Source organism: Olsenella sp. An293, from assembly GCF_002159495.1.
In the GTDB taxonomy this organism is placed as follows: Bacteria; Actinomycetota; Coriobacteriia; order Coriobacteriales; family Atopobiaceae; genus Thermophilibacter.
The window spans coordinates 171406-229076 of record NZ_NFIT01000001.1 but is presented as its reverse complement, the minus strand read 5'-3'; the positions used below and the strand labels follow the sequence as shown (position 1 = coordinate 229076).

General features: G+C 67.5%; 45 protein-coding genes (1 of these 45 running past the window's edge). 23 read left to right on the top strand and 22 right to left on the bottom strand.

Translation table 11 applies throughout. The features are described from left to right. Window positions 1–91: 91 nt before the first annotated feature. Window positions 92–862 (bottom strand): GntR family transcriptional regulator, encoded by a 771-nt coding sequence (locus B5F85_RS00985; RefSeq protein ID WP_087313516.1) that lies wholly within the window; start codon window positions 860–862, stop codon window positions 92–94. Between the two features lie 318 nt (window positions 863–1180). On the opposite strand from B5F85_RS00985, the gene B5F85_RS00980 reads away from it, so the two are divergent. The 5 genes from B5F85_RS00980 to B5F85_RS00960 all read left to right on the top strand — a co-directional run bounded on the left by B5F85_RS00980 (window position 1181) and on the right by B5F85_RS00960 (window position 6441). After that, window positions 1181–2587: a glycoside hydrolase family 1 protein gene (locus B5F85_RS00980; RefSeq protein ID WP_087313514.1), complete on the top strand. Its 1407-nt coding sequence runs from the start codon at window positions 1181–1183 to the stop codon at window positions 2585–2587. Between the two features lie 166 nt (window positions 2588–2753). Beyond that, the gene (locus tag B5F85_RS00975) at window positions 2754–4133 is read left to right on the top strand and encodes a PTS transporter subunit EIIC (RefSeq protein ID WP_087313512.1); all 1380 of its coding nucleotides are present in this window, start codon (window positions 2754–2756) and stop codon (window positions 4131–4133) included. A 158-nt stretch (window positions 4134–4291) separates the two neighbouring features. After that, window positions 4292–4591: a PTS sugar transporter subunit IIB gene (locus tag B5F85_RS00970; RefSeq protein ID WP_087313511.1), complete on the top strand. Its 300-nt coding sequence runs from the start codon at window positions 4292–4294 to the stop codon at window positions 4589–4591. A gap of 39 nt (window positions 4592–4630) precedes the next feature. Beyond that, entirely contained in the window at window positions 4631–4966 is a 336-nt protein-coding gene (locus B5F85_RS00965) for a PTS lactose/cellobiose transporter subunit IIA (protein ID WP_087313509.1), read from the top strand. A 128-nt stretch (window positions 4967–5094) separates the two neighbouring features. Then, entirely contained in the window at window positions 5095–6441 is a 1347-nt protein-coding gene (locus B5F85_RS00960) for a 6-phospho-beta-glucosidase (RefSeq protein ID WP_087313507.1), read from the top strand. A 71-nt stretch (window positions 6442–6512) separates the two neighbouring features. Here the strand turns inward: B5F85_RS00960 and B5F85_RS00955 are convergent, their stop codons facing one another. The 4 genes from B5F85_RS00955 to B5F85_RS00940 form a co-directional block, all read right to left on the bottom strand. Then, window positions 6513–6965, bottom strand: a complete 453-nt coding sequence (locus tag B5F85_RS00955) for a helix-turn-helix domain-containing protein (RefSeq protein ID WP_087313505.1) — start codon at window positions 6963–6965, stop codon at window positions 6513–6515. After that, on the bottom strand, window positions 6949–7158 hold the full coding sequence (locus B5F85_RS00950) for a hypothetical protein (RefSeq protein ID WP_087313503.1): 210 nt from the start codon (window positions 7156–7158) through the stop codon (window positions 6949–6951). The genes B5F85_RS00955 and B5F85_RS00950 overlap by 17 nt, the downstream gene beginning before the upstream one ends. A 70-nt stretch (window positions 7159–7228) precedes the next feature. Further along, window positions 7229–7975, bottom strand: coding sequence for a class B sortase (locus tag B5F85_RS00945; RefSeq protein WP_087313501.1), 747 nt, complete (start codon window positions 7973–7975; stop codon window positions 7229–7231). Between the two features lie 90 nt (window positions 7976–8065). Beyond that, a complete protein-coding gene (locus B5F85_RS00940) occupies window positions 8066–13420 on the bottom strand; it encodes an isopeptide-forming domain-containing fimbrial protein (RefSeq protein ID WP_087313499.1) in 5355 nt (1784 codons plus the stop codon). Window positions 13421–13807: 387 nt separating this feature from the next. Between B5F85_RS00940 and B5F85_RS00935 the strand changes: the two genes are divergently transcribed. Next, on the top strand, window positions 13808–14830 hold the full coding sequence (locus tag B5F85_RS00935; protein WP_087313497.1) for a macro domain-containing protein: 1023 nt from the start codon (window positions 13808–13810) through the stop codon (window positions 14828–14830). Window positions 14831–14976: 146 nt separating this feature from the next. Beyond that, window positions 14977–15636 carry a vWA domain-containing protein gene (locus B5F85_RS00930; RefSeq protein WP_087313495.1) on the top strand — a complete coding sequence of 220 codons (660 nt, stop codon included), beginning with the start codon at window positions 14977–14979 and terminating at the stop codon, window positions 15634–15636. A gap of 63 nt (window positions 15637–15699) precedes the next feature. On the opposite strand, the gene B5F85_RS00925 is transcribed toward B5F85_RS00930, so the two are convergent. Continuing rightward, window positions 15700–15969, bottom strand: a complete 270-nt coding sequence (locus tag B5F85_RS00925) for a hypothetical protein (protein ID WP_087313493.1) — start codon at window positions 15967–15969, stop codon at window positions 15700–15702. Between the two features lie 658 nt (window positions 15970–16627). Between B5F85_RS00925 and B5F85_RS00915 the strand changes: the two genes are divergently transcribed. Continuing rightward, entirely contained in the window at window positions 16628–17224 is a 597-nt protein-coding gene (locus B5F85_RS00915; protein WP_087313489.1) for a sugar O-acetyltransferase, read from the top strand. On the opposite strand, the gene B5F85_RS00910 is transcribed toward B5F85_RS00915, so the two are convergent. Continuing rightward, entirely contained in the window at window positions 17221–18678 is a 1458-nt protein-coding gene (locus B5F85_RS00910) for a C69 family dipeptidase (protein ID WP_087313487.1), read from the bottom strand. The two genes, B5F85_RS00915 and B5F85_RS00910, sit on opposite strands and share 4 nt — an antisense overlap. Before the next feature lie 125 nt (window positions 18679–18803). Between B5F85_RS00910 and B5F85_RS00905 the strand changes: the two genes are divergently transcribed. Together B5F85_RS00905 and B5F85_RS00900 are read left to right on the top strand one after the other, a co-directional pair. Beyond that, window positions 18804–19127: a DUF6054 family protein gene (locus B5F85_RS00905; protein ID WP_239386561.1), complete on the top strand. Its 324-nt coding sequence runs from the start codon at window positions 18804–18806 to the stop codon at window positions 19125–19127. A 391-nt stretch (window positions 19128–19518) separates the two neighbouring features. Then, entirely contained in the window at window positions 19519–20547 is a 1029-nt protein-coding gene (locus tag B5F85_RS00900; RefSeq protein ID WP_087313483.1) for a 3-deoxy-7-phosphoheptulonate synthase, read from the top strand. Between the two features lie 19 nt (window positions 20548–20566). On the opposite strand, the gene pflA is transcribed toward B5F85_RS00900, so the two are convergent. The 8 genes from pflA to B5F85_RS00860 all read right to left on the bottom strand — a co-directional run bounded on the left by pflA (window position 20567) and on the right by B5F85_RS00860 (window position 30789). Further along, on the bottom strand, window positions 20567–21379 hold the full coding sequence (pflA, locus tag B5F85_RS00895) for a pyruvate formate-lyase-activating protein (RefSeq protein WP_204204588.1): 813 nt from the start codon (window positions 21377–21379) through the stop codon (window positions 20567–20569). 148 nt (window positions 21380–21527) lie between these two features. Then, window positions 21528–21824 (bottom strand): autonomous glycyl radical cofactor GrcA3, encoded by a 297-nt coding sequence (gene grcA3, locus B5F85_RS00890; RefSeq protein WP_255373635.1) that lies wholly within the window; start codon window positions 21822–21824, stop codon window positions 21528–21530. A gap of 77 nt (window positions 21825–21901) precedes the next feature. Further along, the gene (pflB, locus tag B5F85_RS00885) at window positions 21902–23989 is read right to left on the bottom strand and encodes a formate C-acetyltransferase (protein WP_087313479.1); all 2088 of its coding nucleotides are present in this window, start codon (window positions 23987–23989) and stop codon (window positions 21902–21904) included. A gap of 234 nt (window positions 23990–24223) precedes the next feature. Beyond that, the gene (locus tag B5F85_RS00880) at window positions 24224–24715 is read right to left on the bottom strand and encodes a GtrA family protein (protein ID WP_087313477.1); all 492 of its coding nucleotides are present in this window, start codon (window positions 24713–24715) and stop codon (window positions 24224–24226) included. Window positions 24716–24766: 51 nt separating this feature from the next. Beyond that, window positions 24767–27253: a glycoside hydrolase family 3 C-terminal domain-containing protein gene (locus B5F85_RS00875; protein WP_087313474.1), complete on the bottom strand. Its 2487-nt coding sequence runs from the start codon at window positions 27251–27253 to the stop codon at window positions 24767–24769. 194 nt (window positions 27254–27447) lie between these two features. Beyond that, the gene (locus tag B5F85_RS00870; RefSeq protein WP_087313472.1) at window positions 27448–28092 is read right to left on the bottom strand and encodes a DedA family protein; all 645 of its coding nucleotides are present in this window, start codon (window positions 28090–28092) and stop codon (window positions 27448–27450) included. A 160-nt stretch (window positions 28093–28252) separates the two neighbouring features. Continuing rightward, window positions 28253–29488, bottom strand: coding sequence for an iron-containing alcohol dehydrogenase (locus B5F85_RS00865; RefSeq protein ID WP_087313470.1), 1236 nt, complete (start codon window positions 29486–29488; stop codon window positions 28253–28255). 47 nt (window positions 29489–29535) lie between these two features. Further along, window positions 29536–30789, bottom strand: coding sequence for a hypothetical protein (locus B5F85_RS00860; RefSeq protein ID WP_087313468.1), 1254 nt, complete (start codon window positions 30787–30789; stop codon window positions 29536–29538). 401 nt (window positions 30790–31190) lie between these two features. Between B5F85_RS00860 and B5F85_RS00855 the strand changes: the two genes are divergently transcribed. Continuing rightward, complete coding sequence (locus tag B5F85_RS00855; RefSeq protein WP_087313466.1) at window positions 31191–31385, top strand: hypothetical protein; 195 nt, start codon at window positions 31191–31193, stop codon at window positions 31383–31385. Between the two features lie 39 nt (window positions 31386–31424). On the opposite strand, the gene B5F85_RS00850 is transcribed toward B5F85_RS00855, so the two are convergent. Continuing rightward, the gene (locus B5F85_RS00850; protein WP_087313464.1) at window positions 31425–31976 is read right to left on the bottom strand and encodes a GNAT family N-acetyltransferase; all 552 of its coding nucleotides are present in this window, start codon (window positions 31974–31976) and stop codon (window positions 31425–31427) included. 279 nt (window positions 31977–32255) lie between these two features. Here B5F85_RS00850 and B5F85_RS00845 point away from each other — a divergent pair, with 279 nt between their 5' ends. The 7 genes from B5F85_RS00845 to B5F85_RS00815 all read left to right on the top strand — a co-directional run bounded on the left by B5F85_RS00845 (window position 32256) and on the right by B5F85_RS00815 (window position 42341). Further along, window positions 32256–32567, top strand: a complete 312-nt coding sequence (locus B5F85_RS00845; protein ID WP_087313462.1) for a metal-sensing transcriptional repressor — start codon at window positions 32256–32258, stop codon at window positions 32565–32567. 84 nt (window positions 32568–32651) lie between these two features. After that, a complete protein-coding gene (locus tag B5F85_RS00840; RefSeq protein WP_087313460.1) occupies window positions 32652–35228 on the top strand; it encodes a heavy metal translocating P-type ATPase in 2577 nt (858 codons plus the stop codon). Window positions 35229–35571: 343 nt separating this feature from the next. Next, complete coding sequence (locus B5F85_RS00835; protein ID WP_158094535.1) at window positions 35572–36795, top strand: MFS transporter; 1224 nt, start codon at window positions 35572–35574, stop codon at window positions 36793–36795. Between the two features lie 91 nt (window positions 36796–36886). Further along, window positions 36887–38308 (top strand): 6-phospho-beta-glucosidase, encoded by a 1422-nt coding sequence (locus B5F85_RS00830; protein ID WP_087313456.1) that lies wholly within the window; start codon window positions 36887–36889, stop codon window positions 38306–38308. A gap of 143 nt (window positions 38309–38451) precedes the next feature. Further along, window positions 38452–40617, top strand: a complete 2166-nt coding sequence (ligA, locus tag B5F85_RS00825; protein ID WP_087313454.1) for an NAD-dependent DNA ligase LigA — start codon at window positions 38452–38454, stop codon at window positions 40615–40617. An 81-nt stretch (window positions 40618–40698) separates the two neighbouring features. Continuing rightward, the gene (locus tag B5F85_RS00820) at window positions 40699–41469 is read left to right on the top strand and encodes a tyrosine-protein phosphatase (RefSeq protein ID WP_087313453.1); all 771 of its coding nucleotides are present in this window, start codon (window positions 40699–40701) and stop codon (window positions 41467–41469) included. After that, window positions 41466–42341 carry a MurR/RpiR family transcriptional regulator gene (locus B5F85_RS00815; protein WP_087313451.1) on the top strand — a complete coding sequence of 292 codons (876 nt, stop codon included), beginning with the start codon at window positions 41466–41468 and terminating at the stop codon, window positions 42339–42341. Before B5F85_RS00820 ends, B5F85_RS00815 begins: the two co-directional genes overlap by 4 nt. 23 nt (window positions 42342–42364) lie before the next feature. Here B5F85_RS00815 and B5F85_RS00810 read toward each other — a convergent pair whose 3' ends face one another. Together B5F85_RS00810 and B5F85_RS00805 are read right to left on the bottom strand one after the other, a co-directional pair. Beyond that, window positions 42365–43201, bottom strand: a complete 837-nt coding sequence (locus B5F85_RS00810) for a histidinol-phosphatase HisJ family protein (RefSeq protein WP_087313449.1) — start codon at window positions 43199–43201, stop codon at window positions 42365–42367. 185 nt (window positions 43202–43386) lie between these two features. Further along, window positions 43387–44244 (bottom strand): AraC family transcriptional regulator, encoded by an 858-nt coding sequence (locus B5F85_RS00805; RefSeq protein ID WP_087313447.1) that lies wholly within the window; start codon window positions 44242–44244, stop codon window positions 43387–43389. 425 nt (window positions 44245–44669) lie between these two features. Here B5F85_RS00805 and ugpC point away from each other — a divergent pair, with 425 nt between their 5' ends. The 5 genes from ugpC to B5F85_RS00780 all read left to right on the top strand — a co-directional run bounded on the left by ugpC (window position 44670) and on the right by B5F85_RS00780 (window position 51168). Then, entirely contained in the window at window positions 44670–45785 is a 1116-nt protein-coding gene (gene ugpC, locus B5F85_RS00800; RefSeq protein ID WP_087313445.1) for a sn-glycerol-3-phosphate ABC transporter ATP-binding protein UgpC, read from the top strand. A gap of 19 nt (window positions 45786–45804) precedes the next feature. Beyond that, window positions 45805–47091, top strand: coding sequence for an extracellular solute-binding protein (locus B5F85_RS00795; protein ID WP_087313443.1), 1287 nt, complete (start codon window positions 45805–45807; stop codon window positions 47089–47091). A 12-nt stretch (window positions 47092–47103) separates the two neighbouring features. Then, window positions 47104–47973 carry a sugar ABC transporter permease gene (locus B5F85_RS00790; RefSeq protein WP_087313441.1) on the top strand — a complete coding sequence of 290 codons (870 nt, stop codon included), beginning with the start codon at window positions 47104–47106 and terminating at the stop codon, window positions 47971–47973. After that, window positions 47973–48830: a carbohydrate ABC transporter permease gene (locus B5F85_RS00785; protein WP_087313439.1), complete on the top strand. Its 858-nt coding sequence runs from the start codon at window positions 47973–47975 to the stop codon at window positions 48828–48830. The genes B5F85_RS00790 and B5F85_RS00785 overlap by 1 nt, the downstream gene beginning before the upstream one ends. 145 nt (window positions 48831–48975) lie before the next feature. After that, the gene (locus B5F85_RS00780; protein WP_087313437.1) at window positions 48976–51168 is read left to right on the top strand and encodes an alpha-galactosidase; all 2193 of its coding nucleotides are present in this window, start codon (window positions 48976–48978) and stop codon (window positions 51166–51168) included. A gap of 128 nt (window positions 51169–51296) precedes the next feature. Here the strand turns inward: B5F85_RS00780 and B5F85_RS00775 are convergent, their stop codons facing one another. The 4 genes in view from B5F85_RS00775 to B5F85_RS00760 are tightly spaced (at most 60 nt apart) and all read right to left on the bottom strand, a layout consistent with a single transcriptional unit that may run on beyond the window. Beyond that, window positions 51297–52988, bottom strand: a complete 1692-nt coding sequence (locus B5F85_RS00775) for a glycoside hydrolase family 13 protein (protein ID WP_087313435.1) — start codon at window positions 52986–52988, stop codon at window positions 51297–51299. A 60-nt stretch (window positions 52989–53048) separates the two neighbouring features. Continuing rightward, window positions 53049–55313: a glycogen/starch/alpha-glucan phosphorylase gene (locus B5F85_RS00770; RefSeq protein ID WP_087313433.1), complete on the bottom strand. Its 2265-nt coding sequence runs from the start codon at window positions 55311–55313 to the stop codon at window positions 53049–53051. Between the two features lie 31 nt (window positions 55314–55344). Continuing rightward, window positions 55345–56925, bottom strand: a complete 1581-nt coding sequence (gene malQ, locus B5F85_RS00765; protein ID WP_087313431.1) for a 4-alpha-glucanotransferase — start codon at window positions 56923–56925, stop codon at window positions 55345–55347. A 42-nt stretch (window positions 56926–56967) separates the two neighbouring features. Further along, a protein-coding gene (locus B5F85_RS00760; RefSeq protein ID WP_087313430.1) for a LacI family DNA-binding transcriptional regulator crosses the window boundary here: on the bottom strand, window positions 56968–57671 show its 3' portion. Its footprint extends 301 nt past the window's final position; only the last 704 of its 1005 coding nucleotides appear in the window; its start codon lies off the right edge, out of view; its stop codon occupies window positions 56968–56970.

Sequence of the window (57671 nt, the reverse complement as noted above, 5' to 3'; positions counted from 1 at the left end):
CTCACAAAACCCCGCCCATCCCACGGCGCCGGACGGCGTCGCCTCGGATGGGCGGGGTTTCTCAAACTCGGGGCGTTCTTCTCGCCAGACGCTACACGACGTTGACCTCGCGGATCTCGCCGCGGGTGCCCTCGTAGCGCGAGATGGAGTACTCGAACGGCGTGCCGTCGTCGAGAAAGCCCACCTGCGCGATCTCGAGCATGGGGACGCCGGGCTTGGTGTCCAGCCGCTCGGCCTCCTCCTCGGTCGCGGGCACGGCGCGCAGGATGCGGTGGAAGCTCGAGATCTTGAGCCCCAGGGTGTTCTGGATGTAGTCGTAGACCGAGAGGTAGAGCTGCGAGCGCTTGAGGCCCGGGATGAGGTCGAGCGGCATGTAGGTGTACTCGATGACCATGGGCTTGCCGTCGAGGCAGCGCGCGCGGCAATGGTAGTAGGCGAAGTCGTCCGGCTGGATGTTGAGGTGGCGCGCGATGTTGGCCGGCGGGTTCACGATCGAGAAGTCGTAGACCACCGAGCTCACCTTCTTGCCCTCGCCCTCGTGCTCCTTGGTGAAGCCCGCGGCGCGGTCGGAGTGCGAGAACGCGAAGGAGTCGTCGTCGAAGTCCGCCGCGGTGCCGTCGATGCGCTCGATGCCGGTCTGCTCGAAGAGCTCGGTGGTGTTCTTGACGTAGGTGCCCGAGCCGCGCCTGCTGGAGATGAGGCCCTTGTCGGTGAGAAGGTCGATGGCGCGCTTGATGGTGATCTTGCTCACGCCGTAGGCCTCGCAGAGCTCCACCACGGTGGGGAGCTTCGAGTTTGGCCGCAGGGCGCCCGCCTCGATGCTGCGCTGGATGTCCGCTGCGATGGCCTGGTACTTCAGCATGGCGACCTCCCTCGGTGCTCGGGACGCCACTCCTGCCGCCCGCGAACGGTAGATAATGAGCCGTCAACGGTTCTTCTCGCCAAATCATCGAAAAAAACTGTCGAACGTTCACCGCAGTGCGCTCACGAAATAGCCAATAAACCGCTGGTAGAAACGATTTGCTAGCGCTGTTGTACCTATTATGGCCCAAGCATCGCGCTTCTATACCTAGAAAATCCCCCTCCTTAGAAATAATTAGAGCGCTATAATCATGCTAACGAAGCGTGATAGCCGAACAGGCATCACGCGCGACTGGAAGACCGATTGAATGGAGGGCGTATGTCAGAGCTTACCCTGCCCAAGGGCTTCTTCTTCGGTGCGGCCATGTCCGGTCCGCAGACGGAGGGCGGATGGAACGTGGGCGGCAAGCTGGAGAACCTCTGGGACACCTGGTCCATGGAGGACATCAGCTCGTTCTACAACCAGGTGGGTTCCTACGTGGGCAACGACTTCATGCACCACTACAAGGAGGACCTCGAGATCCTCAAAGGCCTGGGCATGAACAACTACCGCACCTCGATCCAGTGGAGCCGCCTGCTCGACCAGGACGGCAACATCAACCCCGAGGGCGCGGCGTGGTACCACGAGCTGTTCGCCGCCTCCAAGGAGGCCGGGCTCGAGGTCTTTGTGAACCTCTACCACTTTGACCTCCCCACCTACCTCTTCCGCCGCGGCGGCTGGCTCAACCGCGAGGTCTGCGAGGCCTACGCCAACTACGCCTACAAGGCGTTCTGCGAGTTTGGCAAGGAGGTCCGCTGCTGGTTCACGTTCAACGAGCCGATTGTCGAGCCCGAGAACCGCTACTGGCACCCCGTGTGGTACCCGCAGCACCACAGCTTCCAGGAGGCCTGCACCGCCCAGTACAACATCTCGATCGCGCACGCGCTGGCCGTGTCCCGCTACCACCAGGCCGTGGCCGAGGGCCGCATGCTCCCGGACGCGCGCATCGGCATGATCTGCAACTTCAGCCCCTCCTACACCAAGGACGACCCCACGCCGGCCGACCTCGAGGCCCTGCGGATGAACGACGGCCTCACCAACCGCTGGTGGCTCGACCTCGTGACCAAGGGGGCGCTGCCCGAGGACGTCATCGAGACCCTGACCGGCGACCTCGGCATCGTCCTGCCCATCCGCCCCTATGACGACCAGGTCCTCGCCGACGGCGTCGTGGACTGGATCGGCTGCAACTACTACCAGCCGAGCCGCGTCCAGGCTCCCTCCAAGAGCCACGACGAGTGGGGCAACCCGCTCTTCGCCGAGCCCTACATCTGGCCCGAGCGCGTGATGAACGAGTCCCGCGGCTGGGAGATCTACCCCAAGGGCATCTATGACTTCGGCATGAAGTGCAAGAACGAGTACCCCGAGCTCGAGTGGTACGTCTCCGAGAACGGCATCGGCATCGAGCGCGAGTACCTCAACAAGGACCCGAAGACCCAGCAGGTCATCGACGACTACCGCGTGGACTTCGTCCGCCAGCACCTCGAGTGGATCGCCCGTGCGATCAACGACGGTGCCAAGTGCGTGGGCTACCACTACTGGGGCATGATCGACAACTGGTCCTGGGCCAACGCCTACAAGAACCGCTACGGCTTCGTCGAGGTCGACCTCATGGAGAACTACGAGCGCAGGCCCAAGAAGTCGGCCGCCTGGCTCACCGAGGTCGCGACGTCGCACGTCGTCAAGTAAGTCCTCCTTCTTGCGCGGGCGAGAAGGACGGTGAAGCCAGCCTCCGTCCTTCTCGCCGGCGTATCCCCGCCGGTACTGCCGGCATCCATCTCGTTGCAAGGGACGCGTTCTTCAGGGAGAGGGCACGTCTGAAGTAGGCACTATCCAAATGTAAGGAGTGAAAACAATGGCCAACGGTCAGAGCTTCCTTGACAAGTTCTCGGAGGTTTCCGCAAGGATCGGCAACCAGGTGCACCTCCGCTCGCTGCGCGACGGCTTTGCCACCATCATGCCGGTCTTCATCCTCGCCGGTCTTGCGGCACTGTTCAATAACGTCCTCTTCACGTTCCTGTGGAGCGTCAACCCCGCGAGCCCGGGCATCTTCCCCAACGCCGACATCCTGGCGACCGCCCAGTACTGGGGCGCCGCGCTCTCCCAGGGCGCGCTCTCGATCTCCGCAATCCTGCTCTGCGGCATGGTCGGCTACAGCCTGGCCACCAACAAGCGCTTTGACAACCCGATCTCCTGCGTTGTCGTCTCGCTCGCCGTGTTCTTCATCATGATGCCGCAGACCGTGACGGCCAACCTCGCCGCCACCTCTCCGCTCGTCACCGATGAGGTCACCTCCGCTGCGGTCACCGGTGCCTTCATCACCAACTACACCGGCACCAACGGCATGTTCACGGCCATCATCATCGGCCTGGTCGCGCCCACGCTCTTCATCAAGGTGTCCGGCGTCGACAAGCTGCGCATCAAGATGCCCGAGGGCGTGCCCCCCGCGGTCGAGAAGTCCTTCAACGTCCTGATCCCGATGCTGCTCACCCTGGGCGCCTTCGGCCTGCTCGCGATGATTCTCTTCGCCGGCTTCCAGACCGACATCACCGCCCTCGTCAACACCTGGATCCAGACCCCGCTGCGCGCTCTCACCACCAACCCGATCGGCCTCGTCGTGATCTACTCGCTCGGCGTCTTCCTGTTCACCCTCGGCATCCACCAGTCCACGATCAACGGCGTGCTCGTCGAGCCCGTCCTCACGATCGTCCTCACCGAGGCCATGGAGCTCTACTCCACCGGCGGCATGGACGCCGTCCTCGCTCGCCCGGACGTGTGGCTGAACATGAACGTCATCAACGTCTACGCCCTCATGGGTGGCTCCGGCTGCACGCTGGCCCTGCTGATCGCCACCTTCATCTGGGGCAAGTGGAAGCCCTCCAGGGAGATCGCCAAGCTCGGCATCCTGCCCGCGATCTTCAACATCAACGAGCCGGTCATCTACGGCTACCCGATCGTCTTCAACATCCCGCTGATGGTGCCGTTCGTCCTCAACACCATCCTCGGCATCCTGCTGTCCTACGGTGCCACCGTCATGGGCCTCGTGAACCCCACCTGCATCCAGGTGCCGTGGACCACGCCCATCATCGCCTCGGGCCTGCTCTCCACCGGCATGGACTGGCGCGCCGCCGTCCTGCAGGTCATCCTGCTCGCCATCTTCGTGGTCGTCTACCTGCCCTTCATGAAGGCCTCCGAGGCCGCGCAGCGCAAGCAGTTCGAGATGGCCTCCGAGTAGCCGGGACCGTTCGCGCACTCCCCGGGGCCGCAGGCGAACTCACATCTCCCTGCGCCTGCGGCCCAATCGAGGCTTGAACTAGACTGTTCGTTGGTAACTGCACGTCACGCCCGAAAGGGCCAGATGGGGCGAGAGCCCCGCATGGAAAGGAGCGTCCCATGAAGATCATGCTCTGCTGCAACGCCGGTATGTCGACGAGCCTGCTCGTGCAGAAGATGCAGAAGGAGGCGGCGTCGCGCGGTCAGGACGTGACCATCGAGGCCCGTCCCATGAACGAGGCCATGGATCACCTCAACGAGGCTGACATCCTCCTGCTCGGCCCCCAGATCGGCTACGCCAAGGGCGACTTCGAGAAGGCCGTCGATGGCCGCATTCCCGTCGCCGTCATCCCGATGGTCGACTACGGCCGCATGAACGCCGCCAAGATCCTTGACGACGTCGCCGCGCTTCTCGGCTAGTTCCTGACCACGATCGCGACCAAGACCAAGGGAGGGAACATGGACGAAGAGATGGAGATGATCTGCTTCCAGATCATCAGCTGCGTGGGCACCGCCAAGTCCTGCTACATCAACTCGATCGCCAAGGCCCAGGAGGGCGACTTCGAGGCGGCGGCCGAGCTCGTCAAGCAGGGCGACGAGGCCTACGCCGGCGGACACGACGTTCACATGCAGCTGCTCACGGCCGAGGCCAACGGCGAGCGCAAGAGCACCCCGCTTCTGCTCCTGCACGCCGAGGACCAGATGGCCGGCGCCGAGACCTGCAAGCTCATGGCGCAGAACTTCGCCAACGTCTACCGCGAGCTTCTCGACCTCCGCGCCAAGGTGGCCGAGTAGGGACTGCCTGCCGGCGCTTGAGCGCCGCCGCACAACCGCATGCACATCGTACTTTGAAGGGCGCTGCCGGAGACGGTAGCGCCCTTTTGAGAACTCAACGAGGTTTTCCGACAGAAGGGAGCCAGGACATGGCCGAGAAGAACGCGGGCGCCGTCGAGCGCCGTCCCATCAAGATCGCCACCATCGGCGGTGGCTCGAGCTACACCCCGGAGCTCGTGGAGGGCTTCATCAAGCGCTACGACTCCTGCCCGGTGCGCGAGCTCTGGCTCGTTGACGTCCCCGAGGGCGAGGAGAAGCTCAAGATTGTGGGCGGCCTCGCGCAGCGCATGGTCAAGGCCGCTGGCCTGCCGATGGAGGTGCACCTCACGCTCGACCGCCGCGAGGCGCTCGCCGGCGCGGACTTCGTGACCACGCAGTTTCGCGTGGGGCAGCTCGACGCCCGCATCAAGGACGAGCGCATCGCCCTCAAGCATGGCCTCATCGGCCAGGAGACCAACGGCGCGGCCGGCATGTTCAAGGCCCTGCGCACCATCCCGGTGATCTTTGACATCATCCGCGACATGGAGGAGCTCTGCCCGGACGCCTGGCTCGTCAACTTCACCAACCCGGTGGGCATCGTGACCGAGGCCGTGCTGCGCTACACCAGCTGGAAGAAGATCATCGGCCTCTGCAACTGCCCGATCTCGATGCGATTTGGCATCGCAAAGTGGATGGACGTGGACCCCGACCGGGTGCGCATGGAGCTCTCCGGCCTCAACCACCACTTCTTCGTGACCGACGTCTTCATCGACGGCAAGAGCCGCTTCGACGAGGTGCTCGAGCGTTACTGCACGCTGCCCGTCGACGAGCTGGGCACCATGAAGAACATCATGGCGATCCCCTGGTCCAACCGCCTCGTGCGCGGCCTGCACGCCATCCCGGTGTCCTACCTCAACTACTACTTCTCCACGCGCGAGGAGCTCGAGCAGCTCGAGCGCGACTACGAGGCGCACGGCGTGCGCGCCGAGGTGGTCAAGCAGGTGGAGGCCGAGCTCTTCGAGCTCTATAAGGACGCCGAGCTGCACGTCAAGCCCAAGCAGCTCGAGGAGCGCGGCGGTGCCCACTACTCCGACGCGGCCTGCTCCGTGATCGACTCCATCGTGAACGACCGCGGAGACGTCCAGTACGTGGACGTGCAGAACCGCGGCACCGTCACGAGCCTGCCCTACGAGAGCGCCGTGGAGTGCGCCTGCGTGATCACCGGCGACGGCCCCAAGCCCATCGTGGTGGGGGAGCTCTCGCCCGCGATCAACGGCACCATCCAGATGATCAAGAGCTTTGAGCGCATGGTGGCCGAGGCCGCCGTGACCGGCAACAAGGACGTGGCCGTGGCGGCGCTGGTGGCCAACAAGCTCTGCGACTCTGACGCCGTGGCCAACGCGGTCTTCGACGAGCTCTGCGAGGCCCACAAGGACTACCTCCCCGAGTTCGCGTAGGCACGACGCCCGGAGGCCGCCAGGTCCCTGCTCTGCCTGCGCCCCGCGCGACAAGGCCGCGCGGGGCGCCGCTATGCGCGAAGGGGCTCGGGCTGGCGGCGTGGGCGCCCTGCGCGGGGATGTGCGGCGAGACGCGCGCGGACGCTCGCCACGGTGACGAAGGTTGCGTGCCCCTTCGTGAAGCCCTCGAGTCTGCCCGACTTGATCATCTGCGAAATGCGCGGTCGCGAGACCCCGAGCGCCTGTGCCGCCTCGCTTGCCGTCATCGTGTCAATGGCCTCAAGCGAGGAGCTCACGCCGATGAGACAGACGCTCCCGCCGCGGAGGGGCTCGTTTCCCAGTGTGGGAGAGGGGGGGCACGCGCCCGCCATGAGCCAGTGCTCCACCTCCCCCCTCAGCCAATCGGCTGCCATGGCAGCGGCTTCTTCGAAGGTGGGCGCCTCGGTCCCGCCCTCAAGGCCAAAGGGAAGGGCGAGGATCGTCCCCTCGCTCTCAAAGAGCTCGAACTCAGCCATGAAGAACATGCTCGTCATCCCTCGTCTCGTCGGTGATGCCCGCCTGCCGCTTGATTCTCGCGAAGAGCTGGTTGCTGATCTCGCGGTGCCGGGGAACCTGCGTGAAGTGGGTTCCGTCGGTCCAGTGCTCATGATTGGTGCCGCCCGTGGGGTGAAGGCCCGCCCTCCTGAGACAGTCAATGACCTCGCGCCTCTTGACCACGTCTTCCATCCTAACAGATAAATATTAAGTTAGATAAGAGTTATCGGGTTGCGAAGAGAGCGCTGCGGCATCACGCCACAAAGACGGCGACGGTGCGGGTCTGCGGATAGAAGGCGCGGCCGTTGCAGGTCACGAGGACGAGGGCGCGCTCGGCCGCGGCGACGAGCTCGTCCGCGCCCGTGCGCGCGGCGCTCGCCTCGCCGCAGGCCCAGGCGAGCCACGAGCGAAGCTCCTCGGCATCAGGGAACGAGAAGCGCTGCCAGCGTGCGTCCGCCATGTCGACGCTCGCGGCGCAGAGCGGCTCGAAGGCCGTCGCGCCTTCGGGGGTCTCCCAGGTCGCATCCCCCACGGCATCGAGCGCCTCCTGCTCGAAGAGCGGGGACACGTCATGGAAGAGGTAGCTCTCATAGGCGGTGCGGTGACCGTAGACCACCATCGCCTCGCCCTCCGCCTCGCAGCGATGGTCGAGGTAGGGCGTGCCGGTCTCCGAGGGCTGCCCCCAGAGGTCGGTGTAGAGCCAGGCGTCCGGGTCGCGTGATCGGGCCGCGACCACCGGCACGTCGACGGTGGTCCCGTCAACGCGCAGCCAGGCGCAGGCCTCGGGGTTCTGGGCAAGAAGGACGTCCCATGCCACGGCCTGCGCGTCCCCGGGCGTCTCGGCGGCACCGGTCTCGTCCTCGACCGGCGCCACCTGGCGCGCGAGCTCGCGGTAGCTGGCGGCGACGGCGCCGTCACGGGCTATGGCTGCCGTTCCGAGGGCGGCGGTCGAGACGCCCACGGTGATGAGGAAGGTGCACGCGGCTCGCGCGAGCCTCATGGGCTGCCTCCTTTCTCGGGTCCCGGCCCGGCGGGCGATCGCTCGGGCCGGGACCCACGTCATGAGGGGTGTTCTCCGTGTCGTGCGCCGTCAGCGTCTCGGGCAGCGCCGCGGGCCCTGCCGGACCCGAACGACGGTCGCGGCTATCGCCACGCCCACGCCAAAGACGATGAGTAGCGTTCCCGCGCCGCTCTGGCCGGTGTTGGGGAAGGACTCCCCGCCGCCCGACGCGGGGCCGGCGTCATCAGTCTCGTCATCTGCCGGCGCGTCGTTGCCGGGAGCCTCGACCTCGCCTGCGACCTCGACGGTTGCGGTGGCCTCGAGCGGCTCCTCCAGCCCCTCTCCCTCGAGAAGGGCCGTGTTGACGAGCGTCTCGCCTGCGAGCGCCTCGTCCTCGACGAGTGCCTCGTAGGCAAGCTCGACCACGTCGCCGACGGCGAGCTTGTCGAGCTCGAGCACAAGGTCCGTGCCCTCCAGGGTGGGGATGACGCCCTCGCACGGCTCGCCGTTGAGGCGCACCTCGAAGCTCTGCTCGTCGATGACGACGCCCTCGGGCAGCCCGGAGTCGGAGAGCCTCGCCTCGGCGAGGTCCGCCCGGGCGGTGGCGGTCACGAGGTAGGACACGGTCTCGCCCACCTGTGCCACGCCCTTGTCGGCCCTCTTCTCGAGGGTCGCGGGAGCCTCGGGGGCATCGGTCGCCTCGGGAGGCTCCTCGTCGCCGGCGGGGGAGGCGGGCTCGCCCACGATCTCTACCGTCGCCTCGTCCTCGAGCGGCTCGGGCAGGTCAGGGGAGGAGAGGCGGGCGACGTTGGTCGCCGCGGCCCCTTCCGCGCCCTCCCGCGCCACGGCCTCGTAGGCGACCTCGATCACGTTGCCGGAGCGCAGCCCTCCCAGGGCGAGCGAGAAGCCCGTGCCCTCGACGGAGGGCGTGGTGTCCAGGGCGTTGCCGTCGATCGAGACGCGGATCGTTGCGGGGTCGATCTGCACGCCCTCGGGCAGACCCTCGTCGACGAGAGTCGCGCCGGAGAGGTCCGTGCCACAGACGGCCCTCACGGCGTAGGAGATCACCTCGCCGACCTTGACGCTCGCGGCGGAGGCCGTCTTGTCGAGGATGGTCTGCGACGCGTCGACGACGCTCACGGTCGCCGTGGCCTCGAGCGGCTCGTCGATCGACTCGGAGGTGAGGGTCGCAACGTTGGTCACGTCGGTCCCCGTGAGCTCCTCGGCCTCTGCCGTGGCGTCATAGGAGACGCGCACGGTCTCGCCGGGGCGCAGGTCCCCGAAGGGGATCGAGAACGCGTTGCCCTCAATCTGCGCGTTCACGGGCGTGACCTCGCGGTCGTTCAGCCAGGCGCGGATGCTCGCCATGTCGACGGGCATGCCCTCGGGCAAGCTCGCGTCCGAGACGACGACCGCCTGAGCGCCGTCGGAGTCCTTGGGGACCGTCGCCTCGACGACGTAGGAGACGGTCTCCCCGACGTGGATCCTCTCGCGGTTCGCGCACTTCTCGAGCGTGACGGCCGGCTCGTCCAGGGGAACGGTGACGCTTGCGTCGTCGCGCAGCGGCTCCTCGAGCGTGGACGAGGTGAGCGTGGCGGTGTTCACGACGGAGGTGCCGAGAAGCGCCTCGTCGCGCACCTGAGCCCGGTAGGTGACGCGCGCGACGTCCCCGGGCCCGAGGTCGCCGAGGTGCGCGGCGAAGCCGTTGCCCTCGACGTCAAGCTGGAAGTCGTCGACGTCAACGCCGTTGACCTCGAGCGTGACGCCGCGCAGGTCAACGGGCATGCCCTCGGGGAGGCTCTTGTCGGTGATGACCACGTCTTTTGCGGGATGGTCTGCGACGGTGGCGCTGAGCGTGTAGGTGGCCCACTCGCCCACGCGCACGGTGTCGCGGTCGACGGACTTCTCGAGGGTCACGACGGAGTAGGGGTCGATGACCCTGACGAGGTTGTCGTCGGTGCCGCCGACGGTGTTGGTGGCGTTGGCCTGCGCGACGTTGTGGAGCGTCGTGCCGGCCTTCTCGAAGGTGACGTCGTAGGTGACGGTGATCGACTCCTCGTCGGCGAGGTCGACGCCGGTCTCGAGCGTGAAGCCCACGATCTTGCCGGAGTCGTCGCTGACATACTGCGGCTCGGCCTGGATGGCCTGCCCGTCGGGGCCGACCGCGTGCACCGAGCCGTGGACGATGGAGGCGACGTCGCGCTCGTCCATGAGGTCGGAGACGATGACGTCCTTGGCCACGTTGTCCTCGCGGGTCTGGGTGGCCACGAGCGTGTAGCGGCCGGTCTCGCCAACCTGATAGGTGTCCTTGTCAGAGGTCTTGTCGATGACGAGCCTCGGGCCCTTGACGTCGACGACCTCGTCGTCGGTGGTGGCGGTGTTGGGCTCGTCGGAGACGACGAGCGCCGTGTTGTCGACCGTCTGGCCGGCGAGCTCGGCGTCCTCGATCTTGACGCGGTAGCAGACCACGATCTCAGTCTCGCAGGAGAGCGAGCCGGGGCGCGGGCTCTGCTGGTCGATGTCGAGCGGGTTGGAGCCGTCGAGCCAGACGATGCCGCCGTCGCGCCAGACCGGCCGTCCCGGGATGGCGACGGTGACCTCATCGTGGTTGGCGCCCTTGCCGTCGGCGATCGCTTGCTTGATCTGGGCGAGCACCTCGTTGAAGTCGGCCTCGGTGGTGGTCGCCTGGAGCTGCTCGTAGAGGTCGCGCATCTCGTCGGTCATACCCGCGATGAGGTCGCGATTGGTCTCGATGATGAAGGTCTCGCCGTCATAAGGGGTGTGCTTGTAGTTGATCGTGCAGGAGTCGGTGATGTCCCTGCCCTCGGAGTCATAGACCCTGATCGTGTCGTGCAGAAGCTCGACGCCCTGGGTGTGCGCGAGGTCGGAGATCACGACGTTGCGCGCGAGGGTGCCGGGCGTGGAGTTGGTGACCTTGACCTCGTAGAGCACGTCGTCGTTGACCGTGAAGGTGTCGTTGGACGCCCGCTTGTCGATCGCGAAGTGGGGCTGGTTCACCCACACGACCGCGGTGTCGTCGTCGGGCTGGCTGTTGTCGGCGGTGATCTCCGCCTTGTTCTCGATCTCCCAGCCGGAGACGGAGTCCTCGGGGTAGGCGCGGTAGACGAGCGTGACGTCGGTGCCGTAGGCGAGGTGGTCGAGGTGCATCTCCCAGCCGGTGCCCTTGGGTGAGATCTCCCAGGCCGGCGTCACGGTGACCGTCTGGTCGTGCTCGAAGTCGCCGTCGAAGGGGTCCTGCCCCTCGGCCTCGCCGACGCGGTACTGGATGTCGGCGAGCGTGCCGGAGTACTTGTCCTGGTCGCGGCTCATCGTGACCTCGGCCCCGTCCTGCCTGACGGACACGATCATGAGCGAGCCGTCGTTGTTCCGTCCCAGCCTCATGCCCTCGGGGAGGGAGTCGTCGGTGACGACGACGTCGTTGGCGACGGTGCCTGCCTGTGCGTTGCGGAAGGTGACCGTGTACTCGAAGAAGCCGGGGTCCTGGTCGGAGGCGCCGACGTAGCCCTCGTAGCGGTCCACGCCCTTCTCGACCTCGACGTTGGCCGTGTTGGCCCAGATCTCCTCGGGATCGTCCTCGTCGGGCGCGTTGGCGGCGTGGATGGAGGCCTGGTTCACGACCTCGTGCCCGTTGCCGGACTGGCGCACGCGGGCCTGGTAGGTCACCACGAGCTCGTCGCCGTAGTTGAACTTGTCGAAGCCGATGGACCACTCGTTGCCGTTGGTCTCGACCGCCGGGAGGTCCTTGACGCCGGTGGCCTGGACGCTCTCGGGGATGAGCTCGAGATACTCCGGCAGGTTGTCGGAGACGACGGTGTGGCGGCTCTGCGCGTTGGGGACGGTCTGCTGGTAGCGTACCGTGTAGGTGACGACGTCGCCGACCTCCCACTCGTAGTCGTCGGCGGACTTGTCGACGGAGAACTGGGGCTCGAGGAGCTCGACGGTGATTTCGTCGCCGGGGTTCTTGTCGCCGTTCACCTCGACGTAGCAGTTGTTGTGGACCTTGAGCGGGTCGGTGCTCGGTGCCATCTCGTCGGGGTCGGGGTACTCGGTGAGCTCGGCGTCGAAGACGAAGTGGTAGTGCTGGCCGAGCAGGTCGAGGTCCTTCAGCGCCTCTCGGTCGAACTCGAAGCGCACGGTGTTCTCGTTGGGCTCCGAGTCGTCCCCGTCGTAGATGACCTTGCCGAGATGGGTGACGTCGTTGCCCTCCTCGTCGAGCAGCCGGCCCGTGCCCTCGACGTAGCGCATCTGCGGCGGCAGCACGTCGACGATCTGGCAGGTGGTGTAGTGCCAGCCCCAGCGGCAGTTTCTCGCCTCCTCGTGCATGGTCACATCCACGTCGAAGGTGACGTGGTCGCCCACGGAGACTCCGGACGCGGGGTCGGCCGTCTTGACGGGCGGGTCGACCGGGTGGTCTGGATTGGTCGGCGGTGCCGTCAGGAAGTCGGTCGAGAGGAAGAAGATCGACTCAGCCGTCTGCCCGGCGCCGTACGAGGTACCAAAGTAGAAGCGCAGAGGCTCTCCGTAGTGGCCGCCGTCCCTGGTCGTGTCGAAATAGCCCTCGACCATGCCCTTGTGCCAGTGCTCAGGGTCGCTGTCGTCGAGGCCGAAGAGCTTCTCGGTGTAGACGAGGTTGCCCTCCTCGTTGATCTTCAGGTCCTCGTTGCCCTTCGCGATGTTTGCCTGGACCACGGAGCCGGAGAACGAGAAGCTCTGGCCGAAGTCGAGGTCGGTCGTCGTGAGGTGCCCCTTGATCTGGACGGGCGTGTCCGATCCGGTGAGAACAAACTGCACGTCGACCACGAACTCGGCGAGACACATCGAATAGAAGTTGAACGTCTGGAAGTACTTGCCCTCGGGGTCGTCAGAGACGGACTTGTAGCCCTTCAGGACCGAGATGCCGGTGTTGAGGCCCGCGAGGTGCGCGGGGAGGTCCTTCCAGGTCCAGTCGACGATGCTCACGACGGCGTCGATGTCCTGCCCGTTGTATCTGCCGCCGGTGAAGCGCAGCCAGATGGGGGTTCCCTTGGGCGTGTCCTCGGTGATTTCGACGCGCCACCCTCCGTCGCGCTTGCCGATGTTCTGGTGGCTGTTGGGGTTCTCCTCCGCAGCCGACGAGTAGGCGAGAAACGGCCTGAGGTCGTCGTACCACTGGAAGCCCTCGTAGTCGACGACCTCGTCGAACCCGATGGACCAGGAGTAGTCGGGGTCCTCGAGCTCGTCCTCGGCCATGTAGTTGATGGGGATCGGGTCGAAGTCCATGTCCAGGCCATACCCGAAGGCCCAGGCCACGGCCGGGCTCAGCGCTCCCAACAGGGTGCTCAGCAGCAGCGCGAACGTCATCAGCGCGGCGCGGGCGCGCTCGCGCAGAGGACGCCGGGCCCCCGCGGGCCCTCGCGGCCTTCCCTTCGCTCTTGCAGTCCTCATGTGCCCTCTTTCTCTTGATGTGCGCGATGCGAGCCGCGCGCCTGCGTGGCGGACGCGTTCCCTCCCTTCTCCTGCGCCGCCCGCCGCCCCGTGTGGGGCCCGTCAGGTCGTGGACGTCCGCCTGGGGACGTTTGTGCTTCGTTTGCGGCGTCTGCCCTCTCGCGGCAGGTGGAAGGGGAGGATAGCGCGGTGTCGCTGACGCGCGTCTGCCTCCGAGCTCCCGGGGAGCTTTCAGCGGCAGGCAGCGGGGTCGCGGGCTCTCGTGGGGAGGTGCGAGCGGTCGGCGGACGGTCTCGTTTTCGCCGCCGGCGCGCGCCATCGTCCGCGGGCGCGCCCTCGACGGGTACGATGTGGCTCGAGAGGCCACGTTTTGAGCGGAGGGCGACCATGCCGTTTTCCATCGTTCGCAACGACATCTCGCGCATGGGCGCGGACGCGCTGGTCAACGCCGCCAACGAGCGCCTGGCTCCCGGCGGGGGCGCGTGCGGGGCGCTCTATGCAGCCGCGGGCTTTGACCGCATGCTCGAGGCGTGCCGCGCGATCGGCGGCTGCCCGATGGGCGGAGCCGTGACGACGCCCGGCTTTGACCTGCCGTGCCGCTGGGTCGTCCATGCGGTCGGTCCCGTCTGGGGCGGCGGGGGCCATGGCGAGGAGGCGCTGCTGCGTCGCTGCTATCAGAGCGTCTTTGCCGAGGTGGAGCGGCTCGGGGCGGAGTCTGTCGCCTTCCCGCTCATATCCGCTGGCATCTACGGGTACCCCGTCGCGGAGGCGCTCGAGGTCGCGCGCGAGGAGGCCGCGGCGTTTCTCGACCGCCGCCCGGACGTTGACGTGACGCTCGTCGTGTTCTCGCGCGACGTCGTGGCCGCGGGCGTAGCGCTCATGGGCGAGCTGCGCGAGTTCATCGGAGACGCGTACGTGGAGGAGAGCCCCTTCATGTGCGACCGCCGCGCCGAGCTCGACATGGCGACGCCGATGACCGGGCGCTCGGTCCCCGCTCCCCGCGCTGTCGCCCGATGCGCCGCGGCGCCCGAGTCAAAAGACGAGCTCGTCGAGCGCCTGGCGCACCTCGACGCGTCCTTCTCTCAGGCCCTTCTCGCCCTGATCGACGAGCGTGGCCTCACGGACGCGGAGGTCTACAAGCGCGCCAACCTGAGCCGGCAGCTCTTCTCCAAGATTCGCTCCCGCGCGGACTATCGCCCGAGCAAGCCCACGGCCGTGGCGCTGGCGATGGCGCTCGGGCTCTCGCTGGGCGAGACGCGCGCGCTTCTTGCCCGGGCGGGGCTCGCGCTCTCGCGAAGCAGCAGGTTCGACGTGATCGTGGAGTTCTACCTCGCGCGCGGCGTGCATGACGTCATGACCGTCAACGAGGCGCTCTTCTCCTTTGACCAGCCGCTGATCGGCTCCTCGTAACCTTCACGTTGGGAACCCGCACGTTGGGGACTGTCCCCAACGTGCGGGTGGTGCCCTGCCGGCAGATGTCCCCCGGCGGTTTACCTCTGGCGCGCGTCGGCCGCGTAACCTCCCAGTCGAAGGCAGTTGCGACGAAGGAGGCAGAGATGGGAAAAGACACGGGGCGCACCGAGATCGTCTTCATCCTCGACGCGAGTGGCTCGATGGCGGGTCTGGAGGACGACACGATCGGCGGTTTCAACAGCCTGGTCGAGAGGAGCCGCGAGGAGCCGGGGGAGGCCACGGTCTCCACGATCCTCTTCTCGAACGAGTCGCGCGTGGTGCACGACCGCCTGGACATCCGACGGGTGCCGCGCCTGACCCGGCGCGACTACCGCTGCTGCGGCTGCACGGCGCTTCTCGACGCGGTGGGCGGGGCGATCAAGCACGTCGACCTGGTGCAGGACGTGCTCCCGGAGGGCTACCGAGCCGACAAGGTGCTCTTTGTCGTCACCACCGACGGCATGGAGAACGCGAGCCGGCGCTTCACCTACCCGCGCGTCAGGCGCATGATCGAGCGTCGGCGCGAGCGGGGCTGGGAGTTTCTCTTCATCGGCGCCAACATCGACGCCGCCGCCGAGGCGGGACAGCTGGGAATCGCCCCGGAGCGCGCGGCGGACTATCTCGCGGACGCACGCGGTACGGAGGTGCTCTACGAGGCCATGGCGACTGCCGTCGCGCAGGTGCGCGCGAGCGCCCCGGGGACGGGGATCTCGGACGCGTGGCGCGCGGGCGTCGACGCCGACGTGCGGGCACGACGCCGGTAGCGGGACGTCACGGACCGCGGGTCGTGGCACGAGCGAGCCTGGTGCCGCGGCGCAATGGAGACGCTATCCCGTTGCGCTGTGACGCCGGGCTCGTCGGTCATCTTCCTCGTTGAGCCGCTCTGCGAGCCAAATCTTCACCAGAGACTGTCGCGTCACGCCGTACTCCTCGGCGTATCTGTCCAGGCGGGAGACCATGTGGGCGGTCATGTCCACGCTCATGCGGCGTTGGGCCTGACGAGGGCGCTCGAAGGTCGCCTCGTCGGCGTAGGGGAGGACCTCCTTGCCGCTGTCAAAGAGCTCGTCGATGCGGTCTGAGGTTGCCTTCTCAGCCATGGTATCGCCCCACTTCCGCCTTGCTTGACGCTCGCGCCGAGATGATTCGGACTCGTTCCTCCTGGCCGCCGCGATAGGTGATGATCGCCGAAAGGTATCGGGAACGGGCTACTCGGCCAACGACTAGCCATCGGTTCTCGGGATCATCTGCCACCTTGACGCGATAGTGCAGGGGATCGTTCCAGATTTCGCGCGCCTCCCAAAAGGTAACTCCGTGCTTCTTGAAGTTCGACTCGTTTTTCCTGCGGTTCCGCTCAAACTCCGGTCCGTCTTCCATTATGACCCGTTTCTAAGCTGTATGAACATAAAAACACTGCAAAAATCGTGCTATACCGTTATGCTTCGAGTGTATCGAGCCAATGAGTCGCCCGTCTGCCTTGCGGCTGACGTGGAGCTTCGCCCCGCAGGTGGGGCTGGCCAAGGAGGACGCCTCACGCACGCATCTATCGGCGAGCGGTCTTGCACTCGTCGTGGGCGGCGTTGGTGCCCGACGAACCAACGAGGCGCACGTACGGAACGCCGTCGGACGACCTCTCGAGCCAACGTCGCCATGAAGGTAGGCGCGAGGGACGAGCGGGCTCTCCGCCCGCTCCGCTACACTGAGGTGCGAAATGACCCGCATCCTCGGATCCTCGCATCAAGCGGGAACGGAGCCGCCATGACCGCGCTCGAACTCATGCGCTCGGACGAGCCCTATGCCGTGAGCTACCTCGACGTGCCCAACCACCTGCAGGCTCGCGCGCAGAAGCTCTGCTGGCGCTTCAACCAGTTGGACCCGACGGACGTCGATGGCCGCGCCGCCATCCTGGGCGAGCTCTTCGGCACCTGGCACCCGCGCGCCACGGTCAAGCCCGTCTTTCGCTGCGACTACGGCTTCAACGTCCACTTCCGCGGGTTTGCGCTCGTGAACTACAACTGCGTCCTTCTCGACACCTCGCCCATCCGCATCGGCGAGGGAACATTCATCGCGCCAGGCTGCGTGCTCGCCTGTGCGGGCCATGCCGTGGACCCCGAGCAGCGCGTGGAGGGCATCCAGACCTCGGCGCCCATCACCATTGGCGACAACGTGTGGCTCGGCGCCAACGTCACCGTCTGCGGCGGCGTGACCATCGGCGACGGGGCCGTCATCGGGGCGGGCAGCGTGGTCACGCGCGACGTACCCGCGGGCATGCTCGCGGCGGGCGTCCCGTGCCGCGTTATCCGCGCGGTGGGGCCGGACGACCGTCTCGCGCTCACGCCGCTCGACAGAGGCTAGTTGTCGCTGCGTGAGAAGCCGTTTCGCATCCGCATGCTCGCCTCGTAGAGCACCTTGTCGAGAAGGCCCTCGGTCTGACGGCGGCACTCGTTGGCGATGGCGGCGTTGCAGGCCACGAGGTCGCCGCCCTGCTCGTCGCAGGCGCGCACCATCGCGGCGCAGCGAGCCGTGAGGGCCTCCTGGTAGCGCTCGACGTGCGGCAGGCACGCCCCGTAGGCGGCGTCGGCGAGCGCGCCGACGAGGCGGTTGGCCCAATAGAAGTTCTCGCTGGTTACACGCGTGGTCGTGTCCTCGAAGTAGGCAGGCGTCTCGGTGACGCCCGCGTAGAGCGGCACGAGCGCGTTGAAGGCGTTGGAGCCGTACGCGACCCACTGCAGCGCCGCGCGCTCCGCCGGCACGTAGGGGCGCAGCTGGAGCACCGCGAGCTGGCTGTTGCGGTTGATGCCGATCGGGCGGTAGCGGCCGCGCGTGGCCTCGGTGCCCGCGGAGCCGTAGGGGTCGTACGGCGTGCCCTGGTAGTGGAGCGACAGCACGTACTTGACGTCCTCGATCGTGATCTTGCGCTCGGGCTCTCGGCACCAGGGCAGGCAGTCGCTCTCGGGGCCAAAGTCCTCGGCGGGCGCGGCCGTGTTCCAGTTGCCGGCGTGCGGGTTGAGAAAGCGCTGCATGGCCCAGGCGCGCGGCGTGTTGTAGACGTGGTCGGAGTCCGAGTGGCTGCCGAAGGTGTCGCGCGGATTGAAGTGCGCGCCGCGCATGCCGATGGTGAGGTCGAGATGGTTTGTTGCCATCCACTCGCGCAGGTCCGCCGAGCAGAGGCTCTCCTCCTGGGCGCCGAAGGCGTCGTCGAGGTCGAAGTCGTCGATGCCCAGCTGGTTGGGCATCGTGACGTAGGAGTCGTCGGGCACGCGCCGCGCGATCCAGTGGTGGCCGCCCACGGTCTCGAGCCACCAGATCTCGTCGGCGTCGGAGAAGGCGACGCCGTTCATCTCGTAGGTGCCGTAGCGCTCGAGCAGCGCGCCCAGGCGCATGACGCCGTCGCGGGCGCTCGTGGCGTAGGGGAGCACGAGGGTGACCATGTCCTCCTCGCCGATGCCGCCGGGCGTGCCCGCCTCGGCGTCGTAGCGCACGAGCGGGTCGGCCGCGAGCACGCGCTCGTTTGAGGTGATGGTCTCCGTGGCGCTCATCCCGACGTTGCGCTCGTTGAAGCCGGCCTCCTCCCAGAGGCCCTCCTTGAGGTCGGCGTTGGGAAGCGCCGTGTAGCGCATGCCGGGCTCGGGGAGCTCGATCTCGAGGTGCGAGAGGACGCTTCTGTAGACGGTGCCGGCGGCAGGGGCCTCGCGTGCGACGAAGCGCTTGGGGCAGAACTCGCCGTTGGACGAGTCCTCGTTGCGGGCGACAATCGTGGATCCGTCGTAGCTGGCCTTCTTGCCAACGAGAATGGTGGTGCAGGGCATGGGTCCTCCTTCGCGCGCCTCGGCGCCGCTCGCCGACGCGCCGTCATCTGCGTCGCCACCATCTTAGCGATATGCCAGACTGAGATCGTCCCCGTTTGCCGAGGAGGGGAGGACCCGTGATCAGCATGAGCGCCAAGATCGGCGTCTCCGCTGCGACGAGCATGGCGTCGCAGGCCATCGGGCGTCTGGGCACGACCGTGGAGCAGGCGGGCGAGATGGGTCGCACGTGGGATGACTGCTCCGTGCGCGTGATCGTGGCGGAGAAGTATTTCATGCGAATCGGGAGCTTTGCGAGCCTCACGGTCATGGTCTCGGGCGACGCCGAGTCCTCGCGCGTGGATGCGGTGGCGTCGGGTGCCGGAGACGGCCTGCTCAACTTCAACTGGGGTGCGCGGCAGGACTTCGAGGAGGACTTCCGCCGACAGATGCGCGACCTGGGGTACGCGTAGCGCGACGGCCCTTTCCCGCGGCAGGCACGTCTGCAAAACAGGTCTCCGATCCATATTTGCCGGCTCCGGAAAACAAAAGCGGGCTTCGATCCATGAGTTTTTCGGCAATTTGGCCGGCATGAGAACGTTGCCGGTGAGCGAATCCTGCGCAAACGCCCTCGAAGGCGTTTGCGGCAAGGCGCCGAGGCCGATTTTTCCATGGATCGAAGACGGCTTTTGCTTTCACGGGCAGCGGAATATGGATCGTAGAGCGCTTTTGCAGTCTCCTTCCGCAGCGTGCCGATCGCGCCTCGTCTGTGGCCGTGATATTGCCCGCGCGTGACGCTCCGTTGCGGCGCGCCCCTGGGCGCGCGATACTATACGGGCACGTTTCACACGCCCGGAGGTACCCATGTCCATGAAGTTCAAGCGTCTCCTGCCCATCCCCAAGGACATTCGAGCCGAGATGCCGCTCTCTGCCGAGATGACCGCCCGCAAGGCCGACTTCGACAGGAGCGTCGCCGACGTTCTCTCCGGACGTGACGAGCGCCTGCTGCTCATCATCGGCCCGTGCTCGGCCGACCGCGAGGACTCGGTGCTGGACTACGCCACCCGCCTGGCCGCCCTCGCCGAGACCGTCAAGGACCGCCTCGTCGTCATCCCGCGCGTCTACACCAACAAACCGCGCACCAAGGGCACGGGCTACAAGGGCCTGCTGCACAACCCCAACCCGGAGGCGGCGGACGACCTGCTCGAGGGCGTCAAGGCAATCCGTCGCATGCACCTGCGCGTGGTGGAGGAGACGGGCCTCTTCACCGCGGACGAGATGCTCTATCCCACCAACTACCAGTACCTCATCGACCTTCTGGCATACATCGCGGTGGGCGCGCGCTCCGTCGAGAACCAGGAGCACCGCCTGGTGGCCTCCGGCGTCCCCATGCCCGTGGGCATGAAGAATCCCACGGGTGGCTCCACCGACGTCATGCTCAACTCCATCTATGCCGCCCAGCAGCCGCAGACCTTCATCTTCCGAAACTGGGAGGTCTCGACAACGGGCAACCCGCTCGCCCACGCCGTGCTGCGTGGCTACGTGGGCCTCGACGGCATCAACTACCCCAACTATCACTACGAGTACCTCGAGCGCCTGGCGGAGAAGTATACGGCGGCGAGCTTTGAGAACCCCGCCGCGGTCATCGACTGCAACCACGACAACTCGGGCAAGCGGCCGTTCCAGCAGATTCGCATCTGCCACGAGGTCCTCGACTCGATGAGCCGTTCGGACACGATCCGTCGTCTCGTGCGCGGCTTCATGGTCGAGTCCTACCTCGTGGACGGCAACCAGCCGGTCACCGGGTCCACCTACGGCCAGTCCATCACGGACGCGTGCCTGGGCTGGGAGAAGACCGAGCGCCTCGTGAAGGAGATCGCCGAGCGCGCGTAGCGACGCCCGGGCGTCCGGCCTACCTGCCGCGCTCGGCGCGACGGGCGGCGCGGGCGTCGAGTGCGATCTGGCGCAGCTCCTTGGCGCGCGCCGGCTTCATCGCGGGCACGCCCTTGAGCGGGTACTCCAGCCCGAGCTTCTCGTACTTGGGCTTGCCCATCGTGTGGTAGGGGAGCAGGTCGAGCCCCACGACGTTGTCCCAGTTCCCGATGATGCGGCCCACTGCGGCGACCTCCTCCTCGGAGTCGGTGATGCCGGGGACGACCACGTGGCGGATCAGCGTGGGGATGCGCCGGCGCGCGAGCTCGTCTCCGAGCTCGAGGGCATGGCTTGCGGGCAGGCCGCAGAGCTCCTCGTGGCGAGCCGCGTCGGAGGTCTTGATGTCCAGGAGCACCATGTCGGTGGCGTCGAGCAGCTCGGAGAAGCGCGCGGCGCCCGCGGCGGAGTAGGTTGCCCCGGAGGTGTCCAGGCAGGTGTGGATGCGCCCGGCCGGCGCCGCGTGGGCGGCGCGGAACAGCGCCGCGACGAAGTCGGGCTGGGCCATCGGCTCGCCGCCGGTGACGGTGATGCCGCCGCGCTTGTAGAACGGGCGGTTGCGCTCGTAGCGCTCGAGCAGCTCGCCCACGGTCACGCTGGTGCCGGGACCGGTGCCGTCGGCGCGGGCGAACTCCCAGGTGTCGGGGTTGTGGCAGTACTGACAGCGCATCGGGCAGCCCTGGCAGAACACCACGAACCGCGTGCCGGGCCCGTCCACCGTGCCAAAGCTCTCGGTTGAGTGCACCCTTCCGCCCACGTCAACGTCGCGAGCACGATCCTCGGTTCCCACAGTCACATCCGCACCTTCCACCCAGATTCGTCATACAACCATGATAGACAGAAGCGGGCGGGGAGGTTGCGGAGCAAAGTATCTGAGCGCCAGAGGCGCGAAGCACTTTGCGAAGCAACCTCCCCGCCCGCCTTACGGACAGGTCAGGTTGACCTTACATCGCCTCGTGGAAGGTACGGGAGATGACGTCGTCCTGCTGCTTCTTGGTGAGGGAGTTGAACTTCACCGCGTAGCCGGAGACGCGAATGGTGAGCTGCGGGTACTTCTCGGGGTGGGCCTGGGCGTCAAGCAGGGTCTCCTTGGTGAAGACGTTGACGTTGAGGTGGTGGCCGCCCTCCTCGACATAGCCGTCGATCATGCTGACGAGGTTATCGACCTGCTCGGCAGAAGCGCTCATGTGAGTTCCTTTCTCGTATGGGTCGCCCGCGAGGGGCGACCCCCTGTTTCTCACAGTGTACTCGATAATTGCCACTCAGACGGTGACAATTACCGAATCTGCAAATTGGGGACTGCCCCCAACTTACAGGTCTAGCAGCAGCCGCAGTCCGGGGCCGGGTTCTCGATCTGGATGTCAACGCCGAGAGCGTCGAGGTCGAGCTCGCCGAACATGACCTCGCCATCCTTGCCGAGGGCGTTGGGCACGATGGAGAACGTGTTGGAGATGCCGTCCTGGGCGTCCTTGAACGGGAGCTTGGCGACGGAGGCCAGCGAGGCGACGGCGCCGTGGGTGTCACGACGGTGCATCGGGTTGGCGCCCGGGGCGAACGGCTCGCCGGCGCGACGGCCGTCGGGCGTGTTGCCGGTGGCGTTGCCGTAGACCACGTTCGAGGTGATCGTGAGGATCGAGGTCGTGGGAACGGAGTTGCGGTAGGTGTCGGTCTCGCGGACGTACTTCATGAAGACCTCGACCACGTCGTGGGCGATCTGGTCCACGCGGTCGTCGTCGTTGCCGTACTTGGGGAAGTCGCCCTCGACCTGGTAGTCGGTCACGAGGCCGGTCTCGTCGCGGATGACCTTGACCTTCGCGTACTTGATCGCGGAGAGGGAGTCGGCCACGACGGAGAGGCCGGCGATGCCCGTGGCGAACCAGCGGTGGACGTGCTCGTCGTGCAGGGCCATCTGCAGGCGCTCGTAGCAGTACTTGTCGTGCATGTAGTGGATGATGTTGAGGGAGTTGACGTAGACCTCGGCCAGCCACTGCATCATGTCGCGGTACTTGGTGATGACGTCGTCGTAGTCGAGGTAGTCGCCCTCAACCGGACGGAACCTCGGGCCGACCTGCTCGCCGGTCTTCTCGTCGCGGCCGCCGTTGATGGCGTACAGGAGGCACTTGGCGAGGTTGGCGCGGGCGCCGAAGAACTGCATCTCCTTGCCGATGCGCATGGAGGACACGCAGCACGCGATTGCGTAGTCGTCGCCGTGGTAGACGCGCATGAGGTCGTCGTTCTCGTACTGGATGGAGCTGGTGGTGATGGAGATCTTGGCGCAGTAGCGCTTGAAGGCCTCGGGCAGGCGCGTGGACCAGAGCACCGTGAGGTTGGGCTCGGGGCTGGTGCCCATGTTCTCGAGGGTGTGGAGGTAACGGAAGGCGGTCTTGGTGACCATGGAGCGGCCGTCGACGCCCATGCCGCCGATGGACTCCGTGACCCACTGCGGGTCGCCGGAGAACAGCTCGTTGTACTCGGGGGTGCGCGCGAACTTGACCATGCGCAGCTTCATGACCAGGTGGTCGATGATCTCCTGCGCCTCGGCCTCGGTGAGCGTGCCGTTCTTGAGGTCGCGCTCGGCGTAGATGTCCAGGAACGTGGAGTTGCGGCCGATGGACATGGCGGCGCCGTTCTGCTCCTTGACCGCGGCGAGGTAGCCGAAGTACAGCCACTGCACGGCCTCCTGGAAGTTCTTGGCCGGCTTGGAGATGTCGAAGCCGTAGATCTTGCCGAGCTGGTTGAGCTCCTGGAGGGCACGGATCTGCTCCGCGAGCTCCTCGCGGTGGCGGATGGTGGCCTCGTTCATGGTCTTCTGGGTGCCGGCGTGCTCGGCCTTCTTCTCCTCGATGAGGCGGTCGACGCCGTAGAGGGCGACGCGGCGGTAGTCGCCGATGATGCGGCCGCGGCCGTAGGCGTCGGGCAGGCCGGTGATGATGTGGCTGTGACGGCACGCGCGCATCTCGGGCGTGTAGCAGTCAAAGACGCCGGCGTTGTGGGTCTTGCGGTAGTTCGTGTAGATGTTCACGATCTCCGGGTCGACCTCGTAGCCGTTCTGCTTGCACGCGGCAACGGCCATGCGGATGCCGCCGTTGACCATGAGGGCGCGCTTGAGCGGCTTCTCGGTCTGAAGGCCCACGATCTTCTCGAGGCCCTGGTCGATGTAGCCCGCGGGGTGGGAGATGATCGTGGAGACGAGGTCGGTGTCCATGTCGAGGACGCCGCCGGCCTCGCGCTCCTGCTGGAAGAGGTCCATGACCTCATCCCAGAGCTTGGTCGTGTTCTCCGTGGGGCCGGCGAGGAAGGACTCGTCGCCGTCGTAGGGGGTGTAGTTCTTCTGGATGAAGTCACGAACGTCGATCTCGTGCTCCCAGTTGCCACCCACAAAGCCCTGCCATGCTTCCTGACTCACTGCTCACGCTCCTTTGACGTGGTCGTTGTGTCGCCGTTTGGGTAACGGCACACTTCAAACTACCAGATGTGTCAAGGATTTGTGATGAGAATAAGTTAGCCTAGGCTGTCACCTTGCAAACTACACAGTAAAACACAGCATCTTGTGCCGAGAAGAACCTCTGGCATCAACCTGTAGTGGTATGCGGCTATACCGGGCTCGTGCCCAAACCCGGCTGCGGCCGGCGGCCGGCGCCTACTTGCCCGGTGCGATCCAGAACTTGAGGACCGGGAAGCTCACCACCACGGCGAGCAGCGTGTTGACCACCGAGGCGATGGTGCCGGCGAGCGTGGCGTCGATGCCGAGGCTCTGCTGGCAGAAGTTCATCACGTAGTTGGGCAGCAGCAGGTTCACGACGACGATGACCACGGCGAGCACGGCGTATTTCCAGGCGGTGTCACGGAAGCTGGCGTCGGACTTGAAGACGAGCTTCATCTGCACGAAGAAGTTCACGACCTGCGCCATGACCTCGGCGATCAGAAACGTCACGAAGGCGCCCACGCCGGCGTCGCGGTAGTCAAAGATGAGGAACTGGAAGGGCTCGGTCATCCCGAGCGCCTCCACAAACAGGGCGGTGCCCGCGGCGGTCAGCGCGATGCGCACGATGGTCGAGATGTTGGAGAGGACGTTGAACTTGATGAACTCCCAGATGCCCTGGTGATTCTCGGTCCAGCTCTTGAAGCTCATGATGCGATCCTTCCTTCGTAGTGTGACGAAGGGACTGCCCCTTTGCCACGTCTAGAGCTTGCGGGCAAGGGCGGCGTTGCGGACGAGGTTGAGGAGAGCCGCCCCCACGAGGGGCACGACGATCCACGCGAGCCACAGCAGGCACCCGACCAGCGGGCCCCAGCCCAGCGCGAGAGCCAGGACGAGAAGGACGGCGCCGCCCCAGCCGAAGCCGCGGACCTCGCGCAGCAGCGCGTCGACCACGCCCTTGTCGGTGATGCCGCCCGTCATGATGCCCATGGCGCGCAGGGGCATGTTCCAGATGAAGAGGGTGTTGATGTCGGAGACCCCGCTGCGCTCCATGGCGCGCACGCGCGACCTCAGGACCAGCCACACTGCCCAGAGGATGGCGGAGCGTCCGTAGTTGAGGTCGCGGAAGCACATGTTGGGCTCTATGCGCGGAGCATCGTCGGGCACGGGGCGGCCGAGAAGGGCTGAGAAGTGCGCGTCGTCCACGTCGGTCACGTCGGCAGTCTCGTACGGGGTCACGTCGACGCCCTCGTAGGGGTCGGGCGCGCCGGTCCCGGCGAGTTCGACCTCTGCGACCAGGCGGATGTCCTCGCTCGAGGCCCCCACGCGAATCTCGTAGATGCCCCCCTCGATTTCCCAGCGGCCGGTCGCCACGTTGAAGTAGGAGAAGGCGCGCTCGTCGAGCTCGATCTCCACCGTGCGGGACTCGCCCGGGGCGAGCTCGACGCGCGCGAAGCCGCGGAGCTCCTGCTCCGGCCGGAAGACCTCGTGCTCGGGCTTGGCCACGTAGAGCTGGGCCACCTCGGCACCAGCACACGAGCCCGTGTTGGTGACCGTGAAGGTCGCGCCGTGATCGGTGGCCTTGAGGTCGGAGTAGGCAAAGTTGGTGTAGGAGAGGCCGAAGCCAAACGGGAAGGCCACAGGAACGTTCGCCGTCTGGAAGTAGCGGTACCCCACGTAGAGGCCTTCGCGATACTCCGCGCGCAGGCCCTCGGCGGGGTAGCTGGCGGAGGAGGGGACGTCCGCCAGGCGCCGCGGCCAGGTCTCCGTGAGCTTGCCGGAGGGGCACACGCGACCGCAGACCACGTCGAGCGCCCCGCCCGCGCCTGCCTGGCCGCCGAGCGCGCAGTAGAGCACGGCGGGAACGTCGGCCATCCACCCGGACTCCACGACCGAGCCCGCGGAGAGCAGCACGGTGACGCGCGGGTTGACCTGGGCCACGGCGCGGACGAGCTCGACCTGGTTGGCGTTGAGCGCCATGGTGCGCCGCTCGGCGCCCTCGGTCTCCGCAATCTCGTCGAGCCCCAGGGCAAGAAGGACCACATCTGCGTGGCGCGCGAGGTCGAGGGCGGCGTCGAGCTTGGCGCGGTTCTCGCCGCCGTGGCGCTCGAAGCCGGGCTCGTAGCCCGCGAGCTCGAGCTCCGTCTCACCCACGAGGTCGAGCAGGCTGTCCACGCGCGTGGAGTTGACCGCGGAGGAGCCGGCTCCCTGGTAGCGCGGCGTCTTGGCAAAGTCGCCGATCAGGGCCACGCGGGTTCGCGGCGCGAGCGGCAGGAGGCCTCCCTCGTTCTTGAGCAGGACGCAGCCCTCCGCGGCGGCCTCGCGGGCGAGGGCGTGGTGGGCCTCGGCGTCAAAGGCCGCCGGCGCCGCTTCCAGGCCGGCGCGCGTGGCGAGCACGAGCTCGATGGCCTCGTCGACGCGCTCGTCCACGTCCTTCTCGGCCAACCTGCCGGAGCGGACGGCCTCGATGAGCTGGCGCGCCTCGCCGAGGCCCGGCGCCGGCATCTCAAAGGTGGAGCCCGCCGCCACGCCCGCCGCGTGGTCGTTGGAGCCGCCCCAGTCCGTGACGACGGCGCCGTCGAAGCCCCACTCGTCGCGCAGGATGTCCTTGAGCAGGTGCTTGTTCTCGTTGGCATAGGTGCCGTTCACGAGGTTGTAGGAGGTCATGATGGTCTGGGGCGCGCTCTCGCGCACCACGGTCTCAAAGCCCGCGAGGTAGATCTCACGCAGCGTGCGCTCGTCCAGCACGGAGTCGGACGCCTGACGGCGCGTCTCCTGGCTGTTCACGGCAAAGTGCTTGGGGCAGGCGGCGATGCCGTTTGACTGGACGCCGCGAACGAAGGCGGCGGCCATCTTGCCGGAGACCAGCGGGTCCTCTGAGAAGTACTCGAAGTTGCGGCCGCAGAGCGGGTTGCGCTTGATGCACAGTCCCGGCGCGAGCAGCGTGCCCACCTTCTGGACGGCGGCCTCCTGGCCCATTGCCGCGCCGACGCGCTCCTCGAGCTCCTCGTCCCAGGTGTTTGCCATGGTCACGGCAGTGGGGAAGCAGGTGGCGGGCTCCGATCCGGAGAGCCCCAGGTGGTCGGCGTGCTCGCCGGCCTGGTGGCGCACGCCGGACGGGCCGTCCGAGAACTCCATCTGCGGGACTCCCGCGCGATCGAGCGGCCAGGTGCCGAAGGGCTTGGCGCCCTGCAGCAAGACGCACTTCTGCTCGAGCGTGAGCCTGGCGATGATGTCTGCGTGCCTCATGCGTCCTCCTCCGGGCGGTCCCTACCGTCGATGATAGGGGGTCGGGGAGGGGGAGGCGGCGCCGTGACACAATCAGCGCGCCACGCGACACGTTTGGCGGGTGGCGCGACGTTTGGCAGTGAGACGCTCGCCGCCGGCTCTCGCTCGGCGCATGTCTGGCACCGGGGTCTCTTGGGTGCGGCGGGTCTGGCGATCTACGCGTCCTTCTCGCCTGTGCCCTCGCGCAGGGCAGGGATGATGCGCTTGACCACCCAGAAGATGACCACCACGACGACGATGGCGATGATCACGTACTTGACCACGTCGGAGACCCACTCGGCCTGCTCGGTGACCGTCTCCCACGCGCTGCCGGCGGCGGCGCCGAGCGAGCAGAGCACGGTGTTCCACACCGCGGAGCCCAGGAGTGTGTAGAGCGAGAACTTGAGGACGTTCATCTTGGCGGTGCCGGCGGGGATGGAGATGAGGCTGCGCACCACGGGGATGCAGCGGCAGATGAGGACCGTGACCTGGCCCTTGCGGTCGAACCAGTCCACGGCGCTCGAGATGTCCTCGGGCTTGAAGCCCAAAAGGCGCATCGGGCGCGTGCCAAAGAAGGTCATGAGGCGCTCGCGCGAGAGGATGCGGCCCACGCCGTAGAGGATGTAGGCGCCGGTGATCGAGCCCACGGTCGCGGCGATGATCATGCCGGGGAGCGTGAGGTCGGTCGTGGTGGTGAAGAAGCCCGAGAGCGGCAGGATGAGCTCGCTCGGGATGGGCGGGAAGACGTTCTCGAAGAAGATGAGGAACCACACGCCGATGTAGCCGAACTGGCTGATGAGGTTGGTGAACAGGTCCTCCATGGGACTCCCTTGTCGAGGCGGCACAACGTTTCCATTATCGCCGGGCGGGGGCGTGGAGGGGGAAAATCAAGGTATGAACAGAAGTGCGGGCCGGCCGCGGACGCTTTGGGACGTCGGCTGCCGGCCCACTCAACGCCGGGCGAGAAGGGCGCGCCGCCCGCTACAGGCAGGACTCGTAGATCGCGCGGGCGTCGTCCATCGTGAGGGGCTGGAGGTCGCCAAAGACCGCGCCCTTGTTCTGCTCGAGGGTCTCGAGCAGGGCGGGGATGTCGTCTGCCGTGACGCCGAGCTCGCCGAGGGTGCGCGGCATGCCCATCGAGACGAAGAAGGCCTGCAGCTCGTCGATTGTGGCGGTCACGGCGTCCGCGACGGCCTCCTCGGGCGTGACGTCCACGCCGTCTGCCTCCGCGTCCACCGGTTCGATGCCAAAGACGGAGCGGCCGAAGGACAGGAAGCGCTCCGGGGCGCTGCGCCACACGTAGCGCATCCACGCGGGGAAGACCACGGCGAGGCCGGCGCCGTGGGTGATGCCGGTGTGGTGAGCGGAGAGCTCGTGCTCGAGACCGTGGCACTCCCAGCCGCCCGCGCGCCCGCCGGCAACTGCGTTGCGCCCCACGCCGGCGATGTCGTTGTGCGCGAGGGTGCTCGCCCACATGATGTTGGCCTGCGCGTCGTAGTCGCGCGGGTCTGCGAGGGCGCGCGGCGCCTCCTCGACGAGCGCGTGGATGATGCCGCAGGCGATGTTGTCGGTCACCGGGACCGGGCCCACGCTCGAGAAGTAGCGCTCCATGATGTGGGCGATCATGTCCGTGACGCCGGCAGCGATCTGGTACGCGGGCAGGGTGAAGGCGAGCTCGGGGTCCATGAAGGCCACGACCGGGCGGTGCAGCTCGCTCGAGAGCCCGCGCTTGAGCTTGAGCTCGTCGTTGGAGATGACGCAGCTCGCCGAGGACTCGGAGCCCGCGGCGGGAATGGTGAGCACGCACGTCACGGGCAGCTTGCCCTCGGCGACGATCTTCGCGCGCTTGGCAAAGAGGTCCCACACGTCGCCCTCGTAGGGGACTCCCACGGCGACGGCCTTGGCGGTGTCGATGACCGAGCCGCCGCCCACGGCGAGGACGAGGTCCGCCCCGCACTCCCGCGCGAGCGCGACGCCCTCCCTCACGAGGCCGACCTCGGGGTTGGGCCGGACGCCGCCGAGCTCGGTGTGCTCTATGCCCTCGGCGTCGAGCGTGGCGAGCACGCGGTCGAGGGTGCCGGTGCGGATGACCGAGCCCTGCCCGTAGATCACGAGCGCGTGACGGTAGCCCGCGGCGGCGAGCTCTGCGCCCACGCGGTCGGTGACGCCGCGACCAAAGACGAACTTGGTGGGGAGGAGGAACGTGAAGTCGTTCATGCGGGTCCTTTCGACGGATGCCGAGAAGAGCTTACCGCGTCGAGGCCCTACCGGGGGAGATCGTCGTAGGCGTCGTCGTCAAGCTCGACGGGATCCTCGCAGGTCTCGTAGCCGGCAAAGCGGCTGAGGTCATCATCGTCGTCGAGCTGCGGGGGTGCGCCCTTCTCGGCAAGATCGTCGAGAAGCGTCTGCCAGCGGGCACGGTCCTGCTCGAAGCCGGCGAGCCGTTCCCGCGCGACCCCGAGGGCAAATGGCGCGAAGTTCTTCTCGGACGCCTCGGAGAGCGCCCGGATGACGTTGCGGCTGCTGCGGTAGAGCTCGTCCTCGAACGCGGCAAACCCGTCCGCGCCCACGACCCACTCGGGAGGCGCGTCCCCCACGCCGTCGATGAGCTGCGGCCCCAGGCCCGTGAGGCCGTCGTGCGTCTCGAGGACGCGTATGGCCACCTCCCAGGGCGCCCCCTCCCCGTAGGCGTAGGTCGCCTCGTGGGTCCGCGGGAAGACGTCGCCCAGGCGCATCGTCGAGGCCCTCACCTCCATGAACTTCTTCTTGCGCGTCTGGGGCCGCGCGATGGCGCCACGCACGTCGGGCTCGCCGATCAGCAGGTTGCCCCGACTGGTGGAGAGCAGAAAGCCAAACGGTCGCTCGTCCGTCCAGCTGAGGCAGCGCTGGATGATGAGGTGCAGGTCCAGGAAGGTGAGCCCGGCGGGCACCACGACCTTTCTCCAGCACGGGGCGAGGCCGCGGCTCCCGTACGCCTCGCCGTAGAAGCCGCCAAAGTACCCGCAGTAGGAGCCTCGCTCGTTGAGGGCGAGCTGCAGGTGGAGCAGAAGCGACTGTTCGCTTGCCTGGTCGCGATGGTACGAAGCGGGCGGGTCGGCGAGCACGGTGGGCGAGAAGGGCGTGCCCGCCGGACTCGGGAGCCTGCCGCCGGGCGCGACCGCCGCCACGAACTCGGACATCGTGAGCGGGCCCGCGCCCGCGGAGGACTGGTCGGCGAACAGACGCGGCCAGGAGCCCCTGATCTCGTCGTGCGTGGCGCCGAGGGCGGGTCCGAGTGCGAGCTGGAGGTACTTGATCACCCCGAGCGCCTCGCGCTTGCCCTCCTCGGTCACGAAGACGCCATCGCTGCCGTCCGCGTAGTTGACGAGGCCGTAGTCGCGCAGGGTGACGAGCGTGGCCTCCCTCATCTGCCGGGAGTAGGCGGGCGAGCTGTCGCGCCAGGCGTCCTCCTCCCGGTTGAGGACGAGAAGAGCGAGCGTGAAGAGGCAGTTGAGCGTCTGGTTGAGGTCCCTGTTCATGGCGGCTCCTTCGCATCAAACAAACGGTTGCGGGAAGCCTACGCCCCGGAGCTGGCCCCGCGTCTGCCAGGGGTCCCCCGGGGAGCTGACACGCGCAGGTCATGGGAGGCCGCCGCGGTGCGAGACCCGCGTTATTCTCGGCAGGCGGTCGGACCCTGCGCCTGGGCGGCGGAGCGCGACGAGCGGGAGGGCGGGCGGCGTCAGACGGGGCGATTTGAGGCATTGGTGGGGCATCGCTCAGGGCGTCGCCGTTGGGATGACCACGCGACCGCCCGGTCATGCGACGCTGCGCGAAGACCGCCCAACTTCCGTGCACTAACCTGCCACGGCGCTTACCGGGCGCTTACGCTCGCCGGCTATCTTGGACCCAAAGTTCGCCCACGATAAGCCGGAGGTGTGCCATGTTCGAGAGCCTGCTGGGACGAGATGCCTCCTACCTGCGCAGACTTGGGCTGCTGTGCGCCTTGCTCTGCGGCACGTGCGTTCTTCTCGGCATCGTGCTCATGATGTTGCAGCCGTGTGCCTCCAGCGTGGTCGCCACCGCCGGGGCGCTCGTGATGACCCTCGCCGGCATGGGGCTCGCTCGCCGCTCGTAGTCTCCGCGGGCGCCGTCAGGGGCTGTGCGACTCGTCGGGTCAGGCGCGCCGAGCCTCCCATGCCTCCCGCGTGAGGCGCGTGACGTGCACGCGGGTGCACCCGTCGATTGGGCGCGGCGCCGAGGCCGTGTGGACGTGGCTCGGCGCAAGGCCGAGCTTCTCCTGCACGCGACGGCTCTGCTCGTTGCCCTCGTAGTAGCCCGCCCACACCATGTCAAGGTGCAGGTCGGAGAAGGCATGCTCGATGAGGGCGCCCGCCGCCTCCGGCATGTAGCCCCGGCCCCAGTGGTCGCGCGCCAGCCAGTAGCCGATCTCCGCCTCGCGACTGCCGCTCGCCAGGGTCGACGCCTCGCCGATCATGAGGCCGACCGACCCCACCGGGTCCTCCGTATCGCGCCCCCTGAGCACGATGGCGTAAGTCTCCGGGGCGCCAAGGATGGTCCGGATGATCTGGAGGCTCTCCTCGACGCTCTCGTGCGCGGTCCAGCCGGCGCGCGGGCCGACCTCGGGGTCGCTGGCCACGCGGAACAGGGCGGGCGCGTCCGACTCCTGCCAAGGTCGCAGGATGAGGCGGGGCGTCTCAAGTTGCATGGCGACCTCCTTGTTTGGGACCTTTTCCGACCGCGATGTGCGCACTTCTCGGCGGTGTGTACGCAATTGCAAGTTTGATCCGAGGTTCTTCTCAGCAAAACCGCTGGTAGACGTGGTGGCGAGAAGAACCGCGGTTCAGCAGCAGTGTACACAACGCCCGTGACTGTACACAACGACTGCAGCTGCGTACAACGCCCGGGTCCTCCGTTTGACAGGTACCCCTATGGGGTATACACTTCTCAGCAAGTGATACCCCCACAGGGTATAGAAGGGAGCCGCATGGACGAGAAGGACGCCTGCCCGCACTGCGGGGCGCTCAAGCACACGCCGCGCGCGCCGGAGCTCAAGCGCGACGTCACGCGGCGGATCAACCGCGCCATCGGCCAGCTCAACGGCATTCGGGCCATGGTGGAGGAGGACCGCTACTGCGGCGAGGTCCTCACGCAGCTCGCGGCCGTAGAGTCAGCCGTGAAGGCCATCTCGCGCGAGGTCATGCGCGACCACCTGGAGACCTGCGTGGTCGAGCGCATCCAGGCGGGAGACACCGAGGTCACCGACGAGGTCATGGACCTCTTCCGCAAGTTCATGTGACCTGCAAGTTGGGGACAGTCCCCAATTCACATAAAAGTTTTCTGTAATTTGGGGACTGTCCCCAACTCGCAGACGGAGGCGGCGATGAGGGAGACCTTTGACATAACGGGCATGACCTGCGCGGCGTGCTCAGCGCGCGTGCAGAAGGCGGCGGGTGAGGTGCCCGGAGTGGCCTGCGCCAACGTGAACCTGCTCAAGAACTCGATGGAGCTCGACTACGACGGCTCGCCCGAGACGGCCGCCGCCGTGGTGGAGGCCATCGAGCGCTCCGGCTACGGCGCCGAGCGCCGGCGCCGCGCGGGCGAGAAGGGCGCCGCGGCAAAGGAGGAGCGACCGGGCGCGGCCGCCGAGCGCGCCATCCGCGAGAAGCGCGACCAGCTCGTGGTCTCGGCGGTCTTCTCGGTGCCGCTCTTCTACGTCGCCATGGGCCCGATGTTTGGCTGGCCGCAGCCGCCCTTCCTGGCGGGGGAGGCCAGCCTCATGGCTCAGGGCCTCACGCAGCTTTTGCTCTGCGCGCCGATCCTGTTTGTCAACCGGCGCTACTTCTTCACCGGGTTCAAGACGCTGGCGCACCGTGCGCCCAACATGGACTCGCTCATCGCGCTGGGCTCGGCGGCCTCGGCGGTATGGTCGGTGGCTCAGCTCTATCGCATGGCGTGGGCCGTTGGCTCCGGAGACGCGGTGACGCTGCACGCCGCCGCGCACAACCTCTACTTTGACTCCGCGGGAATGATCCTCACCCTCATCACGCTGGGCAAGTTCTTCGAGGCGCGCGCCAAGGGCCGCACGACCGACGCCATTGCCGCCCTCATGGACCTCGCGCCCAAGACGGCCGTCGTCGTGCGCGACGGCGCGGAGGTGGAGGTCCCCACCGAGGACGTCCGCGTGGGGGAGCGCGTGATCGTGCGGGCCGGCGCCTCCATCCCGGTGGACGGCGTCGTGCTCGAGGGGGCGGCCGCCGTCGACGAGTCGGCCATCACGGGCGAGTCCGTGCCTCGGGAGTTGGGCCCGGGCGACCATGTGACCGGCGCCACGGTCTCGACGCGCGGATGGATCGCCGTGGAGGCGCGCGCCGTCGGCGACGACACAACGCTCGCCGGGATCATCCGCCTTGTGGACGAGGCCACGAGCTCCAAGGCGCCCATCGAGCGCATGGCGGACAAGATCGCGGGCGTCTTCGTTCCGGTGGTCATCGTCATCGCGGCTGTGACGTTCGTGGCGTGGCTCGCGCTCGCGGGTGACGTGGCCACGGCGCTTACGCACGCCATCTCGATCCTCGTGATCTCCTGCCCGTGCGCGCTCGGCCTGGCCACGCCCACGGCCATCATGGTGGGAACCGGTCGCGGCGCGGCCAACGGCATACTCATCAAGTCCGCCGAGTCGCTCGAGACCGCCTGCAGGGTGGATGCCATTGTGCTGGACAAGACCGGCACCGTCACCGCCGGCGAGCCCCGCGTGACCGACGTGCGCCTCGTCGAGGGCGTCTCCGAGGGGGACCTCGTTCGCGCGGCCGCTGCGCTCGAGCGCAAGAGCGAGCACCCGCTGGCCGGCGCGATCTGCGCGTATGCGGACGAGCGGTGCCCGGGCGCCGATGGGGGAGCGCGCGTGGAGCGCTTCGAGCAGGTCCCGGGCGGCGGGCTCTCCGCGCTCGTGGACGGCATCCCGGTGCTGGCGGGCAACGCGAGGCTCATGGCCGCCCGTGGCGTGGCGCTCGGCGAGCTCGCCTCCGCGGCAGAGGCGCTCGCCGACGACGGCAAGACGCCGCTCTTCTTCTCTGCGAACGGACGCGCCCTGGGCATGATCGCGGTGGCGGACCCCGTGAAGCCCACGAGCGCCGCGGCGATCGCGAGGCTGCGCGCGATGGGGGCCCGCACGGTGCTGCTCACCGGCGACCAGGAGCGCACCGCCGCGGCGGTCGCGCGCCAGGTGGGCGTGGACGAGGTCATCGCCGGCGTGCTGCCCGCGCAGAAGGAGGCCAAGGTCCGCGAGCTGCAGGAGGCCGGGCACGTCGTGGCCATGGTCGGCGACGGCATCAACGACGCGCCGGCGCTCGCCCGCTCGGACGTGGGAGTGGCCATCGGCGCCGGCACGGACGTCGCAATCTCCTCGGCCGACGTGGTGCTCATGCGATCGGACCCCGCCGACGTGGCCACCGCCATGGAGCTCTCCCGCGCCACGATGAGAAACATCAAGCAGAACCTCTTCTGGGCGCTCTTCTACAACGCCATCTGCATCCCCGTGGCGGCCGGGGCGCTCTCGCCGTGGGGCGTCACGCTCAACCCGATGATCGGTGCGGCGGCCATGGGCTTTTCGTCCGTCTTCGTGGTGAGCAACGCGCTGCGGCTCCGCACCTGGAAGCCCAGCGAGCGGGTTACGCCGGCGGCGCCTGCCGTCGTCGAGATAGAGAGCGTGTCCGTTGACGTCGTCGAATCAGCCGAGAGAAAGGAACCCACCATGACCAAGACCCTGAACGTGACCGGCATGATGTGCCAGCACTGCGTCGCGCACGTGAAGAAGGCGCTCGAGGGCGTCGAAGGCGTGAGCTCCGTGGACGTGAGCCTCGAGGCGGGCACCGCGACGGTCGAGGCCGCCGACTCCGTGGCCGACGAGGCCCTCGTGGCGGCCGTCGTCGACGCCGGGTACGAGGCCGCTGTGGCGTAATCGTCTGCAAAACCGGTCTTCGATCCATATCCGGCGGAACTGCGGAACAAAACCGCGCTTCGATCCATACGATTTTGGGACTTTTTCGCCGTTTCGACGGCCCCGCGCAACGGCCAACTGGGACGATGCGCGGGGCCGTCCGCATGTGGCGCTGAAAACTCATGGATCGAAGGCGGGTTTTGTTCCGCGGACCCGCCGGATATGGATCGAAGGCAAGAATTGCAGGGGCGGGGCCGCCAGGACCCTCGATCTGAAGCCGGCCCGACGCAAGACCGGCGCTGCCCAGCGCCGACGAAGTCATACAATGGTCCGGTTGCTGATCGGGCGTCACGAAGGGCCGATGATGAATCTCACTTCTGAGCAGAAGCGCGTTGTCTACACGCTGGGCTTCTGCGGGCTCGTCTCTGCCGCAGACAACTGGTTCGTCTCACCGGCGCTGCCCGCCATCGCAAACGCGCTGGGCGTGGCCGCGTCTGCCGCCGCCATCGTGCTCACGGCCTACCTCGTGCCCTACGGGCTGCTCCAGCCCGTGTGCGGGACGCTGGGCGACCGCTTTGGCCGTCTGCGCGTGCTCCACGTGATCGTGGCCGGACTCGCCGCGGGGACGTTTCTCTGCGCCGTGGCGCCCACGCTGCCGCTGTTGGTGGCGGCGCGCGTGCTCACGGGCTGCTTTGCGGCGGGCATCATCGCCGTCTCCCAGGCGCTCGTCGGCGACGTGGTGGGCCCGGAGCCTCGAGGCGCCGCGGTGGGCGTGCTCATGGGCATCACCTTCACCGGGCAGGGACTCTCCTCGGGTCTGGGAGGCATCATCTGCGACCTCATGAGCTGGCGCGCCGCCTTCGCGTGCTTCGGCGTGCTGGCGGTCGTGGCGCTTGCCCTCCTGTGGCGGCTTCCCGTGACGTGCGGAGGCACCGCGGACGCCTCGCCACGCGCGCGGGCAGAGGCCGTCGACCCCTCCGCCCCGACCGGCCCCTTCCTCGCGCGCGCCGCCCGCATCTTCTTTGGCTCCCATCGCACCGTGTACCTCGTGGCCTGCACCACGGGTCTCGTCTTCCTGGGCGTCTACGGCTTCATGGGGACGTTCCTGGCCGAGCGCTGCGGCCTCGGCTCCACGCAGGCGGGGCTCATCATGATGCTCTACGGCGTGATGTGCCTCGTGGGCGGCACCGTCTCCGGGCGCATCGGCGCGGCCCATGGCCCGCGCGGCGTCGTCTACGTGGGCGAGGCCTCCGGCCTTGTGGCCATCGCGGCGCTGCTCGCGGTGAGCGTCACGGGCTCGTGGGCGCCGGCGCTGCTCGCGGCGGGCGCCCTGGGCTTTGGCTACATCCTCACGCAGCCCACCTTGGTCTCGCTCTCCATGGACGCGGACCCCGCGCAGACGGGGCTCTGCACGGGCCTCATCGGCCTCGGCGTCTTTGCGGGCGGCGGCGTGGGCAGCGCCCTCGGCGGCCAGCTCGTGGCGGCGGGAGGCTACCCGCTGCTGTGGGCCGTCGCGGCCGTCGTGCTCGCGGGCCAGCTCGTCCTCGGCGGCCGAGCGCTGGCCGCACTGGATCGTCGCGCGCGATAGCGAGCCTTTTCCGGCGAACTCGCGGCTCACTTGCGTCACACTAGGCATAGAGGCCCGCACGGGCGGGCAACCGGACAGAGAGGAGCTACTCATGGGCTTTCCCGAGGGCTTTCTGTGGGGCGGCGCGACGGCCGCAAACCAGTGCGAGGGCGGCTTCGACGAGGGCGGGCGCGGCCTGGCGAACGTCGACGTGGCGCCGGTGGGCCCGGACCGCGCGGCCGTGGTGACCGGCGAGCGCAAGATGTTCGCCTTTGACGACGAGCACTTCTACCCGGCCAAGGGCGCCATCGACATGTACCACCGCTATCGCGAGGACATCGCGCTCTTCGCTGAGATGGGCTTCACGTGCTACCGCCTGTCCATCGCCTGGACGCGGATCTTCCCCAACGGCGACGAGCTCGAGCCCAACGAGGAGGGCCTGGCCTACTACGAGGACCTCTTCCGCTGCTGCCGCGAGCACAACATCGAGCCGCTCGTCACGATCACGCACTTCGACTGCCCGATGCACCTCATCGAGGAGTACGGCGGCTGGCGCAACCGCAAGATGATCGAGTTCTACGAGCGCCTCTGCCGCGTGCTCTTCACGCGCTACAAGGGGCTCGTCCGCTACTGGCTCACGTTCAACGAGATCAACATGATCCTTCACGCGCCGTTCATGGGCGCGGGCATCTGCTTCGAGCCGGGCGAGGACCACGACGCCATCAAGTACCAGGCGGCCCACCACGAGCTTGTGGCGAGCGCCCTGGCCACCAAGATCGCCCACGAGGTCGACCCCGAGAACAAGGTCGGCTGCATGCTGGCCTCCGGCTCGGTCTACCCGCGCACCTGCAGCCCCGACGACGTCTGGGCGGCCATGGAGTACGCGCGCGAGAACTACTTCTTCATCGACGTCCAGGCTCGCGGCGCCTACCCGCCCTACGCGCTCAAGCGCCTCGAGCGCAAGGGCGTCATGCCCAAGATGGAGCGCGGTGACGAGGAGATCCTCGCCGCTCACACGGTGGACTTCGTGTCCTTCTCGTACTACAACACGCGCTGCGTCTCCACCGATCCGGCCGAGCAGGTCGAGGGCAACCTCTTCATGGGCGCGCGCAACCCCTACCTCGAGGAGACCCAGTGGGGCTGGCCCATCGACCCCAAGGGCTTCCGCACCACGATCAACGAGATCTACGATCGCTACCAGAAGCCGCTCTTCGTGGTGGAGAACGGCCTGGGCGCCGTGGACGAGCCGGACGAGAACGGCTACGTCGAGGACGACTACCGCATCGACTACCTGCGCGCCCACATCGAGCAGATGCGGCTCGCGGTCGAGGAGGACGGCGTGCCGCTGATGGGCTACACCATGTGGGGCCCGATCGACCTCGTCTCCGCCGGCACCGGCGAGATGAAGAAGCGCTACGGCTTCATCTACGTGGACCGCGACAACCTGGGCAACGGCACGCTCGCGCGCTCGCGCAAGAAGAGCTTTGCCTGGTACAAGAAGGTCATCGCCTCCAACGGGGAGGACCTGGCGTAGGAACGGCATCCGCCGCGCGCCTTCGGGCCCGGGCCCCTCGCGGCAACGGGGCCCGGAGGCGCCGCGTCGCGTGGTCGGCGGCCACGCGTCCATGCGCTACCATGATGGGCCGAGAAGAACCGCGAGGCTGGCAAGGAGCTCCCATGGCAGACGAGAAGAACGTGCAGGTCCAGGCGTCACTGTTTGGCGATGACGCCCCGGTGGAGCCCGTGGCCGCCCCGCAGCCGCCGCGCGCCCGGCACGCCGAGCTCAACCGCATCCTCAGCCACGCGGCCTACGCCTACTACGCGCTCGACCGCCCGGAGATGAGCGACGCGGAGTTTGACCGCACGCTCCAGGAGCTGCTCGCCCTGGAGGCAGCCCACCCCGAGCTCGTCACGACCGAGAGCTACACCCAGCGCGTGGGCGGCTACGTGTCCGAGCAGTTCGAGCCCGTCACGCACGCGGCTCGCATGTACTCGATGGACGACGCGATGGACCTCACCGAGCTCGACGAGTGGCTCGCCCGCACCGACGAGGCCCTCGGCGCCACGCCGGATCACCCGGCCGCCTACACCTGCGAGCTCAAGATCGACGGCCTGGGCGTGGCGCTCACCTACGCGGACGCGCAGTTCGTTCGGGCCGCCACGCGCGGCGACGGCACGACCGGAGAGAACGTGACCGCCAACGTGCTCACGATCGCCGACGTGCCCCGCGCGCTCGCCCCGGCCGGCCTCGCGCGCCTGACCGAGGGGGGCCTGGGCCGCTCGGTGGAGGTCCGCGGCGAGGTCTACATGCCGCGCCACTCCTTCGCGCGCCTGAACGAGGCTGCCGACGCCGCCGGCACCGCGCCCTTCGCCAACCCGAGAAACGCCGCCGCGGGGAGCCTGCGCCAGAAGGACCCCAAGGTGACGGCCCATCGTGACCTCGAGACCTTCATCTACGCCGTGGCCGACGAGGCCCCGATCGACGTCCACACCCAGTGGGACTTCCTCCAGTGGCTGCGCGACTGCGGATTTGCCGTGAACGACCGCGCCGCGCGCTGCATGAGCGCCGCGGAGGTCCACGCCTACTGCGAGAACGCCCTCGCGCATCGCGACGAGCTGGACTACGACATCGACGGCGTGGTCGTGAAGGTGGACTCCCTCGCGAGCCAGGCGGCGCTCGGCTTCACGGCGCGCGCGCCGCGCTGGGCCATCGCGTTCAAGTTCCCGCCGGAGGAGAAGCGCACCGTCCTGCGCGAGATTCGCGTGCAGGTGGGACGCACCGGCGTGCTCACGCCCGTGGCCGAGTTCGACCCCGTGACGGTGGCCGGCTCCACGATCGCGCGTGCCACCCTGCACAACGTGGACGAGATCGAGCGCAAGAACGTCCGCGTGGGGGACACGATCGTGGTCCACAAGGCCGGCGACGTCATCCCCGAGGTCGTGGGCCCGGTGCTGGAGCTGCGCCCGGTCGGCGCGCCCGAGTTCCGCATGCCAAAGACCTGCCCCTCCTGCGGCAGCCCCGTGGTGCGCGAGGAGGGAGAGGTGGCCTACCGCTGCGTCTCCATCGACTGCCCCGCGCAGGCCGTGGAGCGCCTCATCCACTGGGGCAGCCGCAACGCGATGGACATCGACGGCCTGGGCGACGAGATCGTGGCACGCATGGTCGAGCAGGGGCTGCTCGCGGACGTGGCGGACTTCTATGACAGGCTCACCGAGAAGGACCTCGCGGAGGTCTGGACCGGACGGCAGGCCATGGACGGCTCCGACATCGTGATCGGCCCGGTCATCGCGGCCAAGGTCATGGCACAGGTGGCCGAGTCCAAGCGCCGCGGCCTGGCGCGCGTCCTGTTTGGCCTGGGCATCCGCCACGTGGGCGCCACGGTCGCGCGTCAGCTCGCGACGCACTTTGGGTCCATGCAGTCGCTCGCGACGGCCACCGAGGAGGACATCGCCGCGGTGGACGGCATCGGCCCCAAGATTGCCGCCAGCGTGCGCGGGTTCTTCTCGGTCGAGAAGAACGTGGCCGTCGTGGAGCGCCTGCGCGCCTCCGGCGTGGTGCTCGAGGAGGAGCGCGCGGAGCCCGAGCGCCCGCAGACGCTCTCGGGGCTCACCTTCGTGCTCACGGGTACGCTCGAGCGTCTCAAGCGAAACGAGGCCAAGGCCGCCCTCGAGGCCCTCGGCGCCAAGGTCACGGGCTCGGTCTCCAAGAAGACGAGCTACGTGGTGGCGGGCGCGGCGGCCGGCTCCAAGCTCACGAAGGCGGAGAGCCTCGGCGTGCCGGTGCTCGACGAGGCGGCCCTCGAGCAGATCCTCGAGACCGGCGAGCCTCCGGCGACTCTGTAAATTGGGGACAGTCCCCAATTCGCACAAAAGTTTTATGTGAATTGGGGACTGTCCCCAATTCACAGACGACGAAAGGTTCTCATGCAATTCACGGACGCCCGGCCCAACTTTGGCCGCATCGACTTCGAGGGCCTGCCCAACACGCGCGACCTGGGCGGGCTGCCCACGGCCGACGGTCGGCGCGTGCGCCCGGGCCTGCTTCTGCGCTCGGGCACGCTCTACTTTGCCACCACGGCGGACCGCCGCCGGCTCATCGAGGACTACCACCTGCGCGCGGTCGTGGACCTGCGCGGCGAGGACGAGCTCGCGGAGTACCCGGACGGCGTGGAAAGCCTGCCCGGCGTCCGCTACGTGCACGCCGACGCGCTCAGGGGCACGGTCGCCGGCATCTCGCAGAACGCCGAGGCCCGCGCCCAGCTGGAGGCCGCGCGCGCAGACGACGGAGACCCTGCGCGCTTCATGGAGATGGTCTACCCGCACATCCTGCTGGGGGAGTCCGGCATCGAGGCCTATCGCGCGCTGCTGCGCTGTGTGCTGGAGACCACGGACGGCTCGGTCCTGTGGCACTGCCACTTCGGGCGCGACCGCTGCGGCATGGGCAGCATGCTCGTGGAGGCGGCCCTCGGCGTGCCCTGGGAGGCGGTCGAGGAGGACTATCTCGCCACCAACCGCTTCAACCCCGACCCGGCCGACGAGCGCACCGACGCCAACCTGCGCTTCATTCGCGCGGCGGTGGCCGCGGTGACGCGCGAGTTCGGCGGCGTGATGGGCTACGTGCATGACGCGCTGGGCGTGAGCGACGCCGACGTCGCCGAGCTGCGCGGCCGCTGCCTCGAGGGGGCGCCGCGATGAACGTCCTCACTCGCCTGCGGATGGGGGAGGGGTTCTCGGACGGCGAGCGCGCCCTGGTCGACGTCATCCTCGCCGACCCCGAGGCGTTTCTCGCCGATGGCTCCAAGCAGCTCGTTTCGAGGGCGCACGTCTCAAAGTCGACGGTGTACCGGCTCTGCGAGAAACTCGGCTGCCCGGGCCTGGCGGACCTCCGCGTGCGCGTGGCGAGCGCGCTCGCGGACTTCAGGCGCGAGAGCGCCGGCGTGGACGTCAACTTCCCGGTGCGTGCCGGCCAAGACGGGGCCCAGGTCATCGAGGCGATCGAGAAGGACCTGGCGCAGACGCTCGCCTCCACGGCAAACGTGCTGGACCCCTCCGCGCTCGACCGCGCGGCGGCGCTCGTGCGGGGTGCGGAGCATGTGACGGTGCTCGCCACGGCCGGAAACGTCGCCTTCGCCCAGAACTTCCGCTTTCAGATGGCCGAGGTGGGGCGTGCGGTGAGCGTGCCGGTGGACGAGTACGAGCAGCGTCTCGCGGCGGCCTCTGCGGGCGAGAAGGACGTGGTGGTCCTGGTCTCCTTTGGCGGCCGCGGGTTCGTGTCGCGCCCGGCGGCGCGGGAGCTCGCGGGGCGCGGGGTGCCCGTCGTGCTGGTGGCGTCGGCCGCGCCCACGCCCCTCGACGAGTTCGCGACGGTCAAGCTCGCGCTCTCCCCGGACGAGGATCACGCGCGCAAGGTCTCGCCCTTCGGCACGGGGCTCTCGCTGCTCTTCGTGCTGGACGCACTCTTCGCGCGCTGCTTCGTGGAGGACTTCGACGCCAGCCTCGCCCGCCGTCTGGGCTATTACGACCGCATCGTCGCGATGGGCGGCTGCCCCGGCGGCTTGACAATATAACCTGACGTCATTGTCAAGTGCCGTCAGAGGCGCACGAGGCGCGGCTCGCCCTTCTCGTACGTGCACACGCCCTCAAAGCCGAGCTCGGCGAGCTCGCGGTACGCGAGGCGCAGGTAGGAGCCTAGGTGCTCGGGCGTGTGAGAGTCAGAGCCCACGGTCACGATGCGCCCACCGAGGTCGCGGTAGAGCTCGAGGATCTCGCGGCTGGGCTGGAAGTCCCCCAGGCCGTAGCGGATGCCGGACGTGTTGACCTCGATGCCCTTGCCGTCCGCGATCACGTGGCGCAAAATCTCGGCCACGACGTCGCGCACCTGCTCGAAGGGGTAGTCGCCGAAGGGGTCGTAGCGGCGGATGAGGTCGAGGTGCCCGAGCACGGAGTAGCCGTCGAAGGCCTCCGCCACGGCGAGCATCTCCTCGTAGTAGGCGGTGTGGATCTGCTCGTGCGTGCGCCTGCGCTGGTAGTCGCCGTTCCAGAACTCGAGGTCGCCCACCTGGTGGATGGAGAGAATCACGAAGTCGAGCCGTCCCGTCAGCCGCTCGAGCAGCGCGCGGTTCTCGCCCAGCGTGTGTCGCTGCACGCCCAGCTCCAGGCCCGCCCGCAGGCAGATGCGGTCCCCCAGCTCGTCGCGCACGCGGTCGAGCTCGGCCAGGTAGGCGTCGTAGGCGCAGTTGGTGACCGGGTGCCCGTCCTCGAAGCGCGCGCCGGTCGGCTGGTCCCACTCGGGCTTGACGCCGTAGTCCACGTGCTCGGTGAAGCAGACCTCGTCGAGGTTCAGGCGCAGCGCGTCGCGCGCGACCTGCTCGAGCGGGTAGACGGAGTCGTCGGAGAAGCCTGTGTGAACGTGGTAGTCGGCGAGCATGGGGGTCCTTTCTCTCGCCGCCAGTATATCGGCCGCCCGCCCGTAGCGGCAGCAATCGGACGTTTTTCTCGGCACGGGCCCCGCGCAGGCCCGCGCGCCGGGACGTTCGGCTCGGACCTGAACGTTGGGGACAGTCCCCAATTAGCAGCACGTTGGGGACTGTCCCCAACGTGCAGGTGGCCGGCTCACAGGGTCAGGGCGTTGCGGCGGCGCCACTCGCGCGGCGACACGCCGTACGCCCCCTTGAACGCGCGCGAGAAGTGCAGCTGGTTGGGGTAGCCCACGGCGCGCCCCACCTCGGCCACCGGCAGCGACGTGAGCTTGAGCAGCTCGGAGGCCTTGGACATGCGGTACCCGATGAGGTACTGCTGCGGCGACTTGCCCGTGGCCGCCTTGAAGACCTTGCCAAAGTAGCTGCGGTTGAGGCCGGTGCGCCTGGCGATGTCCTCGACGGTGATGTCGTCTTGGTAGTGCTCCTTGACAAAGTCCACTGCCTCGCGGATGTAGAAGCCCTGAAGCTTGCCCGTCACCTGCTCCGCCGGGTGGTCGGCGGAGCGCAGCAGATAGTCAAGGAAGAGGTAGGTGTGGCCGATCAGGTGCAGCGGCGAGGCGTCCCGGTTGCTCACGAGGTGGCGCATCTCGTCGACCATGAGGTCGCGCAGCTCGCTGGAGCGCGAGCGGTAGACGGGGGAGGAGGGCGTGAGCCCGACGGCCTCGAGGTCGTCTCTCACGTGGATGCCGTCGAACTCCACCCAGACGTACTCCCAGGGGTCGTCGAGATCCGCCACGTAGGTGTTGACCTGGTCGGGGAAGATGAGAAACCCCTCGCCCTCGCCGAGGCGGTGGTCGGCCTTGGCGCCCTTGTCGTCCGTGGACATGAGCAGGCCGCGGCCGGAGATGATGTAGTGGAAGAGAAAGTGGCTGCGCCGTGCGGGCCCGAAGGCGTGGCCGGGCGTGCAGGTCTCCCGGCCGTACTGGTACGGCATCAGGTCGACGTAGTGACCGCTGGGAAACGTCGAGAACTCAAGCTCGTGCGCGGGCATCTCCCGCCCCTTCCTCGCGTCGGCCGTGCCGAGCGGCCGAGGGTGCGCTCAGACGTATGACGCATTTTGCATAGTATAACGCATTTCAGCTATACATGTTTTGATAAGAAGACGCATAAAGGCAAATCAATCTGAGCAAATATGGAATCGATTTCTGTTTCACGGGAGACCTGGACAACTCGTTGACCTGCGGAAACAAAAACCATCAAAACCGCTTGCCCGGGAATCGATTCCGCTGGGCGAAATGGTGAACTTCTCGCGTAAGAAAAAGACAAGACGATTACCAGCGCAAACACGTAGATAGATAGAAAACATACCAAAATACATATAAAAGCGCGCAAAAGTGTCAGCCTAGAATTAAGCCAACGTAAGGTGGGGCCCGGAAGTGCCGCGCCGCGGCGTCGGGCAGGGAGAAAGGTTTCGCAATGGCGAGTCTCTCACTGGAACACGTAGGGAAGAAGTACCCCAACGGCTATGAGGGGGTGAAGGACTTCAACCTCGAGATCGCCGACAAGGAGTTCATCATCTTCGTCGGCCCGTCCGGCTGCGGCAAGTCCACGACGCTGCGCATGATCGCCGGCCTCGAGGACATCACCTCCGGCACCCTCAAGATCGACGGTCGCGTGGTCAACGACGTCGAGCCCAAGGACCGCGACATCGCCATGGTCTTCCAGACCTACGCGCTGTACCCGCACATGACCGTGTACGAGAACATGGCCTTCCCGCTCAAGCTCCGCAAGGTCGACGCCGACACGATCGACAAGGCCGTCCGCGAGGCCGCCCGCATCCTCGACCTCGAGAAGCTCCTCGACCGCAAGCCGTCCGCCCTCTCCGGCGGTCAGCGCCAGCGCGTCGCCATGGGCCGCGCCATCGTCCGCGCGCCCAAGGTCTACCTGATGGACGAGCCCCTCTCCAACCTCGACGCCAAGCTCCGCGTCCAGATGCGCGCCGAGATCTCCAAGCTCCACGATCGCCTCGGAGCCACGATCATCTACGTCACGCACGACCAGACCGAGGCCATGACGCTCGGCACCCGCATCGTCGTCATGAAGGACGGCGTCATGCAGCAGGTGGACACCCCCACCAAGCTCTACAACGAGCCCTGCAACCTCTTCGTCGCCGGCTTCATCGGCTCCCCGCAGATGAACTTCATCGACGTCCAGGTGAGCGAGAAGGGCGCGGGCGTGGCGCTTACCTTCGGCGCCAACACCATCACCCTCACCGGCCCCAAGGCCCAGGCCCTCAAGGACGGCGGCTACGTGGGCAAGGTCGTCGTCATGGGCATCCGCCCGGAGGACGTCGTCGAGGAGCACGAGTACGCCGAAGGCCGCACCCTCTCCGAGACCTTCCCCGCCAGCGTCACGGTCTATGAGCTGCTGGGCTCCGAGGCCATGATCTACGCCGACGTCGACGGCGGCCAGATCTCCGCGCACCTCTCCGCCGCCAGCACCGTGCGCACCGGCTCCCAGATCAAGTGCGCCGTCGACGTGGACAAGATCCACCTCTTCGACAAGCAGTCCGAGCTCGCCATCGCCCACTAGGGAAGGAGGAGCAGAGCAAATGAGAGGAACACTGACACGCCGCTCCTTCCTGGGCGCCGCGGGCGCCGTTGCCGCGGGGCTCGCGCTCGCGGGCTGCGAGGGCGAGCGCTCCGACGGAAGGACCGAGGTCGAGTTCGTCTCGTACAAGCGCGAGGCGGTGAGCATCTTCGAGGCGCTCATGGCCGAGTTCAACGAGACCAACGACCACATCTACCTCAACTTCACGAGCCCCAACGACGCCGTCACCATCATGAAGACGCGCTTCGTCCGCGAGGACTACCCTGACGTCGTGGCCATCGGCGGCGACGCCTCCTACGCCGACTTCGTCGACTCCGACATCCTCGCCGACGTCTCCGGCTATCCCGGCATGGAGAAGGTCCAGCCGGCCTACCAGGAGATCATGAAGAGCGTCACCTACGTCCCGATGGACGGCATCTACGGCGTCCCCTACATCGCCAACGCCGCGGGCATGCTCTACAACAAGGACATGTTCGCCGAGAAGGGCTGGGACCTCCCGGAGACCTGGGACGAGTTCATCGACCTCTGCGAAAAGATCAAGGCCGAGGGAGAGGTCCTACCGCTTTACCTGGGCTTCCTCGACACCTGGACGATCCTCTCGCCGTGGAACTCCATGCTCGTGGAGCTCGTGCCCTCCGACCACATCCGCAAGGTCAACGCCGGCGAGGCCAAGTTCGCCGACTACTACCGCGAGCCGGCCGAGAAGCTCCTCAAGCTCCTCGACTTCGCCGAGGACGGCCCGATGGCCTACAGCTACGAGGACGCCTGCACCGCCTTCGCGCGCGGCCAGTCCGCGATGTTCCCCTGCGGCTCGTTCGCCGTCCCGCAGATCCTCTCCGCCAACCCGGAGATGAACATCGGCCTGTTTGCGATGCCCGCCTGCGACAACCCCGACGACCGCATCATCGTCTCCGGCGTCGACCTCTGCTGGAACATGACCGTGGCCAACGAGGACCATCGCGAGCAGATCTACGAGGTCATCGACTTCCTCAACGAGCCCGAGAACCTCCAGACCTACTGCGACGATCAGAAGGCCATCCCCTGCATCGAGGGCGACTTCACGCTCGACCCGCTGTTCGACGACATCCAGGACTTCCTGGACGAGGGCAAGGTCATCGACTACCCCGACCACTCCTACCCCTCGGGCATGGCGTGCGACGCCCAGCTCCAGGCCTTCCTTCTCGACAAGGACGTCGACGCGTTCCTCGCCAACTGGGACAACCTCTGGCAGCGCTACAACAAGACCGTCATCCGCAAGTACGCCGAGTACATGGCCAACCAGGGATAAGGAGGGAAGCACATGGCAAGCATCGCCGCATCAAAGGCGGGATCTGACAGGAACCGCACCTTCCTCGCAATCCTGATCCCGGTTCTGATCCTGTTCATCGCGTTCAACACCATCCCGCTGCTCACGGGCTTCTTCTACAGCTTCACGGACTCCAAGGGCTACGGCGCCTTCGAGATCGTGGGCCTGCAGAACTACATCGACCTGTTCCAAGATGCGCGCGTGGGCAACTCGTACCTGTTCACGTTCAAGATCTCCGTCGTCTCGACGATCCTCGTCAACGTGATCTCGCTCACGCTGGCCATCGGCCTGTCGAGCAAGATCAAGTTCAAGAGCGCCCTGCGCGGCATCTACTTCGTGCCCCGCATCCTCGGCGGCCTCGTCGTCGGCTACGTGTTCTCCTACTTCTTCACCTACATCGTCCCGGCCATCACGGGCACGACCTCGATGCTCGCGAGCAAGGAGTGGGCGTGGGTGGCCATCGTCGTGGTCCTGGTGTGGCAGGCCTGCGCGCAGACCACGATCATCTACATCACCGGCCTCTCCTCGGTTCCCGAGGACGTCTACGAGGCGGGCGCCCTCGACGGCGCCACGGGCTGGGACAAGTTCCGCTACCTCACGTTCCCGCTCATCATGCCGTCCATCACCACGAACATGGTCCTCGTGATGAAGGACATGCTCATGACCTTCGACCAGATCGTGGCCATGACCTCCGGCGGCCCGGCGCAGTCCACCGAGTCCATCTCGTACCTCATCTACCAGAACGGCCTCAACAACAGCCAGTTTGGCTTCCAGTGCGCCAACGCCGTGATCTTCTTCATCGTCATCGCCGTGATCTCAATCGCCCAGACCAAGTTCCTGAACAGTAAGGAGGAGCAGCTCTAATGGCTAACAACACTGTTCCTGCCAAGGTCAAGGAGCGGGTCAACTGGCCCATCACCATCCTGCTCATCGTCGGCCTCATCACCATCATCTTCCCGCTCTACATGGCCGTGGTCATCGCCTTCAAGGACCCCTCCGAGATGACCAACGACATCGCGGGCATCCTGTCGCTGCCGTCCTCGTGGTCGCTCGACAACTTCATCGAGGCCATCCAGGTCACGGATTTCTTCAACTCGTTCATGAACTCGCTCATCATCACCGTGGCGGCCGTCGTGATCTCGGTCCTGGTCCACAGCCTCGCCGCCTATGCGATCGGGCGCAACATGGACCGCAAGAAGCTCTTCAAGGCGTCCTACTACTTCATCGTGGCCGGCATGTACGTGCCCTTCGCCATCCTGATGATGCCGCTCGTCAAGCAGACCGCCATCCTGCACCTGGACAACATGGTCGGCGTCATGGTCCTCTACGTCGTGTTCTACATGCCCATGAACATGATGCTCTACACCGGCTACCTGAGGAACATCCCCACCGCCCTCGAGGAGGCGGCCCGCGTCGACGGCGCCAGCACCTGGACCACCTACTGGAAGGTCATCTTCCCGCTCATGAAGCCCATGCACGCCACCGTCGCCGTCATCACCGGTCTGGCCGTGTGGAACGACGTCATGACCCCGCTGGTCATCATGGGCGGCTCCGGCGTCAACACCCTGCCGCTCGCGCAGATGAACTTCCAGACCGCCTTTGCCACGAACTACAACCTCGCCTTCGCCTCCTACCTGCTCGCCATGCTCCCGATGATCATCTTCTACATCGTGGCGCAGAAGCAGATCATCGGCGGCGTCACCAACGGTGCCGTGAAGTAGTTCCGAGCGCACCGCACGCCCACACGCTTTCCCCCTGGCGCCCGGAATCCATCCATTTTGTGGTGGGTTCCGGGCGTCCCCCCGCAGGTCACAGATGCGCTACACTCTGCCCGGCCATCACCGCGCAAAGAGAAATCGAGGAGCCATGTCACTGAAGTTCGACGCCTCTGCACGCACCTTCTCCATCCACACCGTGGGCTCCACCTATCAGATGAAGGTCGACGAACACGGCTACCTTCTTCACCTCTACTACGGCGCACGCGCCGAGGGCGACCTCTCCTACCTCGTCACCTACGCCGACCGCAGCGGCATGTGCGGCTGCCCGCACGACGTCGCGGACCGCACCTACTCGCTCGACGTCCTGCCCCAGGAGTACGCCTTCCAGGGCACCGGCGACATGCGAAGCCCCCTGCTCATGGTCCGTGGCGCCGACGGCACCTTCGGCTGCGACCTGCGCTACGTCTGCCACGAGATCCGCCCCGGCAAGTACGGCCTGCCGGGCCTTCCCGCCGCCTACGCAGATGGCGAGGCCGACGGCGCCGAGACCCTCTCGATCACCCTCGCGGACCAGCGCCTGGGCCTCGAGGTCGAGCTGCTCTACGGCGTGCTGCCCCAGATCGACGTCATCACGCGCGCGGCGGTGATCCGCAACAACGGCACGGGCCGCGTCACCGTGGAGAAGGCCCAGACCGCCTGCCTCGACTTCGTCTCCGGCGACTTCGACGTCATCACCTTCGACGGGCGCCACGCCATGGAGCGCCGTCCTTCTCGCCGCCCGGTGACCAACGGCTCCTTTAGCGTGGGCAGCCGCCGTGGCATGTCCTCCAACCAGTACAACCCCGTCATGATCCTCTGCGACCACGACGCCACCGAGACCGCGGGCCGCTGCTGGTCCATGAGCTTCGTCTACAGCGGCAGCTTCCTCGCCGAGGTCGAGCGCGACCAGTACGAGCAGACCCGCATGCAGATGGGCCTGGCCTCCGACCTCTTCTCCTACCCGCTCGAGCCGGGCGAGAAGATCGTGGCGCCGGAGGTTCTCATGACCTACTCCGGCGCGGGCCTCGAGAGAATCTCCCACAACCTGCATCGCTGCATCCGCCGTCACGTGTGCCGCGGGCCCTGGCGCGACAGCCCGCGCCCCGTGCTCATCAACTCCTGGGAGGCCTGCTACTTCGACTTCACGGGCGACAAGCTCGTGGAGCTCGCCAAGAAGGCGGCCGAGCTGGGCCTCGACATGCTCGTCATGGACGACGGCTGGTTCGGCGCGCGCAACGACGACCACCGCGGCCTGGGCGACTGGCACCCCAACATGGCCAAGCTCGGCGGCACCGTGGCGGACCTCGCGCGCCGCGTGAACGAGGTGGGCCTGGGGTTTGGCATCTGGGTCGAGCCCGAGATGGTCAACGAGGACTCCGACCTGTTCCGCGCGCACCCCGACTGGGCGCTCTCCGTCCCCGGCAAGGACCCGGTGCTCGGCCGCGACCAGCTGGTGCTCGACCTCTCGCGGCCCGAGGTGCGCGACAACCTCTTCGAGCAGCTCTGCGCCGTGCTCGACCAGGGCGGGATCGACTACGTCAAGTGGGACTACAACCGCTCGATCGTGGACGTGCACTCCCGCGCGGCGAGCGACCAGGGCAAGGTCCTCTACGACTACATGCTCGGCCTCTACGACCTGCTCGAGCGCATCGTGAGCCGCTACCCAGACCTGCTGATCGAGGGCTGCTCCGCCGGCGGCGGCCGCTTTGACGCGGGCATGCTCTACTACACGCCGCAGATCTGGACCTCGGACAACACCGACGCGCGCAACCGCATGGAGATCCAGTACGGCACCTCCTTCGGCTATCCCTGCTCCGCGGTGGGCGCCCACGTCTCCGCCTGCCCCAACGAGATCACGGGCCGCACCATCCCGCTGGGCGCGCGCGGCACCGTGGCCATGGCCGGCGGCGCCTTTGGCTACGAGCTCGACCTCATGGAGCTGGGCGACCGCGCCTGCGAGATCATCCGCACGCAGGTCAAGACCTATCGCCAGATCGAGCACCTCGTGCGCGAGGGCCTGCTCTACCGCCTCTCCGACCCCAAGGACGCCGACGTCTCGGCCTGGGAGTTCGTCTCCGAGGACGGCCGCGAGGCGCTCGTGTGCGCCGTCGTGACGCGCGTGGACGGCTACGGCAAGGCCAACTACGTCGTGCCGCGCGGCCTCACGCCCGGCGCGCGCTACCGCATGGTGAGCAACGGGACCGTGTACTCCGCGGACGCCCTGATGGACATGGGCCTGCCGCTCACGGTGCCCGCCGGCCCGTACGAGAACTTCATGTACCGCCTCGAGCGGGTGGACTAGGCGCGCATACGCGTGTTGCCGCCCCGAGGTTTCTCTGCGAGAAGAGCGCTTCGCGGAACTTCTCTCCGAGAAACCTCGGGGCGGCGCGTCTTTGCCCGTTGTCGGGTGACCAGGTTCTGGTTGAGGGGTTAGCGGATTACCCAGGCGGTGGCGTCGGTGGGGAGCTTGCCGTCAATGAGTGGTGCGCTTGCGAGAAGGACCTCGCCGGCGGGGGGCTCCACGGGGGTCTGGCCGAAGTTGGTCACGCTCGTGAGGGCGCGGCCGTCGGCGGTGGGGCGGGTGTAGGCGATGACCTGGTCGTCGTAGCCGTCCGCCCACGAAAGCGACGTGTCGCCGGTGGCCGTGAGGAGCTCGGCGCGCGCGGAGAGGGCGCGGCGGTAGAACTTGAGCATGGAGTCCTTCTCGGTCTCCTCGACGTCTACCGCGTGCTGGGCGAACCACGCGGGCTGCGGCAGGTGCGCGGGCTTATGATCGGCGGGCGCGGAGAAGCCGAAGTCGCCGGTCTCGTCGACGGCCTTCCAGGGCAGCGGCACGCGGCAGCCGTCGCGGCCCTTGATGGCGTCGCCGTGGCTCGTCATGGCGGCCTCGGGGTCCTCGAGCGCGTCCCAGGGGATGTCGGCCACCTCAAAGAGGCCCAGCTCCTCGCCCTGGTAGAGGTAGACCGAGCCGGGCAGGCCCAGCTCCATGAGCAGCGCGGCGCGGGCGCGTCGGGTGCCGAGCTCGCGGTCCTCGTAGTAGGTCGTGCCGTCGCGGAGCAGCCAGTCGTTCACGAGCTGGTGGTGCGTCGCGGAGCGGACCTGCGGCAGGCCGTAGCGCGTGGGGTGGCGCGCCATGTCGTGGTTGGAGAGGACCCAGGTGGTGGTGGAGCCGGAGCGCTCGGCGGCGTCGAGGCCCTCCTCGATGGCGCGGCGCAGCTCGTCGGCGAACCACCCCGCCTTGGAGAGCTCGAAGTTGAAGACCTGGCCCAGCTCGTCGGTGGAGGCGTACATCCACTGGTGCTCCGGCACGACCCAAGCCTCCGCCACGGCAAAGCGCGCGGGCTCGTACTCGTTGAAGACCTGGCGCCACTCGCGGTAGATCTCGTGGACCTCGGGGCGGTCCCACAGGGGGTTCTCGTCGCCGGGCTCGCCCTCGTCGAGGTTGTCGGGCCACTCGTCGAGCGGCCGGCTGTCGAGGTCCTTGGCCAGGGCGTGCGCCACGTCGATGCGGAAGCCGTCCGCGCCGCGGTCGCTCCAGAAGCGCAGGGTCTTCTTGAAGTCCTCGCGCACCTCGGGGTTCTTCCAGTTGAGGTCGGCCTGCTCCACGGCAAACAGGTGCAGGTACCACTCGCCGTCGCCCACCGGCTCCCAGCCGGGGCCGCCGAAGGTTGACTTCCAGCCGTTGGGGGGCAGCTCGCCGTTCTCGCCGCGGCCGGGGCGGAAGATGTAGCGGTCGCGCTCCGGGGAGCCGGGGCCGGCGGCGAGCGCGGCCTTGAACCACTCGTGCTCGGTGGAGGTGTGATTGGGGACGATGTCCACGATCACCTTGATGCCCGCGGCGTGTGCGGCGGCGGCCATCTCGTCGAAGTCCTCGAGCGTGCCCAGGCGCGGGTCGACGTTGCGATAGTCCGCCACGTCGTAGCCGCCGTCGACGAGCGGGGAGGGGTAGAACGGGGAGAGCCAGATCGCGTCGATGCCCAGGGCGCGCAGGTAGTCCATGTGGGCGGTGATGCCTCGGATGTCGCCGAGGCCGTCGCCGTTTGCGTCATAGAAGCTGCGCGGGTACACCTGGTACACCACCGCCTGCTTCCACCACTCCTCGTTACCGTTGATGAGCGTCATGCGTTCTCCTTTCCTGGTTCAAAGTGATCTAAAAGGGGACAGTCTCCTTTTGGATCATGTTTACGAGAGGTGCCAGATGTCGCGGTCGTACTCGCGGATGGTGCGGTCGGACGAGAAGAACCCGGACTTGGCCACGTTCACGAGGGTCTTCTCGCCCCACGCGGCGCGGTCCTCGTAGTCGGCGAGGCAGCGCTCCTTCACCGCAACGTAGTCGCGCGCGTCGAGCAGCGCCATGAAGTAGTCCTTGGCAATAAAGTCCCGGTAGACGCGGGTGATGCAGCCTGCGTCGCCGCGCGCGAGCAGCTCGGGCGAGCAGATGAAGTCGAGCACCTCCGCAAGCTCGCCGTCAGAGCCCCAGAGATCCCACGGCCGGTAGTCGCCGCGGTCGTAGAGGCCGATGACCTCGTCGGAGGAGCGGCCGAAGAGATAGATGTTCTCCCTGCCCACGAGCTCCGCGATCTCCACGTTGGCGCCGTCGAGGGTCCCCAGCGTCACCGCGCCGTTTGCCATGAACTTCATGTTGGAGGTGCCGCTCGCCTCCTTGGACGCGAGCGAGATCTGCTCGGAGACGTCAGCGGCGGGGATGAGGTGCTCGGCCGCCGTTACGTTGTAGTTCTCCACGAAGACGAGACGCAGCCACGGCGCGACCTCAGGGTCCTCCGCGATGAGACGCCCAAGGGCCAGGAGCAGGGCGATCGTGTCCTTGGCCAGGGTGTATGCCGGCGCCGCCTTGGCGCCGAAGACCATGGTGAGCGGCCTGTTGGGAACGTTTCCACGCTTGATCTGAAGATACTTCCAGATGGCGTAGAGGGCGTTCATCTGCTGGCGCTTGTACTGGTGCATGCGCTTGACCTGGATGTCGAAGATCGAGTGCGGGTCCACCTCGATGTTCTTCTCGGCGCGCAGCCACGCCGCCAGGCGCCCCTTGTTGCCCTCCTTGACCCCCAGGAGCCGCTGGACGAAGCCGGCGTCACCGCTCAGGGCGAGAAGGTCCTCCAGCTTGGAGGCGTCGCGGACCCACCCGTCGCCGATGGCGTCGGTCACCAGGGCGGCCAGCGCCGGGTTGCAATCCATGAGCCAGCGGCGGAAGGTGATGCCGTTGGTCTTGTTTGAGAACTTATCGGGGTAGAGCTCGGCGAAGGGGCGCATCTCGGACTCCACGAGGATCTGCGTGTGGAGCGCGGCCACCCCGTTCACGGCGTGGCTGAAGTGTACGTCTATGGCGGCCATGTGCACGACGTCGTCACTGTCGATTACCGCGACGGCCGGGTCCTCGGAGCGCGTGCGGGCGAGCGCGTCGAGCTTGCGAATGACGGGCACGATGCCGGGCGCCACCTGCTCGATGTAGCCCATCGGCCAGGTCTCGAGCGCCTCGGCGAGGATGGTGTGGTTGGTGTAGCCGCAGGTGCGCTCCACGATGGCGGCGGCGTCCTCGAACGCGATGCCGCGCTCCACGAGCAGGCGCACCAGCTCGGGGATGACCATCGAGGGATGGGTGTCGTTGATGTGTACGGCAACGTGGCGGTCGAGCTCCTCGGGCGCGTATCCGCGACCCTCGAGCTCAGCGAGGATGAGCTGCGCCCCGGCGGAGACCATGAAGTACTGCTGGTAGACGCGCAGGAGGCGGCCGGCCTCGTCGGAGTCGTCAGGGTAGAGGAAGCTCGTGAGGCCATGTTGGACGTCGCCCTTGTCAAAGGCGATGCCGCTCTCGGGGGCCGGCGAGGGCTCCTCCACGTCAAAGAGGTGCAGCCGGTTGACCACGCCGTTCTCGTAGCCCGGCACCTCGATGTCGTACATCCGTGCCGTGAGTGGGCCAAAGCCAAAGGGGACCGAGAAGGACGTGCCCGTGTCGATCAGCCAGGACTCGGGCTCGATCCAGGGGTTGGGCTCCTCGCGCTGAACGCCCTCGGAGAGGTCCTGCCGAAAGAGGCCGTAGTGGTAGTTGAGGCCCACGCCGTCGCCGGGCAGCCCGAGCGAGGCGATGGAGTCAAGGAAGCACGCGGCGAGCCTCCCGAGGCCGCCGTTGCCGAGCGAGGGCTCGGGCTCGCAGTCCTCCACGGCGGAAAGCGTGGTGCCGTGGGCGGAGAGGATACGCTCGACCTCATCCGCCAGGCCGAGGTTCACCAGGTTGGCGCGCAGCAGGCGCCCCACCAGGAACTCGGCGGAGAAGTAGTAGAGCTTGCGGTCGCCCGTAGCGGGGGGCATCCCCGTCTGGAGGTCGCGCACCGTGCGCAGCAGGGCGCAGAAGATCTGCGCGTTCGTGGCGTCGTCGAGCGTGGCGCCCATCTCGGCGAGTGCCCGGCCCAGGTTCCTCTCGATGTCCATCGGTATTCTCCTTCCCGTTCTCGCGTCGTCTCTATATGCGGAAACGGAACTGTCCAGTTCTCATGATCCCGGCACCGCCGACGGGGGCGGCGTCCCTGCGCGCGTAGTCGTCGGGGACGACCTTGATCGGCGGCAGTCGGTGGTAGAGCTCCATCTGCCGGCGCACGCGGTCGGCGAGCTCGCGGCTCGCAAATCCCGGGCGCGCCCGCCAGACCCAGTTGCCCCCGAGCGTGGACGGCGTGTTGACGCGCGCGTCGCTGCCCAGTCCCAGCAGGTCCTGCATCTGCACCACGGCGGTGTCGGCGGGGCTCGCCCAGATGGCGCGCATCATGCCCCAGCCCTCGCCCTCGGCCGGGTCGAGGTGCAGGTACTCGCGGGCGAGGGCGACGTCACCCTCCGGCGCCGTCTCGAGCCAGCCGAGCGCGGTGTCGTTGTCGTGCGTGCCCACGTAGGCGATGCAGTTGGCGGGATATGAGAAGGGCAGGTACGCGGCGCCCGTGCCATCACGCGTGTCGAAGGCGAACTCGAGGACCTTCATTCCGGGAAAACCCGATTCCTCGAGCAGGCGGCGCACCGAGTCGGTGAGGTAGCCGAGGTCCTCCGCCACGATGTCGCAGCGGCCGAGCCGCTGCTCCAGCACGCGGAAGAGGTCGATGCCGGGGCCGTTGCGCCACCGGCCGCCCGCCGCCGTCACGGCGCCCGCGGGGATGGCGAAGTAGGAGTCGAAGCCGCGGAAGTGGTCGATGCGCAGGACGTCGTAGAGCCGCAGCTGGAAGGCGACGCGCTGACACCACCACTCGTAGCCGTCCGCCTTCATGCGGTCCCAGGCAAAAAGCGGGTTGCCCCAGATCTGGCCGATGTCGGAGAAGCCGTCGGGCGGCACGCCGGCGATCTCGCGGGGCCTGAGGTCGGCGTCGAGCTGGAACTGCTCGGGATGGCTCCAGACGTCCGCGCTGTCCAGAGCCACGTAGAAGGGGAGGTCGCCCATGATGCGCACGCCCGCGGCCCGCGCGTAGTCGTGCAGGCGCTCCCATTGCGAGAAGAACAGGCACTGGACGCCCTGCCAGAAGGCGACGTCCTCGGCGAGCTTCTCGTGCGCCCGGGAGAGCGCGTCGGCGCGGCACAGGCGCACCCCGTCCGGCCAGGTGTGCCAGGGCGTGCCGTGGTGGAGGTCCTTGAGGGCCATGAAGAGGGCATAGTCGTCGAGCCAGGTCGCCTCGCGCTCGCAGAAGCGGGCGAGTTCGTCCGGGCGCGTCTTCTGGAGGCGCTCCACGGTGCGGCGCAGCACGTCGAAGCGACCGCGGTAGAGGGCTCCGTAGTCGACGCGCTCGGGATCTGACCCCCAGTCCACGCCCGCGTACTCGCCGCGCTCGAGCAGGCCCTCGGCCGCGAGGTCGTCAAGGTCGATGAGGTAGGGGTTGCCGGCGTAGGTCGAGAAGGACTGGTAGGGAGAGTCCCCGTAGCCGGTGGGCACGATGGGGAGCACCTGCCAGATCGACACGCCGGCGCGTGCCAGGAAGTCGACGAACGCGCGCGCCTCGCCTCCGAGCGTGCCCACCCCCCAGGGGGAGGGGAGCGAGGTGATGGGCATGAGGATGCCCGAGGTTCTCATGCGTCCTCCTTTCGCGGCGGGACGTCCCGCCGCCATCGCGGGTCAGAGGGAGCGGACGCTCTCTCGCTCGACGAGCTCGAAGTCCACGAGCTCGTGGGTTGCCGGGGAGCCGTCGCGCAGGGCGCCCAGGAGGAGCTTCGCGGCACGCTCGGCGAGGCGTGCGGCGTCCTGGCGGATCGTCGTGATGCGGGGGACGGCGTACTGGGAGAAGGCGGTGTCGTCAAAGCCGACGAGCGAGACGTCGCCGGGCGCGCTGAGCCCCCGGTCGACGATGGCGCGCAGCGCGCCGAAGGCGACGACGTCTCCGAGCGCGAAGACGGCGGTGAGGTCGCCCGTGCGCTCGAGGAGCCTGCGTGTGGCCTCGTAGCCGCCGATCTCGATGAAGTCGCAGGGCTCGTAGTCGCGCTCGTAGTCGAGCTCGATGCCGTGCTCGCGCAGAGCCTGCTCGGCGCCGCGCAGGCGCAGCTCGCCGATCTGCCCGCTCGCACGGTTGCCGCCGACGATGCCGATGCGCCGGTGCCCGCGCTCCAGCAGGTGCCCCACGGCGCTTCTCGCTGCGGCGACGTTGTCGATGGTGACGCTCGAGAGGTTGGCAAAGCCGAGCTGGCTCGCGTCCGCGGTCACCAGGACGGCCGGAGTCTCGATCTCGTGGAAGGACGCGCGGAAGCTCTCGAGCTCGCCGCCGAGGAAGACCATCCCCTTGGGGTGGCGCGCCTGCTGGTAGTCGACGGCGGCGCGGACCTCGT

Excerpts from the sequence above, each read along its gene's own strand:
- B5F85_RS00945 (WP_087313501.1), bottom strand. The coding sequence starts at position 7,975 with ATGAGGCTCGCGCGAGCCGCGTGCACCTTCCTCATCACCGTGGGCGTC.
- B5F85_RS00980 (WP_087313514.1), top strand. The coding sequence starts at position 1,181 with ATGTCAGAGCTTACCCTGCCCAAGGGCTTCTTCTTCGGTGCGGCCATG.
- B5F85_RS00780 (WP_087313437.1), top strand. The coding sequence starts at position 48,976 with ATGTCACTGAAGTTCGACGCCTCTGCACGCACCTTCTCCATCCACACC.
- B5F85_RS00855 (WP_087313466.1), top strand. The coding sequence starts at position 31,191 with ATGTTCGAGAGCCTGCTGGGACGAGATGCCTCCTACCTGCGCAGACTT.
- B5F85_RS00770 (WP_087313433.1), bottom strand. The coding sequence starts at position 55,313 with ATGGACATCGAGAGGAACCTGGGCCGGGCACTCGCCGAGATGGGCGCC.
- B5F85_RS00795 (WP_087313443.1), top strand. The coding sequence starts at position 45,805 with ATGAGAGGAACACTGACACGCCGCTCCTTCCTGGGCGCCGCGGGCGCC.
- malQ (WP_087313431.1), bottom strand. The coding sequence starts at position 56,925 with ATGAGAACCTCGGGCATCCTCATGCCCATCACCTCGCTCCCCTCCCCC.
- B5F85_RS00860 (WP_087313468.1), bottom strand. The coding sequence starts at position 30,789 with ATGAACAGGGACCTCAACCAGACGCTCAACTGCCTCTTCACGCTCGCT.
- B5F85_RS00930 (WP_087313495.1), top strand. The coding sequence starts at position 14,977 with ATGGGAAAAGACACGGGGCGCACCGAGATCGTCTTCATCCTCGACGCG.
- B5F85_RS00900 (WP_087313483.1), top strand. The coding sequence starts at position 19,519 with ATGTCCATGAAGTTCAAGCGTCTCCTGCCCATCCCCAAGGACATTCGA.
- B5F85_RS00915 (WP_087313489.1), top strand. The coding sequence starts at position 16,628 with ATGACCGCGCTCGAACTCATGCGCTCGGACGAGCCCTATGCCGTGAGC.
- B5F85_RS00905 (WP_239386561.1), top strand. The coding sequence starts at position 18,804 with ATGAGCGCCAAGATCGGCGTCTCCGCTGCGACGAGCATGGCGTCGCAG.
- B5F85_RS00975 (WP_087313512.1), top strand. The coding sequence starts at position 2,754 with ATGGCCAACGGTCAGAGCTTCCTTGACAAGTTCTCGGAGGTTTCCGCA.
- B5F85_RS00940 (WP_087313499.1), bottom strand. The coding sequence starts at position 13,420 with ATGAGGACTGCAAGAGCGAAGGGAAGGCCGCGAGGGCCCGCGGGGGCC.
- B5F85_RS00935 (WP_087313497.1), top strand. The coding sequence starts at position 13,808 with ATGCCGTTTTCCATCGTTCGCAACGACATCTCGCGCATGGGCGCGGAC.
- B5F85_RS00850 (WP_087313464.1), bottom strand. The coding sequence starts at position 31,976 with ATGCAACTTGAGACGCCCCGCCTCATCCTGCGACCTTGGCAGGAGTCG.
- B5F85_RS00790 (WP_087313441.1), top strand. The coding sequence starts at position 47,104 with ATGGCAAGCATCGCCGCATCAAAGGCGGGATCTGACAGGAACCGCACC.
- B5F85_RS00960 (WP_087313507.1), top strand. The coding sequence starts at position 5,095 with ATGGCCGAGAAGAACGCGGGCGCCGTCGAGCGCCGTCCCATCAAGATC.
- B5F85_RS00775 (WP_087313435.1), bottom strand. The coding sequence starts at position 52,988 with ATGACGCTCATCAACGGTAACGAGGAGTGGTGGAAGCAGGCGGTGGTG.
- B5F85_RS00835 (WP_158094535.1), top strand. The coding sequence starts at position 35,572 with ATGAATCTCACTTCTGAGCAGAAGCGCGTTGTCTACACGCTGGGCTTC.
- B5F85_RS00805 (WP_087313447.1), bottom strand. The coding sequence starts at position 44,244 with ATGCCCGCGCACGAGCTTGAGTTCTCGACGTTTCCCAGCGGTCACTAC.
- B5F85_RS00845 (WP_087313462.1), top strand. The coding sequence starts at position 32,256 with ATGGACGAGAAGGACGCCTGCCCGCACTGCGGGGCGCTCAAGCACACG.
- B5F85_RS00875 (WP_087313474.1), bottom strand. The coding sequence starts at position 27,253 with ATGAGGCACGCAGACATCATCGCCAGGCTCACGCTCGAGCAGAAGTGC.
- ugpC (WP_087313445.1), top strand. The coding sequence starts at position 44,670 with ATGGCGAGTCTCTCACTGGAACACGTAGGGAAGAAGTACCCCAACGGC.
- B5F85_RS00910 (WP_087313487.1), bottom strand. The coding sequence starts at position 18,678 with ATGCCCTGCACCACCATTCTCGTTGGCAAGAAGGCCAGCTACGACGGA.
- B5F85_RS00810 (WP_087313449.1), bottom strand. The coding sequence starts at position 43,201 with ATGCTCGCCGACTACCACGTTCACACAGGCTTCTCCGACGACTCCGTC.
- B5F85_RS00870 (WP_087313472.1), bottom strand. The coding sequence starts at position 28,092 with ATGGAGGACCTGTTCACCAACCTCATCAGCCAGTTCGGCTACATCGGC.
- B5F85_RS00865 (WP_087313470.1), bottom strand. The coding sequence starts at position 29,488 with ATGAACGACTTCACGTTCCTCCTCCCCACCAAGTTCGTCTTTGGTCGC.
- B5F85_RS00840 (WP_087313460.1), top strand. The coding sequence starts at position 32,652 with ATGAGGGAGACCTTTGACATAACGGGCATGACCTGCGCGGCGTGCTCA.
- B5F85_RS00830 (WP_087313456.1), top strand. The coding sequence starts at position 36,887 with ATGGGCTTTCCCGAGGGCTTTCTGTGGGGCGGCGCGACGGCCGCAAAC.
- B5F85_RS00965 (WP_087313509.1), top strand. The coding sequence starts at position 4,631 with ATGGACGAAGAGATGGAGATGATCTGCTTCCAGATCATCAGCTGCGTG.
- B5F85_RS00970 (WP_087313511.1), top strand. The coding sequence starts at position 4,292 with ATGAAGATCATGCTCTGCTGCAACGCCGGTATGTCGACGAGCCTGCTC.
- ligA (WP_087313454.1), top strand. The coding sequence starts at position 38,452 with ATGGCAGACGAGAAGAACGTGCAGGTCCAGGCGTCACTGTTTGGCGAT.
- B5F85_RS00925 (WP_087313493.1), bottom strand. The coding sequence starts at position 15,969 with ATGGCTGAGAAGGCAACCTCAGACCGCATCGACGAGCTCTTTGACAGC.
- B5F85_RS00820 (WP_087313453.1), top strand. The coding sequence starts at position 40,699 with ATGCAATTCACGGACGCCCGGCCCAACTTTGGCCGCATCGACTTCGAG.
- B5F85_RS00785 (WP_087313439.1), top strand. The coding sequence starts at position 47,973 with ATGGCTAACAACACTGTTCCTGCCAAGGTCAAGGAGCGGGTCAACTGG.
- B5F85_RS00880 (WP_087313477.1), bottom strand. The coding sequence starts at position 24,715 with ATGAGCTTCAAGAGCTGGACCGAGAATCACCAGGGCATCTGGGAGTTC.
- B5F85_RS00955 (WP_087313505.1), bottom strand. The coding sequence starts at position 6,965 with ATGTTCTTCATGGCTGAGTTCGAGCTCTTTGAGAGCGAGGGGACGATC.
- B5F85_RS00815 (WP_087313451.1), top strand. The coding sequence starts at position 41,466 with ATGAACGTCCTCACTCGCCTGCGGATGGGGGAGGGGTTCTCGGACGGC.
- B5F85_RS00985 (WP_087313516.1), bottom strand. The coding sequence starts at position 862 with ATGCTGAAGTACCAGGCCATCGCAGCGGACATCCAGCGCAGCATCGAG.